Origin of the sequence: Roseateles sp. (assembly GCF_039595295.1) — a bacterium.
GTDB lineage: Bacteria > Pseudomonadota > Gammaproteobacteria > Burkholderiales > Burkholderiaceae_C > Roseateles.
On the sequence record NZ_JBCNLU010000004.1, the window covers coordinates 1 to 56,203 of the forward strand.

The 56,203-nt window shown below is 69.7% G+C and carries 48 protein-coding genes and 1 tRNA gene (1 of these 49 cut by a window edge); 25 read left to right on the top strand and 24 right to left on the bottom strand.

Annotation, left to right across the window (positions count from 1 at the left end):
- On the top strand, positions 1-1,182 hold a 1,182-nt coding region (locus tag ABDW59_RS04315), incomplete at its 5' end, for a TonB-dependent receptor (protein WP_343628253.1).
- Between the two features lie 16 nt (positions 1,183-1,198).
- A complete protein-coding gene (locus ABDW59_RS04320) occupies positions 1,199-1,933 on the top strand; it encodes a family 16 glycosylhydrolase (RefSeq protein ID WP_343628254.1) in 735 nt (244 codons plus the stop codon).
- A gap of 108 nt (positions 1,934-2,041) precedes the next feature.
- Here the strand turns inward: ABDW59_RS04320 and ABDW59_RS04325 are convergent, their stop codons facing one another.
- The gene (locus ABDW59_RS04325; RefSeq protein ID WP_343628255.1) at positions 2,042-4,015 is read right to left on the bottom strand and encodes an ATP-binding protein; all 1,974 of its coding nucleotides are present in this window, start codon (positions 4,013-4,015) and stop codon (positions 2,042-2,044) included.
- Positions 4,016-4,224: 209 nt separating this feature from the next.
- Here ABDW59_RS04325 and ABDW59_RS04330 point away from each other — a divergent pair, with 209 nt between their 5' ends.
- Both ABDW59_RS04330 and ABDW59_RS04335 read left to right on the top strand, forming a co-directional pair.
- Positions 4,225-5,733: an ATPase domain-containing protein gene (locus ABDW59_RS04330; protein ID WP_343628256.1), complete on the top strand. Its 1,509-nt coding sequence runs from the start codon at positions 4,225-4,227 to the stop codon at positions 5,731-5,733.
- On the top strand, positions 5,730-7,424 hold the full coding sequence (locus tag ABDW59_RS04335; protein ID WP_343628257.1) for a response regulator: 1,695 nt from the start codon (positions 5,730-5,732) through the stop codon (positions 7,422-7,424). Before ABDW59_RS04330 ends, ABDW59_RS04335 begins: the two co-directional genes overlap by 4 nt.
- On the opposite strand, the gene ABDW59_RS04340 is transcribed toward ABDW59_RS04335, so the two are convergent.
- The 3 genes from ABDW59_RS04340 to ABDW59_RS04350 all read right to left on the bottom strand — a co-directional run bounded on the left by ABDW59_RS04340 (position 7,378) and on the right by ABDW59_RS04350 (position 12,800).
- Positions 7,378-8,067 (bottom strand): diguanylate cyclase, encoded by a 690-nt coding sequence (locus ABDW59_RS04340; protein ID WP_343628258.1) that lies wholly within the window; start codon positions 8,065-8,067, stop codon positions 7,378-7,380. The two genes, ABDW59_RS04335 and ABDW59_RS04340, sit on opposite strands and share 47 nt — an antisense overlap.
- 3 nt (positions 8,068-8,070) lie before the next feature.
- A complete protein-coding gene (locus ABDW59_RS04345) occupies positions 8,071-9,897 on the bottom strand; it encodes a carbamoyltransferase C-terminal domain-containing protein (protein WP_343628479.1) in 1,827 nt (608 codons plus the stop codon).
- 86 nt (positions 9,898-9,983) lie between these two features.
- Positions 9,984-12,800 carry an ATP-binding cassette domain-containing protein gene (locus ABDW59_RS04350; RefSeq protein ID WP_343628259.1) on the bottom strand — a complete coding sequence of 939 codons (2,817 nt, stop codon included), beginning with the start codon at positions 12,798-12,800 and terminating at the stop codon, positions 9,984-9,986.
- Between the two features lie 475 nt (positions 12,801-13,275).
- Between ABDW59_RS04350 and ABDW59_RS04355 the strand changes: the two genes are divergently transcribed.
- Genes ABDW59_RS04355 through ABDW59_RS04395 form a run of 9 tightly spaced genes read left to right on the top strand, consistent with a single transcriptional unit; the run spans position 13,276 to position 23,797 of the window.
- The gene (locus ABDW59_RS04355; RefSeq protein ID WP_343628260.1) at positions 13,276-14,457 is read left to right on the top strand and encodes a glycosyltransferase; all 1,182 of its coding nucleotides are present in this window, start codon (positions 13,276-13,278) and stop codon (positions 14,455-14,457) included.
- Positions 14,458-14,459: 2 nt separating this feature from the next.
- Positions 14,460-15,431, top strand: a complete 972-nt coding sequence (locus tag ABDW59_RS04360) for an amidohydrolase family protein (protein WP_343628262.1) — start codon at positions 14,460-14,462, stop codon at positions 15,429-15,431.
- 10 nt (positions 15,432-15,441) lie between these two features.
- Positions 15,442-16,740, top strand: coding sequence for a glycosyltransferase (locus ABDW59_RS04365; RefSeq protein WP_343628263.1), 1,299 nt, complete (start codon positions 15,442-15,444; stop codon positions 16,738-16,740).
- The gene (locus ABDW59_RS04370; protein WP_343628265.1) at positions 16,737-18,086 is read left to right on the top strand and encodes a glycosyltransferase; all 1,350 of its coding nucleotides are present in this window, start codon (positions 16,737-16,739) and stop codon (positions 18,084-18,086) included. Before ABDW59_RS04365 ends, ABDW59_RS04370 begins: the two co-directional genes overlap by 4 nt.
- Positions 18,083-19,402, top strand: coding sequence for a glycosyltransferase family 9 protein (locus ABDW59_RS04375; RefSeq protein ID WP_343628266.1), 1,320 nt, complete (start codon positions 18,083-18,085; stop codon positions 19,400-19,402). Before ABDW59_RS04370 ends, ABDW59_RS04375 begins: the two co-directional genes overlap by 4 nt.
- On the top strand, positions 19,399-20,520 hold the full coding sequence (locus tag ABDW59_RS04380) for a glycosyltransferase (protein ID WP_343628267.1): 1,122 nt from the start codon (positions 19,399-19,401) through the stop codon (positions 20,518-20,520). Before ABDW59_RS04375 ends, ABDW59_RS04380 begins: the two co-directional genes overlap by 4 nt.
- A gap of 7 nt (positions 20,521-20,527) precedes the next feature.
- Positions 20,528-21,901, top strand: coding sequence for a glycosyltransferase family 9 protein (locus tag ABDW59_RS04385; protein WP_343628268.1), 1,374 nt, complete (start codon positions 20,528-20,530; stop codon positions 21,899-21,901).
- Positions 21,825-22,775 carry a glycosyltransferase family 4 protein gene (locus tag ABDW59_RS04390; protein WP_343628269.1) on the top strand — a complete coding sequence of 317 codons (951 nt, stop codon included), beginning with the start codon at positions 21,825-21,827 and terminating at the stop codon, positions 22,773-22,775. The genes ABDW59_RS04385 and ABDW59_RS04390 overlap by 77 nt, the downstream gene beginning before the upstream one ends.
- Positions 22,772-23,797, top strand: a complete 1,026-nt coding sequence (locus ABDW59_RS04395) for a UDP-glucuronic acid decarboxylase family protein (protein ID WP_343628270.1) — start codon at positions 22,772-22,774, stop codon at positions 23,795-23,797. The genes ABDW59_RS04390 and ABDW59_RS04395 overlap by 4 nt, the downstream gene beginning before the upstream one ends.
- A 102-nt stretch (positions 23,798-23,899) precedes the next feature.
- Here the strand turns inward: ABDW59_RS04395 and ABDW59_RS04400 are convergent, their stop codons facing one another.
- From ABDW59_RS04400 to ABDW59_RS04440, 9 genes are all read right to left on the bottom strand, one after another.
- Positions 23,900-25,060, bottom strand: coding sequence for a beta-glucosidase (locus ABDW59_RS04400; protein WP_343628271.1), 1,161 nt, complete (start codon positions 25,058-25,060; stop codon positions 23,900-23,902).
- Positions 25,057-25,665 (bottom strand): D-sedoheptulose 7-phosphate isomerase, encoded by a 609-nt coding sequence (locus tag ABDW59_RS04405; protein ID WP_343628272.1) that lies wholly within the window; start codon positions 25,663-25,665, stop codon positions 25,057-25,059. The genes ABDW59_RS04400 and ABDW59_RS04405 overlap by 4 nt, the downstream gene beginning before the upstream one ends.
- Positions 25,662-26,696 (bottom strand): D-glycero-beta-D-manno-heptose-7-phosphate kinase, encoded by a 1,035-nt coding sequence (gene rfaE1, locus ABDW59_RS04410; RefSeq protein ID WP_343628274.1) that lies wholly within the window; start codon positions 26,694-26,696, stop codon positions 25,662-25,664. Before rfaE1 ends, ABDW59_RS04405 begins: the two co-directional genes overlap by 4 nt.
- Positions 26,693-27,184, bottom strand: coding sequence for an adenylyltransferase/cytidyltransferase family protein (locus ABDW59_RS04415; RefSeq protein ID WP_343628275.1), 492 nt, complete (start codon positions 27,182-27,184; stop codon positions 26,693-26,695). Before ABDW59_RS04415 ends, rfaE1 begins: the two co-directional genes overlap by 4 nt.
- Before the next feature lie 58 nt (positions 27,185-27,242).
- Positions 27,243-27,911 carry an HAD family hydrolase gene (locus ABDW59_RS04420; RefSeq protein WP_343628276.1) on the bottom strand — a complete coding sequence of 223 codons (669 nt, stop codon included), beginning with the start codon at positions 27,909-27,911 and terminating at the stop codon, positions 27,243-27,245.
- 34 nt (positions 27,912-27,945) lie between these two features.
- Positions 27,946-28,749 carry an SDR family oxidoreductase gene (locus ABDW59_RS04425; RefSeq protein WP_343628277.1) on the bottom strand — a complete coding sequence of 268 codons (804 nt, stop codon included), beginning with the start codon at positions 28,747-28,749 and terminating at the stop codon, positions 27,946-27,948.
- 144 nt (positions 28,750-28,893) lie between these two features.
- Positions 28,894-29,358 (bottom strand): hypothetical protein, encoded by a 465-nt coding sequence (locus tag ABDW59_RS04430; RefSeq protein ID WP_343628278.1) that lies wholly within the window; start codon positions 29,356-29,358, stop codon positions 28,894-28,896.
- Between the two features lie 166 nt (positions 29,359-29,524).
- Entirely contained in the window at positions 29,525-30,307 is a 783-nt protein-coding gene (locus ABDW59_RS04435; RefSeq protein ID WP_343628279.1) for an SDR family NAD(P)-dependent oxidoreductase, read from the bottom strand.
- The gene (locus ABDW59_RS04440) at positions 30,304-31,473 is read right to left on the bottom strand and encodes a zinc-dependent alcohol dehydrogenase (protein ID WP_343628280.1); all 1,170 of its coding nucleotides are present in this window, start codon (positions 31,471-31,473) and stop codon (positions 30,304-30,306) included. The genes ABDW59_RS04435 and ABDW59_RS04440 overlap by 4 nt, the downstream gene beginning before the upstream one ends.
- 262 nt (positions 31,474-31,735) lie before the next feature.
- On the opposite strand from ABDW59_RS04440, the gene ABDW59_RS04445 reads away from it, so the two are divergent.
- Together ABDW59_RS04445 and ABDW59_RS04450 are read left to right on the top strand one after the other, a co-directional pair.
- On the top strand, positions 31,736-34,168 hold the full coding sequence (locus ABDW59_RS04445) for a catalase (RefSeq protein WP_343628281.1): 2,433 nt from the start codon (positions 31,736-31,738) through the stop codon (positions 34,166-34,168).
- A gap of 36 nt (positions 34,169-34,204) precedes the next feature.
- Positions 34,205-34,816 (top strand): isochorismatase family cysteine hydrolase, encoded by a 612-nt coding sequence (locus ABDW59_RS04450; RefSeq protein WP_343628282.1) that lies wholly within the window; start codon positions 34,205-34,207, stop codon positions 34,814-34,816.
- Here the strand turns inward: ABDW59_RS04450 and ABDW59_RS04455 are convergent.
- Positions 34,806-35,264, bottom strand: a complete 459-nt coding sequence (locus ABDW59_RS04455) for a YetF domain-containing protein (RefSeq protein ID WP_343628283.1) — start codon at positions 35,262-35,264, stop codon at positions 34,806-34,808. The two genes, ABDW59_RS04450 and ABDW59_RS04455, sit on opposite strands and share 11 nt — an antisense overlap.
- A gap of 95 nt (positions 35,265-35,359) precedes the next feature.
- Here ABDW59_RS04455 and ABDW59_RS04460 point away from each other — a divergent pair, with 95 nt between their 5' ends.
- The 4 genes from ABDW59_RS04460 (at position 35,360) to ABDW59_RS04475 (ending at position 37,998) form a co-directional block, all read left to right on the top strand.
- Complete coding sequence (locus ABDW59_RS04460) at positions 35,360-36,346, top strand: SDR family oxidoreductase (RefSeq protein WP_343628285.1); 987 nt, start codon at positions 35,360-35,362, stop codon at positions 36,344-36,346.
- 441 nt (positions 36,347-36,787) lie between these two features.
- Entirely contained in the window at positions 36,788-37,240 is a 453-nt protein-coding gene (locus ABDW59_RS04465; protein ID WP_343628286.1) for an Hsp20/alpha crystallin family protein, read from the top strand.
- Positions 37,241-37,267: 27 nt separating this feature from the next.
- Positions 37,268-37,696, top strand: coding sequence for an Hsp20/alpha crystallin family protein (locus ABDW59_RS04470; RefSeq protein ID WP_343628288.1), 429 nt, complete (start codon positions 37,268-37,270; stop codon positions 37,694-37,696).
- 44 nt (positions 37,697-37,740) lie between these two features.
- Entirely contained in the window at positions 37,741-37,998 is a 258-nt protein-coding gene (locus ABDW59_RS04475; protein WP_343628289.1) for a hypothetical protein, read from the top strand.
- Positions 37,999-38,066: 68 nt separating this feature from the next.
- Here ABDW59_RS04475 and ABDW59_RS04480 read toward each other — a convergent pair whose 3' ends face one another.
- A complete protein-coding gene (locus tag ABDW59_RS04480) occupies positions 38,067-38,600 on the bottom strand; it encodes a GAF domain-containing protein (RefSeq protein ID WP_343628290.1) in 534 nt (177 codons plus the stop codon).
- Entirely contained in the window at positions 38,597-40,033 is a 1,437-nt protein-coding gene (locus tag ABDW59_RS04485) for an EAL domain-containing protein (RefSeq protein ID WP_343628292.1), read from the bottom strand. The genes ABDW59_RS04480 and ABDW59_RS04485 overlap by 4 nt, the downstream gene beginning before the upstream one ends.
- 214 nt (positions 40,034-40,247) lie before the next feature.
- Here ABDW59_RS04485 and ABDW59_RS04490 point away from each other — a divergent pair, with 214 nt between their 5' ends.
- Positions 40,248-40,766, top strand: coding sequence for a pyridoxamine 5'-phosphate oxidase family protein (locus tag ABDW59_RS04490; protein ID WP_343628293.1), 519 nt, complete (start codon positions 40,248-40,250; stop codon positions 40,764-40,766).
- Positions 40,767-41,106: 340 nt separating this feature from the next.
- Here ABDW59_RS04490 and ABDW59_RS04495 read toward each other — a convergent pair whose 3' ends face one another.
- Positions 41,107-41,568, bottom strand: a complete 462-nt coding sequence (locus ABDW59_RS04495; protein ID WP_343628294.1) for a carboxymuconolactone decarboxylase family protein — start codon at positions 41,566-41,568, stop codon at positions 41,107-41,109.
- 226 nt (positions 41,569-41,794) lie between these two features.
- Between ABDW59_RS04495 and ABDW59_RS04500 the strand changes: the two genes are divergently transcribed.
- Together ABDW59_RS04500 and ABDW59_RS04505 are read left to right on the top strand one after the other, a co-directional pair.
- The gene (locus ABDW59_RS04500) at positions 41,795-43,237 is read left to right on the top strand and encodes a PLP-dependent aminotransferase family protein (protein WP_343628295.1); all 1,443 of its coding nucleotides are present in this window, start codon (positions 41,795-41,797) and stop codon (positions 43,235-43,237) included.
- A gap of 173 nt (positions 43,238-43,410) precedes the next feature.
- On the top strand, positions 43,411-45,804 hold the full coding sequence (locus ABDW59_RS04505) for an ATP-dependent DNA helicase (protein WP_343628296.1): 2,394 nt from the start codon (positions 43,411-43,413) through the stop codon (positions 45,802-45,804).
- Between the two features lie 188 nt (positions 45,805-45,992).
- On the opposite strand, the gene ABDW59_RS04510 is transcribed toward ABDW59_RS04505, so the two are convergent.
- From ABDW59_RS04510 to ABDW59_RS04520, 3 genes are all read right to left on the bottom strand, one after another.
- Positions 45,993-46,068: transfer RNA gene (locus ABDW59_RS04510), tRNA-Ala, on the bottom strand.
- Positions 46,069-46,204: 136 nt separating this feature from the next.
- Positions 46,205-47,470, bottom strand: coding sequence for a hypothetical protein (locus tag ABDW59_RS04515; RefSeq protein WP_343628297.1), 1,266 nt, complete (start codon positions 47,468-47,470; stop codon positions 46,205-46,207).
- A gap of 96 nt (positions 47,471-47,566) precedes the next feature.
- Positions 47,567-48,709, bottom strand: coding sequence for a C40 family peptidase (locus tag ABDW59_RS04520; RefSeq protein ID WP_343628298.1), 1,143 nt, complete (start codon positions 48,707-48,709; stop codon positions 47,567-47,569).
- Between the two features lie 306 nt (positions 48,710-49,015).
- Here ABDW59_RS04520 and ABDW59_RS04525 point away from each other — a divergent pair, with 306 nt between their 5' ends.
- On the top strand, positions 49,016-50,917 hold the full coding sequence (locus ABDW59_RS04525; RefSeq protein ID WP_343628299.1) for a propionate--CoA ligase: 1,902 nt from the start codon (positions 49,016-49,018) through the stop codon (positions 50,915-50,917).
- On the opposite strand, the gene ABDW59_RS04530 is transcribed toward ABDW59_RS04525, so the two are convergent.
- Positions 50,898-52,196 (bottom strand): MFS transporter, encoded by a 1,299-nt coding sequence (locus tag ABDW59_RS04530; RefSeq protein ID WP_343628300.1) that lies wholly within the window; start codon positions 52,194-52,196, stop codon positions 50,898-50,900. The two genes, ABDW59_RS04525 and ABDW59_RS04530, sit on opposite strands and share 20 nt — an antisense overlap.
- A 164-nt stretch (positions 52,197-52,360) precedes the next feature.
- On the opposite strand from ABDW59_RS04530, the gene ABDW59_RS04535 reads away from it, so the two are divergent.
- On the top strand, positions 52,361-52,951 hold the full coding sequence (locus tag ABDW59_RS04535; RefSeq protein WP_343628302.1) for a TetR/AcrR family transcriptional regulator: 591 nt from the start codon (positions 52,361-52,363) through the stop codon (positions 52,949-52,951).
- Here ABDW59_RS04535 and ABDW59_RS04540 read toward each other — a convergent pair.
- Genes ABDW59_RS04540 through ABDW59_RS04550 form a run of 3 tightly spaced genes read right to left on the bottom strand, consistent with a single transcriptional unit; the run spans position 52,914 to position 55,953 of the window.
- Positions 52,914-53,804 (bottom strand): DMT family transporter, encoded by an 891-nt coding sequence (locus tag ABDW59_RS04540; RefSeq protein ID WP_343628303.1) that lies wholly within the window; start codon positions 53,802-53,804, stop codon positions 52,914-52,916. The two genes, ABDW59_RS04535 and ABDW59_RS04540, sit on opposite strands and share 38 nt — an antisense overlap.
- Complete coding sequence (locus ABDW59_RS04545; RefSeq protein WP_343628304.1) at positions 53,801-54,343, bottom strand: methylated-DNA--[protein]-cysteine S-methyltransferase; 543 nt, start codon at positions 54,341-54,343, stop codon at positions 53,801-53,803. The genes ABDW59_RS04540 and ABDW59_RS04545 overlap by 4 nt, the downstream gene beginning before the upstream one ends.
- Positions 54,340-55,953 (bottom strand): Ada metal-binding domain-containing protein, encoded by a 1,614-nt coding sequence (locus ABDW59_RS04550; protein ID WP_343628306.1) that lies wholly within the window; start codon positions 55,951-55,953, stop codon positions 54,340-54,342. Before ABDW59_RS04550 ends, ABDW59_RS04545 begins: the two co-directional genes overlap by 4 nt.
- Positions 55,954-56,171: 218 nt before the next feature.
- On the opposite strand from ABDW59_RS04550, the gene ABDW59_RS04555 reads away from it, so the two are divergent.
- Positions 56,172-56,203 carry the 5' end (the start) of a phosphomannomutase/phosphoglucomutase gene (locus ABDW59_RS04555; RefSeq protein WP_343628307.1) on the top strand. The gene runs 1,357 nt beyond the window's last position, so only the first 32 of its 1,389 coding nucleotides appear in the window; its start codon is at positions 56,172-56,174; its stop codon lies beyond the right edge, outside the window.

A 56,203-nucleotide genomic window follows, 5' to 3' on the forward strand; every position in this document is an offset into this window, starting at 1 on the left:
CTGCTGTCGCGGCCCAACTTCGACATGAGCACGATCACCACGGACGCGCAGCGGGCGCAGTTCCTGCTCCAGACCTTCCTGGCGGCGGGCCGGCGCGATCTGGTCGGCCAACAACTGGGCCCGATCGCCAACGGCACGAATCCCAACGGGCTGTGCATCGACCGTCCGGACGTCAACGACAACGGCCGACTGTCCTGCCCGCTGACCAATCCGGCCGGCACCAACGGCGGCTTCTCGTATGTGAACAGCTGGCAGCTGCCCACGCAGCAGTACGGATCGAGCAGCGCCAAGTACAACGACTTCCGCGTCGGCGTCGAGCACGACCTGGGTCGCGACGCGATGGTCTATGCGAAGTTCTCGACCGGTCACAAGGCCGGCGGCTTCAACGACACCTTCGCCACCTCGCCCATTCCCGAGGTCTATGGGCCGGAGAAGCTGAGCGTGCTGGAGATGGGCTCGCGCAACGTGCTCGAGCTGATGGGCCGCCGGGCGGTGGTCAATCTGTCGGGCTTCTACTACGACTACAAGAACCAGGTCTTCCAAGACCTGGCCTGCATCAACGTCAACACGCAGGTCACGCCCAACACCTGCAACGGCTATTCGCTGGTGAACCGCAACATCGGCGCGTCGCGGCTGTACGGGCTGGAGGGCGAGCTGCGCATGCCGCTGCCGGCCGGCTTCTCGCTGGACCTGAATGCGGTGCTGCTCAAGACCAAGGTCCGCAGCGCGGTGGTGGCGGATGCGCGCGCCATCGACTACGGCCAGGGCGGCAAGGCGCCGCAGATCAACCTGGCGGGCAACGAGCTGCCGCTGGCGTCCAAGGTCAACCTGTCGGCGCGGCTGCAGCAGGCCTTCGCGCTGGGCCCCGGCAAGCTGGACTGGCAAGCACTGGTGAGCTATCGCTCGTCCTACTACCTGACCCAGTACAACGAGCTGGACGTGGTCACGCTCAACGGCACCGCCACGAGCGCGCTCGCCGCCGGCTTCCCGGATCGGCAGAAGGGCTACGCGACGCTGAACCTGGGGATCGGCTACACGCTGGACCGCTACCGCATCGAGGCCTTCGCCAGCAACGTCACCAACGAGCAGGCCTCGACCAAGGCGCTGGTGGGCTCGAGCCTGAACGTCCGCTTCCTCAACGATGCGCGCAGCTACGGTGTACGGGCGCGCGTCAACTTCTGACCCCAAGGAGACAACGATGGAAAAAAGCGTGATGAAGAAAGACGCGACGAAGAACGCGAGGAAGAACGCGATCGTGCGCGCGCTGCTGCTCGCCGCGCTGGGCGCGAGCGCGACAGGCGGCGCGAGCGCGGCGGGATTCTTCGACGGCTTCGATGGCACCGGGGGCGCCGGGTCGGCATGGGAGACGGCGACTTGGCACAACGGCGCGCCCTTCGGCTGCGGCTTCGCCTACAGCGAGGTCTGGAAGGACAGCGGCAACCTGGTGCTCAATGTCAACGGCGGGACCGGGCGGTGCGGGGAGATCCGCACGAACCAGTCCTTCACTTACGGGAAGTTCACGACGCGCCTGAAGGCCAGCAATTTCGCCGGCGGCAACACCTCGTTCTTCCTCTACACGGGGACGGCGGGCACGGCGAGCCACTTCGAGATCGACATCGAGCTGATCAAGGGCGGCACGGTGCTGCACACCAACGTGTGGAAGAACGGGGTGCAGAACTATGCGCAGTACCCGATCGCCACGGGCTGGCAGACGCTGGGCTTCGAGTGGCGCGAGAACTTCGTGCGCTGGTTCAGCGTGAACGCGCAGGGCGGGGAGACGACGATCCGGCATCAGATCATCTCGGTGTCGACGCCGATGCGCCTGATGCTCAACCACTGGCGCGGCGACAACAGCCCCGATGCCGTCGGCTTCGTCGGTCAATGGAACGGCGGGGGCGGGCCGGCGTATTACGACTGGGTCAAGGTCGAGTAAGCGCGCTCGCCGGCACGGTCCGCCTCGTCCGGCGCTCAAGCCGGGCGAGGGCGGCGGCGCGGCCGGCATTCGAGGAGATCTCCGTCCGCTCTCAGACGCCTTGTGCGATCAAGCCAGCGCGGCCAGCAACGACGCGAGATCGTAAGGCTTGCGCAGCACCGGGAATCCTTCCTCACGCGCCCGCTCGGCCACGTCGCTGTAGCCGGTGACCAGCACCGTCTTGATCGCGGGAAAGCGCCTGCGGACTTCCCTGACCAGCTCCACGCCATCCATGGACCCGGACATGACGATGTCTGAGACGAGGTAATCAGGGCTGAAGCCCGACGCCAGCACAGCCAGCGCCTCGTCGCCATCGCACGCCGCTCGCACGGCCAGACCCTCCGCGCCAAGCAGCTGGACCGAGGACTCGCGCACATCGGGGTTGTCCTCGACCAGGAGCAACACCCGACCCTCGACCGACCGCGGCGCGGGCGCCAGCGCTGCGCCCTCCTGTTCGGGCGTCGCCAGGGCGGCGGGGAAGCGCATCGTGACCGTCGTGCCCTCGCCGAGGCGGCTGCGCACGTCCACCGTGCCGCCGCTGCCGGTCACGAACCCGTGCACCTGCGCCAGGCCGAGGCCGGTGCCGTGGCCTCGCAGCTTGGTGGTGAAGAAGGGTTCGAACACCTTCTCCAGGATCTCGGGCTTGATGCCCTCGCCGTTGTCCTGCACGGTCAGCATCAGCGCCGAATCGCCGTCGGCCGTGAAAGCACGTGACGCGCGGACCCAGACCTCGCCGTGACCGCGCATGGCGTCGCAGGCGTTCGTCACCAGGTTGGTGACGGCGATCTCCAGCTCCAGCGGATCCAGGGCCACGGGCGGCAGGTCGTCGTCCGCCGTGATGGTCAGATGACAGCGCGTGCCCACCAGGGAGCGCAGGACCTCGGCGATCTCCTCCAACACCTCGGCAGCGGCGATCACGCGCGGTTCGTTGCGTCGCCGCCCCGAGATGAGCGTGAGCTGGCGGGTGAGCGCCTCGGCCTTGCGCACGCTGCGACGCATCACCTGCACGTCCTGCTCGACCGCGGGACCGGCGCGTCGCTCCACAATCATGAGTCGGCCGGTGAGCACCTGCAGGATGTTGTTCAGGTCATGCGCCAGGCTGGCGCCGAGACGGCCCACGACGTGCAACTTCTGCGCCCGCGCGAGCTGCGTCTCCGCCGCCTCGCGTCGTTGAACCTGTGCCTGCAGCTCGTCCGTGCGCCGCTGCAGCGCGACGACGGCATCCGTCAAGCGCTTTTGCACGATGCGGAAATGCATGGCCAGCAAGGCCAGCAGCACGCTGTTGGCCAGCAGACCTTCGATCCGGGTCATGTACCAGGCCAGCGAATAGCGCTGGCCGCTGAAGGTGCTCAGCCACACACCGGACCCCTCCGCCACCAGCACGAAGACGAGCCAGACGAAGATCGAGCGGCGCAGCAGTCCGCGACGCCAGATCACCACCACGGCCATGGCGGCGGCGGCGGCGCTGACGTGGGAGCCGACCACGCTCATGTGGCTGAAGAGAGAGCGTCCCCCGACGACGGTCACGGCCGCGGCGTCGGTGAGCTGGGCGCCCAGGGCCATGGCCGCGGCGCCCAGCACGGCCAGGACGAGCGGGAAGGTGCTGGAGGCGTCGGGGCCGGCGTCATCGCGCGGCTCCGCCAGCGCCGCCCAGGCGACGAACAGCGCGAAGCCGGCCCGCCAGCCGACGAAGAGCCAGCTCACCGCATGGGGCGATCCGATCACCGGCCCCTCCGCGAAGACCGCCCCCGGAAAGGTGAGCACGTGCAGGACGGCCATCAGGCCGGCGAAAAGATAGGCCGCCGCCAGGACGATGTGGGCACGCTGGGGGCGGGGCGCTGAGATCAGCAGCCAGAAGGTCGCGAGATCGATCATGGCTGTCGCCGCCCCGTACATGCCGCTGATGTGCGGCAGCTGCGGCAACTGCACGGCCGCGTACGGCAAGGCCAAGGTCACGGAGGTCAGGACCGCGACGCACCCGATCAAGCACAGCCGCCGTTGCCGGGGGCTGGCCACTTCCTCCACGAAGCCTCGATACGGCATCTGTCGTCCTCAGTTTCCGGTGATCGTGCTGTACGGCGGCATGGGCGCGAAGTATCTGTCATCGTCGGCACAGGCCGACGAGAACGCGACGGAGGGAGTCAGCAAACGGGAGACCCGCGCGCGGCCTGGCGCGAGGCAGCCCGCGAACCGCCGGAGGTCAGGGGGCCCCAAAAGCCGACCGGCGGGCGCGTCGCTTGCCCGGGCCCCTCATGTCCAAAGCGAACCGACGATGCTCCACCGGGATCTCCGGACTCGACGACATCCTTCAGGGAGGCCTGCCGAAAGGCCATCTCTATCTGTTCGAGGGGGAGCCGGGCACCGGCAAGACCACGCTGGGCCTGCACTTCCTGCTGGCCGGCGTGGCCGGCGGAGAAAGCGGCCTGTACGTCACGCTGTCGGAAACGGCCAAGGAGCTGACCGAAGTCGCCGAATCGCACGGCTGGAGCCTCGACCACCCCCTGATCGAGGTGTTCGAGCTCGTCAGCGCCGACCAGCTCGGCCCCGAGGCCGAGCAGTCCATCATCCACCCGGCCGAGATGGAGCTGAACCAGACCGTGCAAGGCGTGATGGACCGCATCGAAGCCAGACGCCCGGCGCGCGTGGTGTTCGACAGCCTGTCCGAGATGCGCCTGCTCGCGCAGGAGCCGCTGCGCTACCGGCGCCAGGTCCTGGCGCTCAAGCACTTCTTCGCGCGCCATGACTGCACGGTGCTGATGCTGGACGACCTGAGCGCCGCGGCCGGCGACATGCAGCTGCGCAGCATCGCGCACGGCGTGGTCTGGCTGCAGCAGCAGGTCGGCGAGTACGGCGCCGACAAGCGCTTCCTGCGCGTGGCGAAGATGCGCGGCATCGGCTATCGCAGCGGGGAGCACGACTTCAGCCTCAAGACCGGCGGCATCGAGGTGTTCCCGCGCCTGGTCGCCGCCGAGCACCACCAGGGGTTCGAGCCGGAGAACGCCTCTTCGGGCAACGCGGCGCTCGACGCCGCGTTGGGCGGCGGCTTGGCGCGCGGCAGCAATACGCTGTTCCTCGGGCCGTCCGGCGTCGGCAAGACCACGACGGCGCTGTCGTGCGTGCATGCCGCCCTGCGGCGCGGCGAGAAGGCCGCCTACTACCTCTTCGACGAGGGCCTGGGCACCTTGATGCCCCGAGCGCGCGCCTTGGGCTATGGCGTCCAGGAGTTCATCGACAAGGGGCAATTCCTGCTCAGCGCGCTCGATCCGGCCGAAGTCACGCCCGGCGAGTTCACGGCCCGCGTCCGCGGCGCCGTGGAGCAGGACGGCGCGCGCGTCGTGGTGATCGACAGCCTCAACGCCTATCTGCAGGCGATGCCGGGCGGCAAGTTCCTGATGCTGCAGATGCATGAGCTGCTGACCTACCTCAACCAGCGCGGCGTCCTGACCATTCTGGTCTTGGGGCAGCACGGCATCCTGGGCCAGGGAAAGCTCGACGTCGACCTGAGCTATCTCAGCGACGCCGTCGTGCTGTTCCGCTACTTCGAGGCGCGCGGCAACCTGCTCAAGGCGATCTCCGTCACCAAGAGCCGCACCAACCGGCATTCCAGCTCCATCCATGAGTTCCGCCTCGGCGATCAAGGGGTGGAGGTCGGCGTCGCCCTGAGCGACTTTGAGGGCGTGGTGTCAGGCGTTGCCCGCTACGGCGGCGCCATCGCGCTCCTGAGCGATGGCGACCGCGACCGCGACGGCGACAGCGCATGAGCGGATCGCCGGAGCACCGAGTCCTCGTCCTGACGCCGTTCGGCCGGGATGCGCAGGTGGTCTCGGACGTGGTGGGGCGCCTGGCGCCTGCCCATCCGGTGCGCACGCCTGCCCAGTTGCTGGCTGCGCTCAATGAGGGCGCGGCCGCGGCGGTGGTGACGGAAGAGGCCTTCTTCGTCGCGCCCGGGAGCCCGATGGACGATTGGCTGCGCAGCCAGCCGCCTTGGTCGGACTTCCCCTTTGTCGTGCTCACCGGCAAGCGCACCGGGCGCCGCCCCGCCAACGCGGCCACCTCGCTGCACCTGCTGGGCAACGTCATCCTGCTGGAGCGTCCGCTCAGCCCGGACACGCTGCAGACGGCCGTGGAGGCGGCGGTGCGGGCGCGCAGCCGACAGTACGTCAACCGCTCCATGCTGGCGGAGCTTGCCCAGGCGCACAGCACGGTCGCGCAGCTCAATCGCGATCTGGAAGCGCGCATCGATCACCGCACGCGTGAGCTCTCCCAAGCCAACAACCGCCTGATGAATGAGATCGCCGAGCGCGAGCGCGCTCAGGCGGCGCTGCTGCAGGGGCAGAAGATGGAGGCGGTGGGCCACCTGACCGGCGGGATCGCGCATGACTTCAACAATCTGCTGCACGTCATCGGCACCAACCTCGACCTGCTGGCTCGGCTGGATTGTCCCGACCCGGCGGGGCGCATCGTGGAGAACGCGCGGCGCACCGTGCGGCGCGGCGCGCGGCTGACCGAGCAGCTGCTGTCCTTCGCGCGCAGCCAGTCGCTGGTGCCGCAGCCCACCGACGTGCATGCGCTGCTCCACGGCATGCAGGAGCTGCTGCAAACCTCGGTGGGCTCGCGCATCCGGATCGACCTGGCCCTGAAGCACCCGCACCCCGTCGTGCAGGTCGATCCCAACCAGCTGGAGATGGCGATCCTCAATCTGGCGGTCAACGCCCGCGACGCGATGGCCCAAGGCGGCATGATCACCATTGAAACGGCAGCGACGAGCGGCGCCTCCGAAGGCCGCAAGGCGGGCGAAGGCGGCGACCACGGTGAACAACGTGAGCGCGCCGGGCTGCGGCTGACGATCGCGGACAGCGGCTCGGGCATTCCGGCCTCCATCATCGAGAAGGTCTTCGATCCCTTCTTCACCACCAAGCCCATGGGCAACGGCACCGGACTGGGGCTGTCGCAGGTCTATGGCTTCGCCAGGCAGTCCGGGGGAGACGCCCGCATCGAGAGCCAGCCGGGGAAGGGCACACAGGTCCACCTGAGCTTCCCCGTGGTGCGGGCCGATCTGAGCCGGGAGCCCACGTCGACGCCGCAGCGGCGCGTCACGCCGGCGCAGCGCATCCTGGTGGTGGAGGACGACGAGGAGGTGCGCCAGTCCATCGTGCAGAGCCTGGAGCTGCTGGGGCACCAGGTCGCCGCGGCGCCCGACGGCGCGTCGGCGCTGCGCGCCATCGAGGCGCGGCCGCCCAGCCTGCTGATCGTGGACTACGTGATGCCGGGAATGAATGGCGCGGAACTCATCCGCCACGTGCAGAGCGCGTGGCCGACGATGCCCATCATCCTCGCCACGGGCTATGCCGACATGGACAACGTCGGCGGCGCCATCGGGGCGCGCGCCATCCTCAAGAAGCCGTTCAGCGTCGAGGCGCTGGCGGAGGCCGTGCACGCGGCCGCGGTGTAGGCGCAGGGGAAAGCGCCGCCGGGTCCCGGCGGTCCGGCCGTGGCCGCCTCAGATTGCTTCCGGCTGCGTGGTCGTGCTGCGGGCGCGGAACGAGCTTGCGCCCGCCCTCTCGCCAGCCGCGCAGCAGCTCCTCGACGAAGGGCACGATCTCCAGCAGCGTGATCGAGGCGAGGACCGCCAGGAGATACGACGCCGGCAGGGGCGGCTCCTTCCTCCTCAACGACCAGTCGGCCGCCTCATTCCCCCCGCCGAAGAGCGCCAGGCATTGCGGCCAATGCGCCACCGCAGCCAGGACGATGGCCATCAGCGGGACCAGCTCCAGGAAGCTGTGGACGTGCTGCTCGATCGGGCCGACGACGCGCCGGCTCGAGGCATAGCGGACGTCCCACAGCGCCGTCGCTTCATGCGCGAGGAAGGCGATCAGCATGACCGCGAGGACCAGCGCATTGATCTCCAGGAACAGCCCCGCCAGCACGGGGACGCCGACCTCCGCGAACATCAGCAGGTGGATCAGGGATTCCTTGGCACCGGCGGTGTGGCCGATGTCGGCCGCGCGGTGGCAGATCCAGTCGGCGACGCCCGCCAGCAGCCAGACCGGGATGACGAAGACCATCAAGATCCACTGCGCAGGCTGGTCGTGCATGGCTCACTTCTCCAGGATGAAGGACCCGATCACCAGCGCGTCCAGCGGCGTGCTGAAGAAGGCCTCGATGGCCGCCTTGGGCGTGCCGACGATGGGCTCGCCGCGGACGTTGAACGAGGTGTTTACAAGGATGGGCACGCCGGTCCGCTCGCCGACCGCCTTGAGCAGGTCGTGGAAGACGGGATTCGTCGCCGCGTCCACCGTCTGCACCCGCGCGGTGTGGTCGGTGTGCAGCGCCGACGGGATCCGCTCGGAACGTCCCGGCTTGACGTCATAGACGAAGAGCATGAACGGCGACTCGCCTTCATTGGCCTGCGCCGGCTCGAACCAGTCGGCCAGGTCCTCGCGGTTCACCGCCGGCGCGACGGGGCGGAAGTCCTCGCGGTCCTTGAGCTCGTTGAGCCGCGCCTGCATCTTCGGATTCACGGGCGAGGCCAGCAGCGAGCGGGCGCCCAGCGCGCGCGGCCCGAACTCCATCCGGCCCTGGAACCAGCCCACGATCTTGTCCTGCGCCAACAGCGTCGCAGTCTCGGTCGCGACGTCCTCGACCCGGCGGTAGCGCAGCTTGGACCATTGCAGCAGGGCTTCGATCTCCTCGTCCGCAAAGGCCGGGCCGAGGTAGGCGTGATCCATCTCCCAGCGCCGCGGGGCGAGTTCGGCACCGTTGCCGACGTCGGCCGTCGTGCCGACGCTGCCCAGGCGCTCCCGCGCATCGATCCACAGCGCCGCGCCCAGCGCGGTGCCGGCATCGCCGGCGGCCGGCTGCACCCACACGCGCCGGAAGATGCCCGCGTCCCGGAGCCGTGCGTTCATGACGCAGTTCAGCGCGACGCCGCCGGCCATCGCGAGCCGGTCCTCGCCGGTGCGCTCGCGCAGCCAGACGGCCAGCTGGAGCACCGTCTCCTCCAGCACGTCCTGCAGCGAGGCGGCGAGGTCCAGATAGACCTCCGACATTTCCGAGCCGGGAACACGGGCCGGCCCAAAGTGCTTGACCAGGTCGAGCGGCAGGTTGCGGTACTGGCCGTCGGCCTCGACGACCAGGTGCTCGCGCAGCACGTGCGCGTACTTGGGCGTCCCGAGCGCCGCCATGGCCATCACCTTGTACTCGTCGCTCGAGTGCAGGAAGCCGAGGTAGGTCGTCACGCGTTCGTACAGCAGGCCCAGCGAATGCGGGATCTGGACCTCGCCCAGCGGCTCGTAGCGGTTGTCGCGGTAGACGCCGTAGCAGGTGCTGGCCTGCTCGCCTCGGCCGTCCAGGGTCATGACGGCGCAGCGGGAGAAGGGCGCCGCGAGGAAGGCGCTGGCCTGGTGGCACAGGTGATGCGGCACGAAATGCCAGCGGTAGGGCGCGTTCGCGTGCTTCACGCCGGCGAAGCGGCGCCGCAGGTGGTGCGGGACCGCGTCGGTCAGCAGGCGCGGCGCGCTCAGCACGTAGGCCGCGAAGAGCGGATCCCAGGGGTTTTCCCACGGCCCCGCGTCGAAGTCCGACGGCTGCAAGGGCAGCGTGAATCGGCCCTCCGGCGCGCGGTCGCCCAGGAAGCGCTGGGGATCGAAGCTGTAAGCCACATGGGCGATGTCGGCCAGGGTGACGCCGCCCTCCTTGAGGCAGTAGTCGATCGCGTGATACGGCAGCTCCCAGGCCGTGAAGGGCAGCGGGCGCTTGCCGTGCTTGACGCGGGTGAAGCGCTCCTCCTCGGCGGCCGCGATGACCTCGCCATCGCGCATCAGCGCCGCGGCGGAGTCGTGGAAGCTTGCGTTGATGCCCAGGGTGAGCAGCGGACGGGCGGGCGCCTCACGCCCGCGGGTGCGGGTGGCTGGCAGGTTCGGCATCGGGGATGAGGACGACGAGGCGTTGGCGGTCATGGGGGCTCCAGGGATGAAGAGGTTCCGAGCGATCGGGGAAGAAGGGCGCGGCGTCAGGCCGGCGCGTGCGCGAGATCGTGCAGCGCGCGCACCAGTTCCTCGGGCACCACGGGTTTGGCCATGTGGCGCTGGAAGCCGGCGACCAGCGCGCGCAGACGGTCCTCGGGCTGAGCCAGGCCGGTGAGCGCGATGGCGGGAAGACGTCGGCCAAGCGGCACCTCGCGCCGCGCCTCCAGCGCCCGCACGCCGCGAACGACGGCGTGGCCGTCCTCCGGCCCCAGCGCGATGTCGCAGACCAGCGCGTCGGGCCAGGCCTCGGGCGGCCGCGCGGTCAGGCGGCGCAAGGCCTCGTGACCCGAGTCGACGCGCTCGGTCAGGGCACCGTCCAACTCCAGCAGCTGGCCCAGCGACTCCAGCGCGTCCTCGTCGTCGTCCACGCACATCACGTGGAGACCGGCCAGCGGGTGCGCTTCCAGGCCGAAGCTGGTCTCCAGAGCGGTCTCGCGTGCCTCCAGCGCGGCGTGCGCGAGCTCGGGCGGCGCCGCGCGCAGCTCATCGTCGGACATCGGCGCGTTGGCCAGCGCCGGCAGCGGGAAGTCGACGATGTACTGCTGCAGGCCCGCGGCAGGATCGCGCTCGATCGCGAGATGGCCACCGGCCTCGTTGACCAGGGTGCGCAGCTCCAGCGTGTCGGGCGGGCCGAGATCCGCGTCGATCCGGCCCTGATACCCGACTGTCAGCTGGCTCGCCCGGTCGGCGCGGTGAAGTCGACCTTCCATGCGGCCGCCCCGGGCGCCGCGCAGCGCCAGCAGGCACACCAGCTGCACCACGCGCGCGAGGCGGCTGGCGTCGCCATGCACGCTGGCCACGTCCAGGTCGATGTCGGTGTAGAGATCCACGTCCGCCTCGGCCAGCGTCTGGCGCAGCCCGTCCAGGCTCAGCACCAGCAGCCCCGCGAGGTTGACCGGGTGCTGCGTGAGGCGCCGCTCCAGGGTCTCGGTCTCCTGCTGCTGACGCTGCAGCGCCCACAGCTGCGCGTACAGCCCGCGCCGCTCGAGGAGCTCATCGTGCCGGCCCCGCTCGACGATCTCGCCGCGGTCCATCACGATGATCTGGTCCGCGCCGACGATGGTGGACAGGCGGTGGGCGATGATCAGCGAGGTGCGGTCCCGCGCCACGCGCTCCAGCGCGCCTTGGATCGCGCGCTCGGCCTTGGTGTCCAGCGCCGAGGTCGCCTCGTCCAGCACGACGATGGGCGGGTTCTTCAGGAAGGCTCTGGCGATCGCGACGCGCTGCTTCTCGCCGCCGGACAGCCGGGCGCCGCGCTCGCCCACGCGGGTCTCGTAGCCCTCGGGCAGCAGACCGATGAACTCGTCGGCCTGCGCGGCCCGTGCCGCGGCATGGATCTCTTCAAGCGCCGCGCCGGGCCGGCCGTAGCCGATGTTGTAGGCGATCGTGTCGTTGAACAGCACGGGATCCTGCGGCACCACGCCGATCGCCTGGCGCAGGCTCTGCTGCGACACGCCGGTCAGCGGCTGCCCGCCGATGCTGACCTCGCCGGCGTCGGGATCGTAGAGCCGCATCAGCAGCCGTGCCAGCGTGGACTTGCCCGAGCCGCTGCTGCCCACGACGGCGAAGGTCTGCCCGTGCGGGATCTCCAGTGTCAGGCCTTTGAGGATCTGACGCTCGCGGTCGTAGCCGAAACGGATGTCGTCGAAACGCACCGTGGTGTCGCCCGGGGTCAGGGGCCGGGCGTCGGGGGCGTCGCGGATGTCGGGCTCGCGCGCGAGCAGGGCGAAGAGCAGCTCGGTGTTCAGGAGTGCGTCGCGTGTCTCGCGGAAGACGAAGCCCAGCGTGTTCAGGGGGAGGAAGACCTGGATCAGATAGGCATTGACCATCACCAGATCGCCGATGCTCATCCGGCCCGCGACGGTGTCGATGCCGGCCAGGAGCATCACGCCGCCCACGCCCACCGCGATGATCGCGGCCTGCCCCAGGTGCAGCGTGGACAGCGTCCGCTGGCTGCCGACGCTGCCCTCGACCCACTGCGCGAGCACGCCGCCGTAGCGGTCGCGCTCGCTGTCCTCTCGGCCATGGGTCTTCACCGCTTCATAGTTCAGCAGCGTGTCGACCAGCAGGCCGTGGGCGCGGGTGTCGTGCTCGTTCATCACGCGCTGCCTGGCGACGCGGTGGCGGGTCATCCAGCCCGTCCACACGCTGTACGCCGCCATGCTGCCCGCGATGATCAGCACGAACTTGGCGCCGTAGCCGCTGAGGATGATCACCAGCACCGCGCCGAACTCGACCGCCGTCGGGACGACGGTGAACACGCCCGCGCCGAGGAGATAGCCCAGCCCGTCGGTGCCGCGCTCGACTTCGCGCACGAGGGCGCCGGTGTTGCGGTGGGCGTGAAATCGCGGGCTCATCGCGAGCAGGTGGGCGAAGGCGCGCTCGGAGAAGCCGGCCACGACCTGCTTGCCGACGCGGGCGAAGGCCAGGTCGCGCAGCTCGGTGAACAAGGTGCTGGCGTAACGGAGCAGGGCGTAGCCGATGAGCAACCAGACGGGAACGGTCAGGCCGACGGCGAGGGCGGTGGATGCCGAGGCAGCGATGCCGGGTGCCGAGGCGGCGGGCGATTGGGTCGCGGCGTTCGTCACCGCGGGTGTGAGGTGGTCGACGATGGCCTTGAGCATCGCGGGCACGCCGACGGCGGCGAGCTTGGACAAGACCAGCAGAAGCATCGCGAGCAGCGTGCGACCGCGCCAACGCCACAAGGCCTGCGCGAGGCCGGCGAAGACCTGGCGGGTCGCGGAGCGATCAGGCGGCGCGGCGGTCGCGGCCGGATCGGAGCGGGGTGGGGCGGCGTCCATCAGGAGCTCCCTCGCAAGCGAGGTGCCTGGGGAGGATGGGAATGCATGTCTGGTCAGGAGATGCTTCCCCCTCTCCCGCTTGCGGGAGAGGGCAGGGGAGAGGGTCTTCTCTCCCGCGAACCTCTCACCTTCAATCCAAGAGAACCTCGATCCCATCGAGTATCCCGCCCGTCAACGCGTGATTGCACGAATCGCCTCCACCCGCAAGCGATGCGGCAAAAGACGACGGCGGTCGATCGATGCGCACCGCGATCTTCAACCGCATCGAAGGCGCTCACCCCGCCACCACCGCTGCGCTTCCCCCAGTCCTTCACCTCGAAGAACCGGCTCGGGCCCCACGCTTGCCTCGAAGGATTTCACGAGCCTGCCGCGAGCCATCGCCACACCGACAGCCAGTGCCAGCGCCGCCCTCACACCCACCCCAACTCCCCCCACACCCCACCACCCGGCCCCGAGCCGTCGCAAGGGATATCCCATGCCGCATCTCATCGTCTTCTCGCACCTTCGCTGGGACTTCGTGTTCCAGCGCCCTCAGCAACTGATGTCGCGTCTGGCTTCGGACTACGACGTCATCTTCATCGAGGAGCCCGTCCACGATCCCGCCGGCTCACCCCGCGTCGAGGCGCGACGCGTCGTCCCGCCGGACGGCCCCCATGTCGAGGTGCTGGTCCCCTTCACCCCGATCCCCGCTCCCGGCTTCGACGACGCCCAGCTGCCGCTGCTGATCCCGCTCATCGAGCGCGAACTCGGTGCGCGCGGTGTCCGCGACTACCTGGTCTGGCTCTACACGCCCATGGCCTTGCCCCTCATCGCCGGGATGCAGCCCCGCGCCATCGTCTACGACTGCATGGACGAGCTGTCCGCATTCAAGAACGCGCCAGCCCAGCTGCGTCAGCGCGAGAACGCCCTGATGGCAGCGGCCGATCTCGTGCTCTGCGGAGGCCCCGCGCTGTACGAGGCACGGCGCGGGCAGCATCCCCACCTGCACTGTCTGCCCAGCGCCGTCGACGCGGCGCACTTCGCGCCGCCGCGACCGGGCGCCGCGCCCGCGCTCGAAACGCGCGCCGCCGAGCTCCAAGGCCACATCCCCCACCCGCGCCTGGGCTTCTTCGGCGTCATCGACGAGCGCATGGACCTGGCCCTGGTCACGGAGATCGCCGATCAGCGATCCGACTGGCAACTGATCATGGTCGGACCGGTCGTCAAGATTGGCGAGGCCGCGCTGCCGCGCCGCCCCAATCTGCATTGGCTCGGCATGCAACGCTACGAGCTGCTGCCGCACCTGCTCGCCGGATGGGACGTGGCGCTGATGCCCTTCGCGCTGAACGCGTCGACCCGCTTCATCAGTCCGACCAAGACGCTGGAGTACCTCGCCGGCGCGAGGCCCGTCGTGAGCACGCCCATCCGCGACGTGGTGGGCCTCTACGGCGACGTCGTGGGCATCGGCCACGACGCTGCCAGCTTCATCGCGCGCTGCGAGGAGGCGCTGTCCGAGGACGCCGCCTCGCGCGAGTACTGGCACGGCGCGGCCTCGGCGGTCGTCGCCGCCAGCTCCTGGGACGCGGGCGCGCGCCGCGTGCGCGACTGGCTGGTGGAGCTCACGCATCCGGCCCGCGACGACACGCCGGTCATCGGCACCACGCTGAGGGCGGCCTGAGCATGATCATCGACGCCCACCTTCATTGCACCGGCCGCGAGACCACGGACGACGTGCTGCGAACCCTGGACGAGGCCGGCATCGACGTCGGCGTGCTGCTGGCGCCGTTCCTGGGCGACGGCTACACGCTGGACGACGCGGCCTCCCTGCGCCGCGGCAACGAGCACCTGGCCCGGCTGGTGCGCCAGCACCCGGATCGGCTGATCGGCTTCGCGGTCGTCGATCCGCGCCATCCCGATGCGCCCGACGACCTGCGCCGCGCCATCGACCTCGGCCTGCGCGGCAGCAAGATGGTGCCGACCGGCTGGTATCCCTATGAGGAACGGGTGCAGCCCGTCTTCGCCGTCGCGAACGAGCTGGCGCTGCCGCTGCTGTTCCACAGCGGCATCTTCATCGACGGGCGATCGGGCCGCTTCTGCCGGCCCACCTACTTCGAGGCCCTGCGCGATCACCCGCGCACGCGCGTGACGCTCGCCCACATGGGCTGGCCCTGGACCGACGAGGCGCTGGCGGTCGCGCTCATCGACCGCATCCACGGCGTGCCGCACGAGCGTGCGCAATTCCGGCTCGACATCTCCTTCGGACCGCCGCCGCCGTACCGGCGCGAGGTCCTGGCTCGGATGCTGGACGTGTTGGGCGCGGGCTCGCTGCAGTTCGGCAGCGACTGCTTCCTGCCGTGCTCCGGCGCGCAGGTGCGCGAGCGCATGCAGTGGGTCTTCGATCTGATGGACGAACTGGACCTGGGCGCGGACACCCGCGAGCGCCTTTGGAGCGGCACCGCGGCGGCATGGCTGGGGCTGCCGGCCGCCGAGCGCGCCGTGCCGCGCGAGTCCAGACCGACGCTCGATGAGCGCGCCACACCGGATGCGCAGCTCGCCGCCGACTGCGCCGGCGTGGGCATGGGATTCGCGGGCGCGGGTGTCCATGAAGACCGCGCCTTCCGTCCTCGGCCCTGGCGGCCGATCTGCTGCTGAGGAACGCACGATGGAACATTCCACCGATACCACGCTCCGCTCCGTGCCTCCGGCGCCCCCCCTGGCGCGGCCGCTGCACGTGCTCGAGGTGGTGGGCAACGGCATCGTCGGCGGCATGGAACGCTGCGTCGAGCGGCTCGTCGCCGGCCTGGGCCGCGGCGATCCCAGCCAGCAGAGAGGACGCGGCGAGGCGGCCGACAGCGTCGATCGCCCCGCCGGTTTCCGCTTCACCGTCCTCTGCCCGTCGGAGGGCGCCTTCGCCGAGCGCGTGCGCGCGGTCGGGGCGCAGGTCGGCGTCGTGGCGATGCCGGAGGATCCGCCCTGGTCGTCAATCCAGATGGTGGCCAGCCTGATCGCCGCCGAAGGCGTGGACCTGGTCCATGCGCATTTGCCCAACGCGCATCTGCTGGCGGGCATCGCCGCGCGGCTGGCGGGCGTACCGGTGATGACCACCATACACGGCCGGCAGGTGATCCTGCCCGACCTGGAAGTCCATCGCCTGGCCGGCAGCCATCTCAGCGTCGTGTGCCGTCAAAGCTACTACCACGCGCTCGGCCTGGGCGCCGACCGTGAGCGCCTCAGCCTCGATCCCAACGGCGTGGACGTCGACGAGTTCCGCCCGGGACCGCGCCCCGCGCACGGTCTGCGCGAGACGCTGGGCATCGGGTCCGATGCGCCGCTGGCCGGCTTCGTCGGGCGGCTGTCGCCGGAGAAGGCGCCCGAGGTGATGCTGCGCGGCGCGGCCGTGTTGCGGCAGCGCTTGCCCGGCGCGCATGTCGTCCTGGTCGGCGAGGGGCCGATGAAGACGCAGCTGCGCGAGCACATCGAGCGCGAAGGATTAGGTTCGCACATTCACCTGGTCGGCGGCGTCGACGACGTGCGACCGATCTATCACGAGCTCGATCTGCTGGTCTCCAGCTCCAACTCGGAAGCAATGCCGCTGGCGCTGATGGAGGGCATGGCCAGCGGCCTGCCGGTGGTCGCGACCCGCGTGGGCGGCGTGCCGGAGATCGTCGAGCACGGTGGCACCGGCTGGCTGGTCCAGCCGCGCGACTACGAGGACCTTGCCGGGCGCATGCACCAGATGCTGACTCAGCCCGAGTTGTGCCGGGGCATGGGCGCGGCGGCCCGCGCGCGCATGGAGCGTCACCATCGGCTGGACCGGATGCTGGCCTCGCTCGGTGACCGAATGCGTCGCGTGGCGCGCGGGATGCCCGATGAACACGGGCAACGCGCGGCGCCTGGCGCGGTACGTCACTTGCCTCTCAACCTCATCCGCGCCGAGTCGCCATGGATGGAGCAGTCATGATCGAAGCCCCTCTCAGAATTGCGCTGATCAGCGAGCACGCTTCGCCGCTGGCGCAGCAAGGCAGCGTCGACGCCGGCGGCCAGAACGTGTACGTGGCGCATGTCGCCACAGCGCTGGCGCGTCGCGGCCACCATGTCGACGTGATGACCCGCCGCGACCAGCGCGCGTTGCCCACCGCGGTCGACATGCGGCCGGGCGTGCGGGTGCTCCACATCGACGCCGGCCCGCCGGAGTTCGTCCCCAAGGAGCAGCTGCTGCCGCACATGCGCGCCTTCGGGACGGCCGCGATGCGGCTGATGCGGCGCAGTCTGCGTCACGACGTGGTGCACGCCAACTTCTTCATGTCGGGCGTGGTCGGTCTGCGGCTGCAGCATCAACTCAATGTGCCCTTGGTGCAGACCTTCCACGCGCTGGGCGCGGTCAGGCGGCTGCATCAGAAGGAAGCGGACCGTTTCCCCGAGGAGCGCATCGAGATCGAGCGCCGCATCGCCTGCGAGGCCGACTGCGTGATCGCCGAATGTCCGCAGGACGCGGACGACCTGATGCATCACTGCGGCACGCCGCCGGATCGCATCGCGCAGGTGCCTTGCGGCGTGGACCTGGACGAGTTCGGTCCCGGCGACCAGGTGGCGGCGCGTCGCAAGCTGCGGCTGGACGAGCACGAGTTCATCGTGCTGCAGCTGGGCCGGCTGGTACCGCGCAAGGGCATCGAGAACGTGATCCGCGCGGTCGCCCAGCTGCCGCCGGGAAGGCCGTGGCGACTGCTGGTGGTGGGGGGCGACGCGGTCGTGCCCGACGAGGCGCGCACGCCGGAGATCGCGAGACTTCGCCGCGTGGCGCAGGACTGCGGAGTCGAGGCGAACGTCACCTTCGTCGGGCGGCGGGACCGCGATCAGTTGCGGGACTACTACCGCGCCGCGGATGTCTTCGTGACCACGCCCTGGTACGAGCCCTTCGGCATCACGCCGCTGGAAAGCATGGCCTGCGCGACGCCGGTGATCGGCTCGGCGGTGGGCGGTGTGCAGCACACGGTGGTCGACGGAATGACCGGCTACCTTGTGCCGCCCGAGGACCCGCGCACGCTGGCGTTGCGGTTGGACGACCTGCGACGGCATCCCGCGCTGGGCCGCCTGATGGGCCGGGCCGGCCTGATGCGCGTGCAGAGCGAATTCACCTGGGACAGCGTGGCGGCGCGGCTGGCCGGGATTTACGGTCGTGTGGCGGCGCGGCGCGCAGCGATGAACGCGCCGGCGCTTCGGCTGCTTCCGCCCGTGGCCGCAGTCCGTGGCGGCGAGGGCGTGACCGCGCCCCTGACGCTCGTGCCGCCGCTGGAGGCGCAACGATGACGGGCGCGCAGGCGCTGAAGGCGCAGGAGGAGCGCTGGCGGCGCTGGCAAGCCGCCCGGCGCGTGCTGCTGATCCGGCTCGACAACCTCGGCGACGTGCTGATGACGACGCCGGCGCTGGCGGCGGTGCGCGAGTCGCTGCCCGACGCCCACCTGAGCTTGCTGGCGGCGCCCGCGATGGTCGGGCTGAAGCCCCACCTGCCGATGGTCGACGAGATCATCGGCTTCCACGCGCCCTGGATGAAGGCCGGCGCGATGGCGCTGCCATCGGGCAATGCCCCGACGACGAGCGAGGCCGTCGAGGACGGTGGGGCCGACAGCGCCTGCGGCGTCGCCCCGCTGGGCGAGCACGAACGCCAGCTGCTCTCGCGACTGCTCGGCGAGCGTCCGGCGGATCGCTTCGACGCCGCGATCATCTTCACGGTCTGCACGCAGAGCCCACTTCCAGCGGCCACGCTGTGCCGGCTGGCCGGCATCCCGCTGGTGCTCGCCCATGCGCGCGAGCGCGCCTATGCGCTGCTCAGCGACGAGGTGCCGGATCCGGACGTCGTGCGCGCCGGCATGCGCCACGAGGTGCGGCGACAGCTCGATCTGGCGGCCAGGGTCGGCTGCGTCACGCATGACGAGCGTTTGCGCTTCCACCTGCGCGATGCGGATCGGCGTGCGGCGGCGCGAGCGCTAGCCGCCGCGGGGTTGTCGGCGGGGCGCCCCTTTGTCCTGGTGCATCCTGGCGCCAGCGCGCCGTCCCGCCGCTATCCGGCCGACAAGCTGGGGGAGGCGGCGGAACGGATCCGCCGCCAGGACCCGACGGGACGGACCGGGGTCGTGCTCTGCGGCGGCGCCGGCGAGGAGGAATTGATCGCGCAGATGCGGGCGGCGATGGGCGGCACGGGGCTGGTGCTCGAGCCGGCGTCCGGCGTCGGTGAGCTCGCCGCGCTGATCGCGTCCGCGGAGCTGCTGGTCGGCAACAACAGCGGCCCCGCGCATCTGGCGGCCGCCGTCGGCACGCCGGTCGTCGACCTCTACGCACTGACGAATCCCCAGCACACGCCCTGGCGCGTGGAGAGCCGGGTGCTGTCGCACGACGTGCCCTGTCGCAACTGTCAGAAGAGCGTCTGCCCGCAAGGGCATCACGACTGCTTGCGCCGGATCACGCCCGCGGAGGTCGCCGCGGCGGCGTGGGACCTTCTGAGAGCGGGCCGGGCGCGGGCCGCGTCGGCGCGCGAGGGGCGCGGCGCGAGGCTCGCCGAGACCGAAGCCGAAGCCGCAGCGGAAGCCGAAGCCGAAACCACAGTCGATTGGGGAGCCGCCGCATGAGCGCCCCGGAGATCTCGGTCGTCATGCCGACCTACCGCCGCCCCGACCTGCTAGAGCGTTGCTTGCGCGCGTTGATGGCGCAGACGCTGGCGCCGACTCGGTATGAGGTGCTGGTGGTCGACGACGGCCAGGAGGAGCGGGCGCGTACGCTGGTGGAGCGACTCGCCGCCGAGCCGGGCGCGCCAGCGATCCGCTACTTGAGGCCGCCGTCGGGCCGGGGACCGGCCGTCGCGCGCAATACCGGCTGGCGCGCGGCGGCGGCGCCGCTGGTCGCTTTCACCGACGACGACACCCGTCCCGATGTCGATTGGCTTCGGCAGGGGCTGAGCGCCATGCTGGCGCATCCCGCGTGGATCGCCGCGGCGGGGCGCGTGCGAGTGCCTGCTATGGGCGAGCCCGTCGGGCAAGCGCCGATGTCCGACTCGGCACATGCCGCGACCACGTTCTCCATCTTGACCCCGACGCTGAAGTCGACGGCGGCCGAGCCACTGAACGCGATGCCTGGCCCAGATCTTCCGAGGGTCGGTCCGCCGCGGGCGCCGACCGACCACGAGCTGATGACCCGCGGCCTGGAGACGGCCGAGTTCGTGACCGCCAACGCGTTCGTGCGCCGCGAGGCGCTGGTGCGGATCACCGGCTTCGACGAGCGATTCCGGCGGGCGTGGCGGGAGGACTCGGACCTCCAGTTCCGGCTCCAGGCGGAGGGCGAGCTCGGCCGCGCGGATGCCGCGCTGGTCTGGCACCCCGTCCGGCCCGAGCGCTGGGGCGTGTCGCTGCGTCAGCAGCGCAACGTCTTCTTTGACGCGCTGCTGTACCGCAAGCATCCGCGGCTGTACCGCGAGCGCGTGCGGCCGGTGCCGCCATGGGACTACTACGCGGTCGTGCTGCTGACCGCGGGCGGCGCGATGCTCGCGCTTGCCGGCAACGTCCCGGGCGGGGTGCTGATGCTGGCCGCTGCGGTCGCGCTGGTGCTTCGGATCGCCGTCAAGCGCCTGCGGCGCACCTCGCATGCGCCGTCCCACGTGGCGGAGATGCTCTGCACCTCCGCCGCCATTCCCTTCCTTTCGGTGTACTGGCGGTTGCGCGGCGCCTGGCATTTCCGGACGCCGTTCCTGTGAGGCCGCCATGACCGATCACCCCGACCTGGCCCTGTGTGCGCCCGACGCGTCCGGCGCGTCCCACGCGTCTGGAGCATCCGGCGCATTCGCGGGTATCGACGGCGAGGTGCGCCGCATCCTCGTGCTGCGGGCGCTGGTGCTGGGCGACACGATGTGCGCGGTGCCCGCGCTGCGCGCCGTCCGGCGCGCCTGGCCGCGCGCGCACATCGCGCTGATGGGGCTGCCCGTGGCGCGGGAGTACCTGTCCCGGCTGGATTGCGTCGACGAGTGGCTGCCGTTCCCCGGCTGGCCGGGACTGCCCGAGCGGCCCGCTGACGTGCGTGAGCTGCCGGCCTTCCTGACCGCGATGCAGGCCAGCGATTGGGATCTGGCGATCCAGCTGCACGGCAGCGGCGAGCTGACGAATCCGCTGCTGGCCTTGCTCGGCGCCCGGCACAACGCCGGATTCCACGGACCCGGCGCCTGGGTGCCGCCCGCGGACGCCGGGCGCTTCGCGCCGTGGCCGATGCTCGGACACGAGACGCAGCGCCTGCTGTCCCTGTGCCGTCATCTCGGCCTGCCGGTCGAGGAGGAGGCCCTCGAATTTCCGCTCCGCGACGAGGACGAGGTCGCCCTCCGGCACGCCTGGCCCGGCCGTGATCGAGCGAGACCGGCTACGCGCACCGACCCCGATCCGGGCGATGGCGATGGCAATGACCACCAGGCCGGTGAGGGGGGCTATGCCTGCCTGCATGTTGGGGCTCAGCTTCCGTCGCGGCGCTGGCCACTGCGCCGCTTCGCGGCGGTGGGCCAGGCGCTTCACGATGCCGGACTCACGGTGGTGCTCAGCGGCACGGCGGGCGAGCGGGCCATGACCGGCCAGCTGTCCGCGATGCTCGGCGCCGTGGGCGTGCCCTGCGTGGATCTGGCGGGCGCCACGACGCTATGGTCGCTCGGCGCGCTGCTGCGCGGTGCGCGGGTGCTGGTCTGCAATGACACCGGCGTGTCGCACATCGCCGCCGCGCTGCGCGTGCCCAGCGTCGTCGTCTCCTGCGGTAGTGAGCCGATGCGCTGGGCGCCGTCCGATCGAACGCTTCACCGCGTGCTGGCCAAGCCCGCCCCGTGCCGGCCCTGCGCCTACGCCGAGTGTCCCAACGGCCATGCCTGCGCGCATGCGTTGTCGGTCCTCGAGGTCCTCCAGGCGCTGGAAGACCTGCTGCGGCAACCGCGTGTCGGGCTCGGATCCGTCGGATCCGACGCTGGCGCGTCATCGTCATCGTCATCGTCATCGCCTGACGCTTCCCCAACCTCGAAGGAGGGCCCCCATGTCCCGCCGCCTGCGCATCCTGACGTGGCACGTCCACGGCAACTACTTGTTCAACCTCACGCAGGTACCGCATGACTTCTTCCTCCTGACTGATCCCGCCGGATCGCCCGGCCGGGCGGGGCGCGTGGGCGCGCTGCCCTGGAGCGACAACGTCCACGAGGCGCCCATCGATCAGGTCGCCGACATGCCCTTCGATGTCGTGCTGTACCAGCATCGCGCGGGCTGGGACGAGGACCGACCGCGCTGGCTGTCCGAGGCGCAGCGGCGGCTGCCCCGGATCTACCTGGAGCACGATCCGCCGCAGGAGCACCCCACCAACACGCGCCACTGGGTGCAGGACGAGGGCGCGATGCTGGTCCACTGCACCCACTTCAACGCGCTGATGTGGGACGCCGGCATCACGCCGACGCGCGTGGTCGAGCATGGCGTTCGGCCGCTCACGCAAGAGCGTTGGCAGGGCGGGCTCGAACGCGGCCTGGTCGTCGTCAACCACCTGGAGCGGCGCGGGCGTCGCCTCGGGGCCGACCTGTACCTGCGCTTGCAGGAGCAGGTGCCGCTCACGCTGGTGGGCATGGGCTCGGAGGCGATGCCGGGAGGCTTTGGGGAGTCGTCGCAGCTGACCTTGCCGCGGCAAATGGCGTCGCACCGCTTCTTCCTGTATCCGGTGCGCTACACCAGCCTCGGGCTGGCCCTGATCGAGGCGATGCTGATCGGCCAGCCGGTCGTGGGCCTGGCGACGACCGAGCTCGCCACCGTCATCCGCAGCGGGGAGAACGGCTTCATCGACAACCGCCCGCAGGCGCTGGCCGACGCGATGCGGCAGTTGCTGCGCGAGCCCGGACTGGCGGCGCAGTGGGGCGAGCGGGGCCGGCAGACGGCGCTCGATCGCTTCGGCATCGACCGCTTCGTCGCCGACTGGATGCAGGTCCTTCACGAGGTCACGACATGACGAACACCATGCCAGCCGGCTCGCCGGCGCCGTCTCTCCATGACGAGCCGTCCCCCGCCTTCGGTCACGAGGTGCTGGTCACCGGCGCCGCCGGCTTCGTCGGCAGCCATCTGTGCGAGGCGTTGCTGGCGCAGGGTCATCGCGTGATGGCCATCGACAACCTGAGCACCGGCGACGTCGGCCACCTGGATCGGCTGCTCGGTCACAAGGGCTTCACTTTCCAGCGGCGCGACGTCTGCCTGGAGGTCACGCCCGCGATGGAGCGGGCGACGCGGATCTTCAATCTGGCGTGTCCGGCGAGTCCCGCGCATTACCAGCAGGCGCCGGTGGACACGGTGCTCAGCAGCGTGCTCGGCGTGTGGCGATTGGCGGAGATGGCGCAGCGGACCGGCGCCCGGCTGCTGCAGACCTCGACCAGCGAGGTCTACGGAGACGCCCAGTGCCATCCGCAGCATGAGGACTACTGGGGTCACGTCAACCCCAATGGCGCGCGATCCTGCTACGACGAGGGCAAGCGCTGCGGCGAGGCGATGCTCATGGCCTACCGGCAGGAGCGCGGCCTCGATGTCCGCATCGCGCGGATCTTCAACACCTACGGTCCCAGGCTCAGGCCCGGTGACGGCCGGGTGGTGAGCAACTTCATCGTGCAGGCGCTGCAGGGCGAGGACCTGACGGTCTATGGGGACGGCCGGCAGACGCGCAGCTTCTGCTATGTCGACGACACGGTGCGCGGGCTGATGCGCCTGATGGACGGCGAGCATGTCGGTCCGGTCAACATCGGCAATCCGGGCGAGCACACGATGCTCGACCTGGCCAAGCGGATCCTGGCGATGACCGGCAGCCGGTCGCGCGTGGTCCACCGCCCGCTGCCGCAGGACGACCCGCGCCGGCGATGCCCGGACATCACGCGCGCGGGAGAACTGCTGGATTGGCGGCCCGAGGTGTCGCTGGAGGACGGCCTTCAACGCACCATCGATCATTTCCGCGACGTGCTTGGCGCGCGAAGCGTGACGGTGGCTTGATACGCGAGAGGTCCGCGGCGCGCTCCCACTCCGCCCGCGCGAGTCGCCGCAGTGCGCTCCCTCTCCCGCTTGCGGGAGAGGGCAGGGGAGAGGGTCTTCGGGCTACCCCACTACCCCCTTCACCGCCCGCTCATACGCCCCCACCCGCCGCCGCCCGACCGCCGTGCCGCCCTGCCGCACCACATGCCACAAGCCGCTGCGATGCCAGCGCTGCGGCTCATGCCAATCCGGCCGATCCAGCATCGGATACAGACACACCCCCGCGAGCGGCACGCCCCTGTCGATCGCCCGCCGTGCCTCACTGGCGACGTCGAGCAACCAATCCGCGCGCCCGCGCCCGATGTGCCCCGTCTCCGCGACGATCAGCGGCTTCCCATACCGCTCCCACACTTGCCGCAACAGCTCCGACAGCGGCATCCGCCTCGGATCCCCGAGGTGCCATGCCAATCGCTTCTCGCTCGGCACCTCCCACTGGCTGCTGTGATAGTGGTTCAACCCGATCCAGTCCAGCGCGTCCTCACCGCCGCCAAGGCCCGGCTCCATCCTCCCCGCCAGCATGTCGAACGCTTGCCATTGGAACGACGCGATCCGCTGCGCGAGCGCCCGCGTCTCCTCGCCGTCGTCGCCCGGCGCGACATGTACCACCGGCTCCACATGCAGGAAGCGCGCTTCGGGGTCCACTTCCCGGATCGCCGCCATGCCCGCCAACGCGGCCCGCACGAGGCGCCGCTTGACCTCGAACCCGCTCACCCTCGAATCCTCGGCCCCGGCATCCCCGACATGTGCGCCCGCAGGCCCCATCGCGTTCGTCGACGAGGCGGCCCAGGACAGGAAGCTGATCTCGTTGATCGGCGTGTAGACCCTCGGCCCCGGGCACAACGGCAACAGCGCTCGCGCGGCTTGCGCCGCGAACCGCGCGAAACGCGGCACCAGCGCGTCGTCGAGCAGCGTCAGATCCGGCGGGACCCCATAGTGCATCAGCGTCCACAGCACCTGCAGGCCCTGCCGGCGTGCGGCCCGGGCCATGCGCTTGGCGCGCTCGAAGTCCCACTCGGCGGGTCCGACCTCGGTCAGACGCCAGCCCACGCTCTCGCGCACGCAGCGCAGGCCGAGACGCCGGACGGCCGCGTAGTCCGCCTCGAGAAAGCGGTCATGACCGGTGGCCCGCACCATGTCCAGCGCCTGTCCGCCGCCGTTGACGTGGTCCGCGCCCTCGTAGCCGCCCATCCAGAAGGAGCGAAAGGGCGAGCCGACCGTTTTCACGGCTGCTCGGCGAGCGCCTGCTCGACCATCGCGCACCAGGTGTGGCCGATGAAGATGTGCGCCTCCTGGATGCGGGCCGTGTCCGTGTGCGGCACGACCAGGCACAGGTCGCACAGCGCGCGCATGGCGCCGCCGTCCCGGCCGCTGAGCCCGACGGTGCTCATGCCCAGCCGCTTCGCTTGCTCCAGGGCGCGCAGCACATTGGGCGAATGGCCCGAGGTCGAAATGCCGACCACGCAATCACCCGGGACGCCCAGTCCCACGACCTGCCGAGCGAAGACCTGCTCGAAGCCGTAATCGTTGCCGATGCAGGTCAGCGCGGAGGTGTCCGTGGTCAGCGCCAGTGCAGCCAGCGGGCGCCGCTCGAGCTTGAAGCGACCGGTGAACTCCGCGGCCAGGTGCTGGCAGTCGGCGGCCGATCCGCCGTTGCCCATCAGCATCAGCTTGCGGCTCGCCCGCAGCGTGTCGGCCATCAGCGCGGCGACGCGCGCGATGTCGGCTCGCAGGGTCTCCAGACGGTCGAAGAGCGCGCGATGCTCGCGAAGGCCTTCGTCGAAGGCGTCGATCGGCCCGCGCGCGGGCAGGTGAAGGGGCAGGGCGCTCATGCGGAGACTCCCAGTTCCTCAAGGGTGACGGACGCAGTACCGAACTTGCCCACGACCAGGCCGGCGGCGCGATTGGCCGCGTGGACCGCATCCTCCAGCGACGCGCCGCGTGCCAGGAAACAGGTCAGCGTGGCCAGGACGGTGTCGCCGGCGCCGCTCACGTCGTAGACCTCGCGGGCCTGCGTCGGCATGTGCAGACAGCCTCCCTCGCGCGAGTACAGGCTCATGCCCTCCTCGCCCCGCGTCAGCAGCACATGGTCGATGTCCAGTCGGGCCTGCAGCGCGGCCAGCCGTTCGCAGAGCTCGTCCTCGTCACGCCAGTCGCCGACCGCCTCGCGCAGCTCCGCCAGATTGGGCTTGAGCAGCCATGCACCGCGGTAGGCCTCCAGGTCGTTGCGCTTGGGGTCGACCAGCACGCGGCAGCCCTGCGCGCGGCACGCGGCCAGCAAGGGCTGAACGTCGCGCAACGCGCCCTTGGCGTAGTCGGAGAGCAGCACCCAACGATGCCGGGCGCTGAGCTCGCCCGCCACCGCGTTCAACTCGGCGACGCAGTCGCGTGGGGGCTCGGACTCCACGTCCATGCGCAGCAGCTGCTGCCGCTGGCTGACCATGCGGATCTTTTGCGTGGTGTCGATCGCCGGGCTGCGGACGAAGCGCTGCGTGATGCCCGGCTGGTCCAGCAGCGCGATGAGGCACGCCCCGGCGGTGTCCGTGCCGACCAGGCCGCTGAGCGTGCACGGGCAGCGCAGCCGTGCCAGGTTGAGCGCGACGTTGGCGGCGCCTCCCGCCCGCTGCGATTGCGTGCGCAGCCGCAGGATGGGCACCGGTGCCTCCGGGGAGATGCGGTGCACCGCGCCTTCGAGGTACACATCGAGCATGCAGTCGCCGACGATCAGCACGGCCGGCGGCGCCGATTCCGGCATCAGGTCCGCGTCGGCGTTCTGCCCGGGACCGACGCGGGTTCCGGAGCCCGTCACCGCGCCCGTCACCGCGCCCGGCCCCAACGACCACGCACCGCCGGCCGCGTTCATGGCGCCCCCGCGCGCAGGTGCTCGATGAGCTGGGTACTCGATCGCCCTTCCAGGAAGGGGCCGACGGACACGCGTCCCCCCCAAGCGCGCACGAGCGGCGTCTCCGGCAGATCCTCGACGCGGTAGTCGCCGCCCTTGACGTAGACGTCAGGCCGCAGCGCGGCGAGCAGCGCCTCGGGCGTCGGCTCGTCAAAGCAGGTGACCCAGGACACGCAGCCCAGCGCGCCGACCACGCGCGCACGGTCCTTGAGCGTGTTGAACGGCCGATCGCCCGGCTTGCCCAGCCCGCGCGCCGACTCGTCGCTGTTGAGCGCGACGATCAGGCAGCTGCCTTGCGCGCTCGCCGCCTCCAGGTAGGCCACGTGGCCGGCATGGAGGATGTCGAACACGCCGTTGGTGAACACCAGCGGCCGTGCCAACCGCGGCGCCATTTCCTTGAGCCGATCCGGCGGAAGGAACTTCAGTGCGCTGTCCCATTTGTCGATCATGGCGTTTCCTTGGTGATTCCTTGGCGATTCCTTGACGTGGTCCCCGGGCCATGTGCCGTCAGGTCCGCGCGGTGGGCGTCTGGGCCGAGAGCTCGCGCAGCACGTGGGCGGCCAACGCGTCCCAGTCGGTGAAGGTGGCGTGCGGCTCGCGCAGCGGAGATCGCCGCCACACGGTCTCGCCGCCGCTGTCAAAGAGCAAGCCTCGCGCCCCGGCGCGCTGACCGGCCTCGACGTCGTCCAGCGTGTCGCCGACCATCCAGGAGCGCGTCAGGTCCAGTCCGTGGCGCCGCGCCGCGCCGATCAGCATTCCGGGCGCCGGCTTGCGGCACAGGCAAGCCGGACGTCCGTGGGCGTCGGGTTCGTGCGGGCACAGCATGACATCGTCGATCTCGACCCCGGCCTGCTCGCGCAGTCCTTGCAGCAAGGCTTCCTGCAAGTGCGCGAACTGGGCGCGGCTGAAGTAGCCCCGCGCGATGCCGCTCTGATTCGTCACGATGACCAGCGCCAGTCCTGCGTCCCGCAGCCGGGCCAGCGCCGCGCCGGCGCCGGGCATGAAGCGCAGCAGCGACGGGTCGACGTTGTAGGGCACGTTCTCGATCAGCGTGCCGTCCTTGTCGATGAACAGGCAGGGCCGAAGGGGATGCGGGCGGGCGCGCTCCTCCGGCGCGGCCGTCAGGTCCAGGTCCTGAACCGGCAGCATGCTGATGGGGTCGAGCGGCGTGGTCATGGGCGTTGCGGGGACTGCGGCGGCGGCGCTGCGCTCAAGGCCACGAGGTCTCCTGTGTCGGCAAGACGGTCACTTCCGGCACCACGGTGCCCTCGGGCTGCTGCAGGACCCAGCGCACCGCGCGCGCGACGTTGATCGGCTCCTGCAGCTTGGTCTCGTCGATGCCGGGGAAGCGGTCGAGCAGGAAGGGCGTCTTCATGCCGCCCGCCACCACGGCGGAGACACGGACCTTGCGTTCCCGCAGTTCGGCATGCAGCGCGTGGGACAGACCCAGCAGACCCCATTTGGTCGCGTGATAGGCGCTGGCGTTGGGCCAGGCGCGCTTGGAGGCGGTGGAGGCGATGTTGACGATGTGGCCGCCGCCGGGCTGGTCCAGCATCCGCGCCGAGGCGAACTTGGCCATCAGCAGCGGCCCCGACAGGTTGGTGGCCAGCACGCGCTGCCAATCCTCGACGGCCAGCTCGCTCAGCGGCGCGGTGACGTCGACGGCGGCGTTGTTGATCAGCACGTCCAGCCGGCCGAAGTCGCGCGCCACCGCGGCGACGACTTCCTGGCACTGTCGCGGGTCGGAGACGTCCAGCGACACCGGTACGGCCTGGATGTCGAGTTCGCCCAGGATGGCGGCGCGGTCCTTGGCGCGTTCCAGGTCGATGTCGGCCAGCACGACCCGCATGCCCGCTTCGCCCAGCACCTGCGCGATAGCGGCGCCCAGTCCGCGGCTGCCGCCGGTGATCAGCGCGACCTGACCTTGCAGCGAGGGCGTGTCCGCCGATTCAGCGAAGGAACCCGGCTGGGTAGGCTGGTCGGCCGAGTCTGCGGCGATGGGGGTGTGGATCATGGGTGAACTCCAGGAGGATGAGCGGTGAGAGGGCGGTGAAAGGGGGCGGACGCGGTGGCCACGGGCTTGAGCGTCCGAGTGGAACGGGGAGGGTAGGGAGGGGGGCAGGACGGCGCGACGTGCGGCGGCGGGGCGATGCCCCGCTCAGCGGGACGCCCGGTCTGCGGCCTCCCAGACGCGCGCGCGGATCTGCGCGGCGGTCATCAGCGAGAAGCACTCGTCCCAGATCGGGAAGGCGCCGCTGGCGGCGACGACCAGACCGTCCAGGTGAACGCCACCCCAGAGCAGCGCGTCGTCGCCGACGAGGCGATGCGGCTCGAGCAACTGCAGGCGGCGGCTGTCCATGCGGTGGCGCCAGGACAGCCAGGCTTTGCGGCGGGCGTAGTCGGCGTAGTCGACGTCCCACTTGGCGCGATCGCCGATCGATTGCTCATGCAGGATGCGCGGCTGCGGGACGCCGTCGCCCCAGGCGACGGCGGGGTCGAGCACCACGAGGTGAAGTACGCCGAGTCCGCTGACTTCGGGCGCGGCGAGTTGCGTGAGGATCGACGGGGCGATCGCGTCGATCGCGGCCCGGGCGAGGGAGTCAGTGACGAAGCGGCTGCTCATGGGGTGTCCCGGATCGGAGGAATGACGGGGCGTCGGTCGGAACGGACGCGCGATGGGTCCAAGCAGCAAGGCATGTACCTGCGAGGACTGCGATCAGCTCGAAGACCCTCTCCCCCGCCCGCTCCCGCAAGCGGGCGAGGGCGCAGGAAGGCGGTGCGCGCAAGCCTCACGCGCTCCCGGGTTCGGCGGTCTTGCGATGCTGCTCCGCCAGCACCTCCGCCGGCGTGACGTTCGCGAGCAGCGCCTGGACCTTGTTCTTCCATCCCGCGACCACCGCGCTCTCGCCGTCGACCATCGCCTCGAAGCCGGTCTTGGCCACTTCCTCCGGCGGCTGCTTCTCCCCCGCGCCGACCTTGGTGTCCGTCAGCTCCGCGCGCTCGAAGAACTCCGTGTCCGTCGGCCCCGGCATCAGCACGGTGACCGTGATCTCCGTGTCCTTGAGCTCATTGCGCAGCGCATACGCGAAGGAGTCGATGAACGCCTTGCTCCCGTTGTAGACCGCCTGGAAGCTCCCCGGCATCAACCCGGCGATGGAGCCGGTGATCAGGATCTTCCCGCCGCGACGCGCCCTCATGTCGCGACCCACGCGCTGGATCAGGTCCAGCGTCCCGGTAATGTTGGTATCGATGACGTGACGGACCGCGCCGAAGTCCTGATCGAGAAACGCATGTCCCAGGCCGTGGCCCGCGTTGGCGAGCAGCGCGGCGACGCCGCGGCCGGCGATGGCGGCCTCCAGCTGATCGACGCCCTGCGCCGTGGCGAGGTCGACCTGGACTGTTTCGACCTGTGCGTCCAGCGCGCGGGCCGCCTCGGCCGTGTCGTCGAGCGGCCGATCGGCGGCCAGCAGCAGGTCGTAGCCATGGCGGGCGGCTTCGAGCGCGAGCTCGCGGCCGATGCCGCTGGACGCACCGGTGACGATGGCGAGCCGTTGAGCAGTGTGGGTGGTCATGACGTCGTGAGGACGACCTTGCGGCAATCCTCCTCCTTCTTGTTGAAGACCTCATAGCCGCGCGCCGCCTCGGTCAGCGGCAGGCGGTGCGAAATGATGGTTTCCGGCTTGAGCCGGCCCAGCGCGATCTGCTCGAGCAGCTCGGGCATGAAGCGCTGCGCATGCGTCTGGCCGCTGGCGAAGCTCAGGCCCTTCTCGAAGGCGTCGCCGAACAGGAAGCCGTGGATGAAGCCCGCGTACACGCCGGGCACGCTGACCACCCCGCCACGCCGCGTGGCGGCGATCGCCCAACGCAGCGAGGTGCCGGCCGAGCCCTCCAGCTTCAGCGTCGCCAGCACGGTCTCCACCGTGCTGCCCTTGGCCTCGAAACCCACGGCATCGATCGAGGCATCCACGCCGCGGTGGTCGGTCTGCTCGATGATGAACTGCGCCGGATCGTCGACGCGGTCGAAGTCGATCGGCAGCACGCCGTAGGCCTGCTGGGCGAAGGCCAGGCGATACGGGTGATGGTCGACCATGAAGATGCGCTCGGCGCCCAGCAGACGGGCGCTGGCCGCGGCCATCAATCCGACCGGTCCGGCGCCGAAGATCGCGATCGTCGAACCGGCCGTCACCTGCGCGTTGAGCGCCGCCTGGTAGCCGGTGGGCAGGATGTCCGACAGAAACAGGACCTGCTCGTCCGCCAGCCCCGTGTCGGGAATGACCAGCGGTCCGACATTGGCCTTGGGCACGCGCACGTACTGCGCCTGGCCGCCCGGATAGCCGCCGTACAGATGGCTGTAGCCGAACAGGCCCGCGCCGGGCCGAAGGTCCTTCTTGTTGAGAATCGCGCCGCGGCCGGTATTCGTGGTCTCGCAGGCCGCGAAGAGCTTGCGGCCGCAGAAGAAGCAGTCACCGCAGGAAATGGTGAAGGGCACGACGACCCGATCGCCGCGCCGTACACGGGTGACGCCGGGGCCGACGTCCTCGACGACGCCCATGAACTCGTGGCCGAGGATGTCCCCGTCCTTCATGTCGGGGATCTTGCCGCGGTAGATGTGCAGGTCGGAGCCGCAGATCGCGGTCGCGGTCACGCGCAGGATCAGGTCGTCGTCCGCCGCGAGCACCGGGTCGGGCACGGTCTCGACGCGCACGTCGTGCGCGCCGTGATAAGTCAGGGCCAGCATGGGAGTTCCTCGGTGAGGGAGATGGCGTCGACAGCGCAGGCGCAGCAGGCATCGACGGAGAAGTCGCCACAGGGCGATCGATGGAACGAAGACGGGCAAGTCCGATGCCCACTGGGATTCCGCACGCAGAGGCGGACCACGAGCCTTGCGACTCCCTCTCCCGCTTGCGGGAGAGGGCAGGGGAGAGGGTCTTCGAGGACCCCGGGAGCGTCGCCTGCTACGCAGCCCCTGGACCTTCCCTTCATCGACCAACGAGGACCCCATGGCCAAGAAGCCCTCCGCCCCTGCCGCTCCTGCCAAGGCATCACGCACGAGCGCGACCACCGCCGCCAAGGCCGCCGCGCGCAACACCGACAGCGGGCCCGCTCAAGGGGCTGTCGACGGCGACGAGGATCCCGCGCTCCAGAAAGCGGTGCAGACCGAGTCGGCTGCGCAGTCGCTCGCGTTCAACGCGACCAAGGCGGCCGAGCACGGCGCCGCCAACGGCCTGAACCCGCCCCCCGGCGCGACCGCGAGTTTCCCCTCGCGCCTCCCCACGGCCAGCACACTCTCCGAATCGCAAACCAACGACAAGACCGGCACGCAGGCGCCCGAGGGCCGAAACGCCACCATCTCGTCCCTGGACCGGGTTCGCGTCGACTCCTTGGGGCAGCCGCTGACGACCAACCAGGGCGTGCGCATCGCCGACAACCAGAACTCGCTCAAGGCCGGCACGCGCGGCCCGGTGCTGCTGGAGGACTTCATCCTCCGCGACAAGCTGACCCACTTCGACCACGAGCGCATCCCCGAGCGCATCGTGCATGCGCGCGGATCGGCGGCGCATGGTTACTTCGAGGCCTACGAGGCGCTGCCCGCCCTCACCAAAGCCGCGCCGTTCCGCGAGGCGGGCAAGCGCACGCCAGTGTTCGTGCGCTTCTCCACCGTCGCGGGCGAGCGCGGCAGCAAGGACACCGCGCGGGACGTGCGCGGATTTGCCGTCAAGTTCTACACGGACGAGGGCAATTGGGATCTGGTCGGGAACAACATGCCCGTGTTCTTCATCCAGGACGCGATGAAGTTCCCGGACCTGGTCCATGCGGTCAAGCCCGAGCCGCATCACGGCATGCCGCAGGCCGCCAGCGCGCACGACACCTTCTGGGACTTCGTGTCGCTGATGCCCGAGTCCACGCACATGCTGATGTGGGTCATGAGCGATCGCGCGATCCCTCGCTCGTACGCGACCATGCAGGGCTTCGGCGTCCACACCTACCGGATGGTCAACGAGGCCGGAGAGTCGGTCTTCGTGAAGTTCCACTGGTCGCCCAAGGCCGGCACGCACTCGCTGGTATGGGACGAGGCGGTGAAGATCTCCGGCGCCGATCCGGACTTCCACCGCCGCGACCTGTGGGAGCGCATCGAGAGCGGCGCCTTCCCCGAGTACGAGCTGGGCTTGCAGGTCTTCACCGAGGAGGAGGCGGCCAGGTTCAGCTTCGACGTCCTGGACGCGACCAAGATCGTTCCCGAGGAGCTGGTGCCGGTGCGGCCGGTCGGCCGCCTGGTGCTGGACCGCAACCCGGACAACTTCTTCGCGGAGACCGAGCAGGTCGCGTTCTGCACGGCCAACATCATCCCGGGGCTGGACTTCTCGAACGATCCGCTGCTCGCGGGCCGCATTCATTCCTACGTGGACACGCAGATCAGCCGGCTGGGCGGTCCCAACTTCCACGAGATCCCGATCAACTCGCCCATTGCGCCCGTTCACAACAACCAGCGTGACGGCATGCATCGGCAGGCGATTCATCGCGGGCGCGTGGCCTATGAGCCCAACTCCCTGGGCGGGGGCTGCCCGTTCCAGGCCGGGGCGGCGCAGGGCTTCACCTCGGTGGCGGCGCGGCTGCAGGCGCGCGAGGATCAGGCCAAGGTCCGCGCCAAGCCGGAGCTCTTCGCCGAGCACTACAACCAAGCGCGTCTGTTCTACGAGAGCCAGACCCCGCCGGAGCAGGCGCACATCGCGGCCGCCTTCCGCTTCGAGCTGAGCAAGGTGACCGTGCCGGCGATCCGCGAGCGGATGGTGGCCTCTCTCCGCAACGCGTCGGAGGAACTCGCGGCCCGCGTGGCCGAGGGGCTGAACATGCCGCTGCCCGAGCCGATGCCGCTGGCCATCGGCAAACCGCCCAAGCCGGAGGTCCGGACGTCCCCGGCCTTGTCGCTCACCGCACGACCGGGCGACGGCTCGATCGCGGGGCGCAAGGTGGTGATCCTGGTGGCGGATGGCGTGGCCGGTCAGACGGTGTCCACCGTGCATGCATCGCTGTTCGAGCAAGGCGCGGTGCCGCGCTACGCCGCGACACGCATCGGTCCCGTGGCGACCTCGGACGGCGTGGCAATCCAGGCCGACGTATCGCTGGAAAACGAGCCGGGCTTCCTCTTCGACGCGCTGGCGCTGCCCGACGGCGACGAGGCGATCGACGCACTGCATCGTGACGCCCACGTCTTCGAGTTCATCCGCGACCAGTTCCGCCACTGCAAGCCCATCCTGGCGCTGGGGCAGGGCGTGCGGCTTCTGGAGGCGGCCGGACTCGGTCCGGCCTTGTCTCCGGTGCCGGCGCCGGGGATCCACTTGGCGACGACGGCGGAGGAGGGGGTGCGCGCCCTGATCGCGGACCTGGGCGGGCCTCGCCACTTCGATCGGGAGACCGACCCGCCCCGGGTGTGAGCGCACTCGCTCGCATCGACACTTCGGACGATCGCCATGACACCTTCACGCGGCGCGCGCGTTCGCGCGTCCACGCTCTCCAGGTCCCGCCGGGTGCTGCTGCTCGTCGACTTCATCAATCCCTTGCGCTTCGAAGGCGCGGAGGCGATCGCGCCCCAGGCCGTCGAGGCCGCCCGCGCGACGGCGGCGTTCAAGCAACGCTGTCGCGGCGACGGGTGGACCGCGGTCTATGTCAACGACAACTTCGGGGAGTGGTGCTCCGACGTGTCGGTCCTGATCCGGGAGTGCCGCCGATCAGGCGGCGCGGCGGCTGAGCTGGCGCGCCTGCTGGCGCCCAAGGACGGCGACCTGTTCGTGCTCAAGCCGCGACATTCGGGGTTCTATCAGACGCCTCTTGCTTTGCTGCTCGACGAGCTGGGGGCGCGGCAACTGGTCATCACCGGACTGGCCGCGGACTACTGCGTGCAGAGCACGGCCATGGACGCCTACGTGCGTGGCCATCGGGTGTGGGTGCCGAGCGACTGCACCGCGGCGGAGTCCGCGCAGCAAAAGGAACTTGCGTTGCAATGGATGAGGGAGCACCTGAAGGCGCGCATCACGCCGTCGAATCGCGATCACCGCGCGGCGAAACGACACGCTACTTCTTGACGATGCTGATGCTGCCGTCGGTCTCGAGGATGGCGAGCTTGAGGTCCCGCAGCGCGCAATCGGCTTCGCGCAGTGCCTTCTGCGCATCGGCGGGGCTCAGGCGGTGTCGACTCAGCACCTCGGGGAACCACCGGCCGTCTCGGCCGACCAGCACCGGGCAGCCTTCGAGCAGCCGCTCCAGGCGCTTGCTGCGCGAGCTGACGAAGCCCAGCAGGCCGTTCATGGCGATCAGCGCCGCGGCCAGGATCCACGCGCCGACGACCGAGTCGTCCCCGCCGCTGAGTCCGTTGCTGACGGCCTCGCTCAGCAGCATGACCACGAGGAGGTCGAACGGCGTGAACTGGCCGACGGTCCGTTTGCCGGAGACGCGGACCATGATGAAGAGCGCGATATAGATGAGCGCGGCTCGCGCCAGCAGTTCCCAGGCATTGACTTGAAGGTCGAACATCCGCGATGGAGAGGGAAGTGGAGGTCGAAAGCCGTTCGGGCGGCAAGGCGCATTCCCAATCGCGAGCTGGCGGAGCCGCCGCCTGCTTGCCCGCCATGGCGGCCGACACCGGCTGCCCATCCCGTCGGGCAAGCCCCGTGCCGGTGATCGAGCGGCATCAGCGGGCATCGGTGTTGCCGCGCAGCATCGCAGCCGACGGTGGCGCAAGGAGTTTCAACATGGCATCCAGCAATCACATCGCCTTTCCGAAGCAATCACAACCGTGGCCGGGTCTGGCGCGGGACATGACCCCACGCCCCGACCACGGTGAGACGTCCTACGTGGGGCATGACCGGCTTCGCGGGCGGCGAGCATTGATCACCGGGGGAGACAGCGGCATCGGACGAGCCGCGGCCATCGCTTTCGCTCGCGAAGGGGCGGATGTCGCCATCAACTACCTTCCCGCCGAGGAGCCCGACGCGAGCGAGGTGATCGAGTTGATCCGCAAGGCCGGTCGCAAGGCGGTGGCGATACCGGGCGACCTTCGCGACGAGGCCTTCTGCCAGCAGCTCGTTGAAACGGCCGTGCGCGAGCTGGGAGGGCTGGATGTCCTCGTCAACAACGCCGCGCGGCAGCAGAGTCACGACTCGATCCTCGATATCTCCACCGAGGCGTTCGACTGGACGTTCAAGACCAACATCTATGCGCCGTTCTGGCTGAGCAAGGCGGCGATCCCGCACCTGGCGGCCGGGAGCGCCATCATCAACACTGCCTCGGTGAACTCGTACGACCCGGGCGAGAACCTGCTGGATTACGCATCGACCAAGGGAGCGATCCTGATCTTCACGAAAGGGCTGGCGAAGCAGCTCGCCGCGCGCGGCATTCGCGTCAACGCGGTCGCTCCGGGCCCGTTCTGGACACCGCTGCAGGTTTGCGGCGGACAGACGCAGGAGAAGCTTCAGAAGTTCGGCGCCGACACGCCGATGGGACGAGCCGGGCAGCCGGCAGAGCTCGCCGCCGTGTACGTGCTCCTCGCCTCGCAGGAGTCCAGTTACGCGACCGGTCAGGTGTACGGGATGTCGGGAGGCCGCGGAGACCCTTGACCCTGCGGGTTGAGCATAAGGGTTTCTACCAATCCTTGAGGGCCTTGAACTCGCTCCAGCGAGCTCCTAAATCCGAGTCGATTCGCCACCAATCGATTCGGATGAGGAACTGGATCATGGCCACGCATCAAGACCCTTCCCACCGCGCTCGCGAGGAGCGCGCACCGCGCCAGGCTCGGCTTCCGATGACCCCGTCGCAGCTTCAGGCCTACCTGCTCGCCCGCGAGACGCTGCGGCGATTCAAGCGCTCATCGAGCCCTTGTTTCGCCCGCGATCCCGGCGCCCGGCCCAAGCCGTCCCCGGGCCGCGACCAGCCACGCTGATCGCCCCGCGCGCGCTGCAACGCAGCGTGCGGGCCCGCGCATGTCCTGACGATTCATCCCGACGACGGAAGCGCTCCGGCGTCGTCCTGTTTCATCGACCACGGAAAGGAGAGGTTTCATGTTCGACAACACCCTGTATCGACCTCAAGCGCTGCTGGAGCAGCTCTCGCAGTTGCAGCAGGCGCTGTCGCGTTCCCTGACGCCGGGCGGCGCGCCGGATGGCATCCGCGCCGCGGCGGCCGGCAGCTTCCCGCCGATCAACGTCGGACGGACCGAGCGTTCCATCGAGGTCTATGCCTTCGCGCCCGGCCTGGATGCCCAGGGCATTGACGTGACCGTCGAGCGCGGCGTGCTGCGCCTCTCGGGCGAGCGCCGGCCCACGGAGCGCCAAGCCGGGCAAGGCGTGCAGGTCTACGCGGCGGAACGCTGGCATGGCCGGTTCAGCCGGGCCGTCGCGCTGCCGGACGATGCCGACACCACCAGCGTCCAGGCCAGTTATCGCGATGGCGTGCTGCGCGTGAGCGTCGGCCTGCGCGAGGCCGCCCGCCCACAGCGCATCAACGTGCAATGACCCCAGGAACGATGCAAAGGAGTTGCCATGTCTGATCAGAACAACCTGACCGTCTCCAGGAACGACGCGGCCGGCGTGCCCGCGGCCGCTTCGTCGCCGACGAGCCGCGCCGGCCAGGGCGAGCGTGCCGCCGCCGCGCCCGCCGTGGAGATCATCGAGGATGGCATCGGCATCACGCTGTTGGCCGACATGCCCGGCGTGTCCCGCGAGAAGCTGGATGTGAGACTCGACGGCGAGACGCTCGTGATCGAAGGAGACACCGCTGTCGAGGGCCCCGAGGGCATGCGCGGCCTGTGGGCGGAGGTCCACGTGCCTCGCTATCGCCGCAGCTTCACGCTCAGCCGTGAGCTGGACACGTCGCGGATCGAGGCCGGGATCAAGGACGGTGTGCTGACGCTGCGCATCCCCAAGCAGCCCCACGTGCAGCCACGGCGCATCGCGGTGTCGTTGGGCTGACGCGCGGCCAGTCGGAGGTTCCGTTGGTCCCGTGGAGATGCGCCATGGAGTGCTATCGCGTCAAACTGCCGCCTGGTGCGCGGCTCGCCGGCTTCACGGCCACCGGGCAGCGCATGCCCATCCTCCCCGGCGAATACCACGTGCATCGGCTCCGACCGAAAGTGGCGCTGCGCGCCGGCGTCGACGCCTTGCGCTTTGTCGGCCCGTATGGTCCTGACACCGACATCCATGTGCCGTTGGCCGCGGGGGCCGACGTCCGTCTTGCACTGCCGCCAGAGGCCGTTGTTGCCGTGCAGGAGTAGTCTGGCTTCGGCATGATTGCTTCGGCCACCAATGGGCGATTCACTCGCCGACGGATCAAGCGAGTGGCTCACCCATTGGACGCAGTGAATGGCGGCGGCGACATGCCCGACGTTCGGGCCAGCTGAATCAGGCGTTCCTCCACCGCCATTGACGCGCCACGCAGAAAGCGCAGCTCGTTGTCTTCGAAAGCGCTCCATGGGCGATGGTCGAGCACGCACAGCGTGCCCAGACAGACGCCGTTCAGATGGATTGGCATGCCCGCATAGAAGCGAATGGAGGGGGCTCCGGATACCAGGGGGTTGTCGCTGAATCGCTCGTCCTGCCATGCATCCAGAACCACCAGCGGCATTGGCCACCACAAGGTGTGGGCGCAGAAGGAGCAGCTTCGTGGGGTAGCGCGAACGGGCAGGCCGACCTGCGCCTTGAAGAACTGGCTCTCTGCATCGATGAACGTCACCGCGGCCATTGGCACACGGAAGGATCTCGCCACAGTGGTGGCCAGGGCGTCCAAGAAGGGGTCGTGCGCCCACGACAGCAGGTTGTATCGGCGCAGCACGTTCAAGCGCAGCGCCTCGTCTTGCGGATAGGGCGGGGCGATCATGCGGTCTCCGCCGTATGGATGCGCAGATCGCCGCACAGGATCACGGGGCGATCCTGGATCTCGAAGGCGATGGAGGCGGTCAGGCACATCCAGCCGCCTTGTAGTGTGAGGTAGGGGCGCGTGAGCTGAACCGCCCCCGGGAAGGAGACAGCGCGGCGAAAGTACTGGCGCCTCGACCAGCGGGCGCCGGCGCAGTCGCGCAACGGCTCGAACTGCTCGGTGCCGGCCAGCCGCCGGCGCAGGCCCTCGTCCCGAAATGCGATGTCGCCGACCTGGCGCCCCCGGTCGTCGAGCAGGTAGCACATGGTGGCCGACTCGGCGGCGAGGAAGCTGGCGCAAGCGGTCTGCATCGATGCGCCCGCCGCGAGCTGGATGCTCGCCACCTTCAGGTCGTCGCAATGCGTGCCCATGGATTCGCGCCAGCGGTCGTCGGCGCGCGACTGTCCTTCGTCGAAACTCTCCCAGGCCTGCTGCATCGGCGGGTGGTCGTCGTCGACCTGGACAACTTCGGCGGCCGGCCGGCCAAAGTAGTACCCCTGGACGAAGTCCACGTCACAAGTGAGCGCCACGTGAGCGCCGGCTAGGGTCTCGACGCCCTCGACCAGAACCAAGGAGCCGCATTCCTGTATCAGGGACACCATGCGTTGCAGGATGCGCCTGGCCTTCGCGTCGCACTTGGCGCGCAGCAGCACGCGACGGTCCAGCTTCACCAGATGCGGACGAAGATTGAAGATGCGCTCGAAGTTGGAGTGGCCCGCGCCGAAATCGTCCAGCGCGATGAGGCACCCCAGGTCGCGCAGCCGCTCCAAGGCCGGGTAGACGCGGTCCTCCGCGAACAGCGGAGACTCGAGCACTTCGACCACGATGCGCGAGGGACGGATGCCGCTGTGCGCGATCGCGAGCAGGATGTCCTCCAGCGCGCCGGTGTCCGGCAGCAGCGTCATCGGGTGGAGATTGATCAACAGCCACTCCACGGCGTCCCGCTTGCCCGCGGTGACGTAGGCATCCAAATGCTGGCGGACCGCGCGCGCATCCAATGCAGCCAAGGCTGCGGGAGCGCTGATCGAGGCGAAGAGCTCATTGGGCGGGACCGGGCGGCCATGCACGTCTTGGGCGCGCAACAGGGCCTCATGTCCGACCAGTCGTCCGTGGGTAAGGGAGAAGACCGGTTGGAAAGCTGTGTGCAGCGTGAGATTGCCCGGGGCGTGTGAGGGGACAGAGGGCTCGGCGAGAACTGACATGGAGCGCGAGGCGCCGCGAAACGCCGGAAGTCGTGATCCGAAATCTGAGCGAGGCGCCCGGGTTTGGCATGACCGCCGGGTGCTCTCGCAGCGGAGTTTTGCAGGGGAGGGCCTTGCCTGGAAGTCGCGATTGCCGGCTCCCCGCGTAAGCCATTTGCTGACGACTGCGGCGACCGCTTCGGCGCTGCCCATTCCATGGATTCATCGCTGCCAGGGCGCTGTCGATGTCCTGAGGCGAGATGACGGGGCTGCGATCCGGAAGCGGGTTTCGCCGTTCTCGCGACAAGTGAGGCATCGAGCATCTGCAACGTCGGTTGCTTGAGGATCATTGGCACGGGAGGCGCCCCGGAGCGGGAACGCGGGAGCGCCCCTTGCTGAAGCCTCGCCATCAACCCAGGAGTTCCCCATGACCGACCACGCCGCCACCGACGCCGAACGACGCGCCAAACTCTGGAGCCTCATCAAAGACATCCGCATCGGGCTGTTCACCACGCAACACAGCAATGGACATCTGCATTCACGACCCATGACCTTGCAGAACCAAGACCTTCATGAGGATGAATCGCTGTGGTTCTTCATGTCGCGCAGCGGCGACCCCTTCGAGGACGTGGTGGCCTCGCCGCAGGTCAATGTGGCGTTTGCGAATCGGGACGACGATACCTACGTGTCGGTGTCCGGGACCGCCACGCTCAGCGAGGATCGGGCCAAGCGCAAAGAGCTCTGGAGCAAGGCGGCGCAAGCGTGGTTCCCGCAAGGGGTCGACGATCCTGATCTGGCGCTCGTCCAGGTGCGGATCAGCCATGCCAGCTATTGGGACGTGAAAGCGTCCAAGCTGATGCAGCTCTATGCCATGGCCAAGTCCGCCGTCACCGGAAAACCGCCCGCCGATCTCGGGGAGACTGGGAAGGTCAGGATGGATCGCTGATCTTCTGTCCCCCTCACCGCGTGAGAGCCCGCCGGGTCTCGCCCCGGCCGGCGAGTCCCTTTGTCAGCCGACAAAGGAACCAAAACGGCTTGGCCGACATTCATATACACCCGCTGCCTGGCACTCGTCGCTCGTCACTCCGCTCCGAGACTCCTCCGACGATGCCCTTCAACCACGCCACTCTGTTGCTGACTGGCCAGCCTCTCTCTACACGCTCGCTCGCGTCCGCTCGACTCGCCCACTGCTCAACCGGCAATGCCCGGCGCTTCCGACGCTCGCCCCCTCCGGGGGGACTTCGCCCGCATCGACCGCTTCCGTCGACTCGATGCGCCGCCTCGCCTCAGCGCGCCGCGACAGCCACCGCGTGCGGCACCGCGCGGAAGCTGATGGCCAACCGGTTGTAGGCGTTCATCAGCCCGATCGCGATCGTCAAATCCGCCAGCTCCTTTTCATCGAAGACCGCTCGCGCCGCCGCGAAGTCTTCATCCGGAACGCCCGTCGCCGCGACACGCGTCACCGATTCCGCCCACGCCAACGCCGCACGCTCGCGTGCATCGAAGAGCACACCCGCTTCCTCCCACGCCTGCACCAGCGCGAGCTTCTCGACGGGCACGCCCTTCTTGAGCAGATCGCGCGTGTGCATGTCCAGGCAGTACGCGCAGTTGTTGATCTGCGAGATGCGCAGGAAGACCAGCTCGACCAATGCCGGGGCTAGCCCGCACTGCGAGACATAGCCGTAAACACCACCAAGCGCTTTGACGCCAGCAGGCGAGGCTTGCATGTAATCGAGTCGTTGAGTCATGAAGAGCTCCTAGGAATTGAATGATTGGCCGATCAACCGATGACCAGATATCGCCGCTGACCTTGCCCATCTCCCGCAAGCAAGAGCGTGTCGCTGCTGGAGTTACCCCCTCTCCCGCTTGCGGGAGAGGGTAGGGGAGAGGGTCTTCTCGTCGCTCTGAGGCCAATTCTTCCCTCACCGTGGTCCAATCGAAAGCACCAGAAACCGCAATCCTTGCTGTACCACGATGCCACCGCCCATCGCCCTGCACCTGGACAAGAGCTCGCCGGTCCCTCTGACCGACCAGATCCACCGGGGCATCGCGACCGCGATCGAGCGCGACGTCCTCACCGCCGGCATGCGCCTCCCATCATGGATCGACCTCTCCTCCCAGCTCGGCGTATCCCGCGGCACGGTCCGCATCGCCTACGAGAAGCTCGCCGCAGACCAACTGATCGAAGCCTCCCGCTCGGCGGGCACCCGCGTCGCCGTCCGCCCGACGACGCCCAGCGGGAAACCCGTCCACCCACCGCCCCCCGTCGACCCCGGTCCCTTCATCACCCTCTACCGCGAGCTCACCTGCGGCCCAGGCCTGTTCCAACCCGGCATCCCCTCTCGGGAGAGCCTGCCCTCCAAGCTGATGACGCGCCTACGCGCACGCTCCCTCTTCGCGGAAACCACCGGCTCACCGCTGTACCCCGACCCTCGCGGCGAGCTCGCCCTGCGCCGCGAGATCGCCGGCTACCTGGCGGTCTCACGCGGCATCGTGTGTTCCCCTGACCAGATCCTGATCACCGCCGGCTACGCGGCCGGACTCGGCATCGTGCTTCGAGCCCTCGGCATCGAAGGCCGACGCGCCTGGATGGAGGAACCGGGGTTCTTCTTCACGCGACAAGCGCTGAGCCTCGCCCGGCTGGAGACCGTGCCGATCCCCGTGGACGAAGAAGGCCTCACCGTCGACGAGGCCCTGCGCCTCGCCCCCGACGCCGCGCTCGCCGTGGTCACACCCGGACAGCAAGCCCCGCTGGGCGTGACGATGTCCCTCCGCCGCCGGCTCCAGCTGCTCGCTTGGGCCGCGGACTCCGGCGCCTGGATCATCGAGGACGACTACCTCAGCGAGCTCCAGCTGCAGGGCCGCGCCGCGCCCGCGCTGGCCTCACTGGACACGCGCGGCCGCGTCCTTCACATCGGCTCCTTCAGCAAGACCATCGATCCGCGATTGCGCCTGGGCTTCATCGTCGCGCCGACCGCGGTGCTGCCGAAGCTGGCGGAAGTCGCCGCCTGCCTGGCGCCTCCACCCGGTCCCGCGACGCAGCTCGCGATCGCCGCCTTCATGCGCGACGGCCACTACCTGCGCCACCTGCGCCGCACCAAGCGGCTCTACCTCGCGCAGCGCGAGCACCTCATCGCGCACCTGCGCCGGTTGGGACTCAAGACGCACGCCGCGGCATTGGCCGTCCTCGTGAGAACTCCCGCCGCCGCCTCCGACCTGTCGCTCGCGCGCGCGCTGTTTCCCTTCGGCATCGCGCCGGCGCCGCTGTCGGTCTGGTATCAGCGGCCCGAGCTGGCGCAGCCCGGGTTGATGCTCAGCGTGGCGACTGCCCCGATCCCGCAGATCGCGAGGGCGTGCGAGCGGCTGAGAGACGCCATCGACGCCATCGGCGCTCAACGCTTGACGCCGAGCGCCTAAGGCCTCAACAAGCCCAGGTCATACAGCCCGCCCGTGATCGATCCCTGCTCGGCGACCAATCGCAATCGCAGCAATGAACTGTACATATATACAGTAAAATTACGCCGATCTGCCTCAGCCGTTCACGCACGAACCGACGCGAACGTTTCGCCCCTCGCCCCGCAGCCCTTTCCATGAACGGCTCACCCCTTTACACCGTCGCGGTGCGCGAGCTGTGCGAGTTCACCGCCAAGCAGGGCGATCTGGACCTGCGATTCACACCCTCGCCCTCCGCGGAGGAAGGCGTGGCCGGACATGCGCTGGTGCGAGGACGGCGTGGCGCGGGTTATCGCGAGGAGGTGGCGCTGCAAGGGCGGCATGGCGAGCTCGTCGTGCGCGGCCGGGCCGACGGCATCGACGCGGCGCGCCGCCGCGTCGAGGAGATCAAGACTTTTCGTGGCTCCCTCGACCGCCAGCGGCCCACGCATCGGCAGCTGCATTGGGCGCAGGTCAAGATCTACGGCTGGCTGGCCTGCAGCTCAGAAGGCTGGGATGCGGCCGAGCTCGCACTGGTCTATCTGGACCTGGACAGTCAGGAAGAGACGGTGCTCGTCGAGCGCTGCATGGCCGAGGACCTGCGCCTGCATTTCGAGTCCCACTGTGAGCGGTTCATGGTTTGGGCGACGGCGGAAGTGGCGCGTCGGCGGCAGCTCGATGCGGCGCTGGAGTCGATGCGCTTTCCCTTCGGGGACTTTCGCAATGGACAGCGGCCCTTGGCGGAGGCGGTGTATCGCGCCGCTGCGCGGGGGCGGTGCCTGCTGGCGCAGGCCCCGACGGGCATCGGCAAGACCATGGGCACGCTGTTCCCGATGCTCAAGGCCATGCCGACGCAGCACTTGGACCGAGTGTTCTTCCTGACGGCCAAGACCTCGGGACGACAGGCCGCGCTCGATACGCTCGCACACGTGCCCGCGCCGCTGCGCGTGCTGGAGCTGGTCGCGCGCGACAAGAGCTGCGAGCATCCCGACCGCGCCTGCCATGGCGACTCCTGTCCATTGGCCAGGGGCTTCTATGACCGGGTCCCGGCAGCGCGCGCCCAGGCGCTGCAGGAGCAGACATCGGCTGCGCTCGCGCTGAACCGAGACGCGGTGCGCCATGCCGCACTCTCGCAGGGCGTGTGTCCGTACTACCTGAGCCAGGAGCTGGCGCGCTGGGCGGACGTGGTGGTGGGCGACTACAACTACTACTTCGACCATGGTGGGCTCCTGCACGGGCTGACACAGACGAGCCAATGGCGCGTGGGCCTGCTGGTGGACGAGGCGCACAACCTCGTCGAGCGGGGCCGCCGGATGTTCAGCGCGACGCTGTCCCCCCAGACGCTTCGGCTGGCGCGGCGCGTGCCCGGGTTGGCGACCGCGGCGCCGCGCTTGCACCAAGCGCTGGGCAAGGTCGCGGCCGCATGGCGCGCGATCGACCGAGCGCAGGCCGAGCCCTATGCCGCTCACGAGCGCGTTCCCGTCGCGCTGCTCACGGCGCTCGACCGCAGCAATGCCGTGATCGCTCAGCATCTTGCCGAGCACGCCGACCACGCGGATCCGGCGCTGCTCGACTTTCATTTCGAAGCGCTGGCGATGAGCCGCGCGGCGGAACGCTTCGGTCCGCATTCGCTGTTCGACGCGCAGCGGCCTACCTCCTCGCATGCCCATGCGGGAAGCTCGACCTTGTGCATCCGCAACGTCGTGCCGGCGCCATTCCTCAAGCCTCGCCTCGAGGCGGCGAGGACAGCGACGCTCTTTTCCGCGACGCTGCTGCCCAGGGACTATCACGCCGAGCTGCTCGGCCTGCCGCAGGAACACCTGTGGGTCGATGTCGAATCCCCCTTCCAATCGGCGCAGCTGCAGGTGCACACCGCCGCGCACATCTCGACGCGCTACCGGGATCGGGCCGGCTCACTGGCGCCCATCGCGGACCTGATCGCGGAACAGTTCCACCAGGTGCCTGGCAATTACCTGGCGTTTCAGAGCAGCCATGAGTACCTGGAGCAGGTCGCCGATCTGATGGCCCAGCGCCATCCCGGCGTGCCGCAATGGCGGCAATCGCGCCGGATGAGCGAGCGTGGGCAGCGCGAGTTCCTGGAGCGATTCACCAACGACGGGCGCGGCGTCGGCTTCGCGGTGCTCGGCGGTGCGTTCTCCGAAGGCGTGGACTTGCCCGGCCGACGCCTGATCGGGGCGTTCGTGGCAACGCTGGGCATGCCGCAGGTCAACCCGATCAACGAGACCCTGCGCGCGCGAATGGAGACGCTCTTCGGCGCGGGGTACGACTACACCTACTTCTATCCTGGCCTGCAGAAGGTGGTGCAGGCTGCGGGCCGAGTGATCCGCACGACCGAGGACTTCGGCGTGCTCCACCTGATCGACGACCGCTTCGCTCACCCAGAGGTTCGGCGCTTGTTGCCGCCCTGGTGGTCTTCATCGGCGCCCCGATTGCCACGCGATCGGTCGATCGTTCACGGAGACTGTGATGACGCAAGCCCACAAGACCCTGCTGGCAGCCGCCAATGCGGCCATCGCGACAGGCGACATTGAAGGCTTCCTCGACGGCCGCCGATCGGACAAGGCCGATGAACTTGGCAGCGTGCGAGCACGCCTGCGGGATACCGGGGTGGGGTCAGACGTCGTGCGACGCTGTGAGCAAGAAAAAAGCCCTAGAGCGTTGATTCTCTAGGGCTTTTTGGGTTTCCTGAAACGGTTTGGGACCGCCTGGAATGATCTGTTGGTGGAGAGGAGGAGGATCGAACTCCCGACCTTCGCATTGCGAACGCGACGCTCTCCCAGCTGAGCTACCCCCCCAACGAAGACTCAGACTATAGCAGAGATTCTCCGAAGCTCCGTCGCCAGCGCAGTTTCAGAACGCGAATCGCACACCCTGCGCGATCGGCCCATCGAGACGCCCGTCGAGCCGGGAATTAGCGCTGCGGCAGCCGGCTCACCAGCGGCAGCCCTTGTCCCGGATCGCATCGCGCGCCAGCGGTACGACCGCCAGCAGGCCCTTGTCCGCGTAGGCCTTGCGGCACTCCTGCTGGGCCGCCTTCTTCATCTCCTCGGCCAGCGCGTCCTTGTCGATCGGCGGCTTGGGCAGCGCCTGAACGACCCCGTAGGCATTGCCACGGGCCGCCATCGGGCCGCGTGAAGGATTCAGGTCAAGGTTGAGCTTGGGAGCTTTCGGCTTCGCCGAGGCCGGCGTCGCGACGTCTTGGCCGACGCGCGCGCCCGCGTCCGGCGCGCCGACGCTGGGCTGCGTGCTGGTCTGCGCCGTCGAGCCATCCAGCGACACCCGGTTGGCCGGCGCCTGAGTCGGCGAGGGCGTCGCCGCGGACGTGGAGGCCGTGGTCGGTGGCGTAGCGGGTGTCGGCGTCGGCGTGGTCGCTGGAGTCGTGGGGGCGGGCGCTGGTGCGGCTGTCGCCGCCGGCGTCAGCGGTGGCAGCGCGGCGGGCGCCTTCAGTTGCGTCGGCAGCGGCGCCTGCGAAGAGCGCTCCACCGGAACGCTGTCCAGGCGCCGCAGCGTGGTCGGTGTCTCGCTGAGCATGGGAGCGGGGCGCTCGGGGAGCTGCACGGGCGAGGGCGCTTGCAGCGCCTCGGTCGGTACGGCGGAGCGCGTCGGCTGAATGTCGCGCGAAGGCGTGATGCGCGTCGGCGTGACGGTCGTGGTGTCGCTCGGCATCGTGAGCGGCGTGGGCACCGGCTGAGGCGTATCGACGGGCGGCGCGGGTGTGGGCTCGGCGGCGGGGGCTGGCGATGTCGTTGCCGCGGGCGCGGGTGGCGCCGGTGCCGGCGCGGGCGCCGTGGCGGCGGGAGGCGCCTTGCGATCGCTCGGCGCGTCGCCGGTCAGCTCGTCGCCGGGCTGTTGGCGCCATTGGCCTTGGCGGGCCGCGCCAGGCGTCTTGCGTTCTTCCGGCGTGGGTGGTTTCTCTCGCACAGCGCCGCCGGAGCGCGCCTGCTTGGCCTCGCCGACCGGGCCGCGCTCGGGGATGACCGTCGCGGGCTCGCCCGAGCCGGGCTCGTGGCGGTCACCTTGCAGGCGGATGTTGATCGAGCCCCAAGCGCCTTCCCCGGGCTTGGCGCTACCGCCGGGCGCGGTTCCGAACACCAGCACCAGCAGCACGTGAAGCAGCACCGCCAGCAGCAGGGCTTGGCCCATCTGGTCGGGGACGCGTTGCGTGGAAACCTGGACGGGGTCGAGGACGGCGGACAAGGGAGTGATCGCGGCGGTCGGCGCTGGGGCGCAGCATAGCCGCCTTCACCGAGGCCCCGTGTCAGGACTTGTCTTGGGGAAGAAGAGTGGAATAGCTCAGCCCGGATTGGACTGATTCAGATCCGCCCGGCGGGCGCCGGTGAATCGCTTGGCCCAGTAGGCCTCGCGCATGTCCTCGACACGCACGGCCCCGCCGACGCGCGGCGAGTGGATGAACTTGCCCTCGCCGACGTAGATGCCCACGTGCGAGAAGGTTTGACGCATCGTGTTGAAGAACACGAGGTCGCCCGGCTTCAGATCTTCCTTGCGGATCGGGACCAGGCTGGACATCTTGGCCTGCTCGTCGGCACGGCGCGGGAGCACCAGACCCACCGACATCTCGAAGATGTGGCGGGTGAAGCCGCTGCAGTCGAAACCGTTGGAGACCGAGTTGCCGCCGCGCTTGTATGGGACGCCCAGGAAGTTCATCGCCGACAGGACCAGATCCGAGGCCTTGTCGCGGACCTGGTTCAGCAGGCCGGGATTGGTCGAGGCATTGGTTTGAACATCGGCCTGCGGCGTTCCGGCCTGGGCCTGCGCGACGATGCCGCGCGATTGCAGGAAGCGGGCGACCGAGTCCCCCGCGTTGCCGGCGGCGGCGCCCATCATGGCGGTGGCAGGCAGATTGGCGCTGGGCGTGCCGGCGGTCGTCGGCTGAGCGGGCTGCGCCGCGGCCAGCGTGGCGGCGGTGCCGGCCACGGCCACCGTCGCGGCGGTCGCCGTGGCAGCGGCGGGCGCGCGCATCAGGCTCTGGCCGTAGGCGCCCATCATCGTGCCGGGCGGGGGCGCCGCATCCGCGCGGACGTCCGGCTTGGCGTCGACCTTCGCATCGGCTTTCAGGTCCGACTTCAGATCGGCGACCTTGGTGTCAGGCTTTGCGCTGGCGGCGGCTGGGGCCGGCTTGTCGGCCGTGCGGGACTTGTCGTCCTTGGCTGCCACCTGCTGCTTGTTTTTGGACGACTCGCCCTTGCCGGCCTTGGCCGACTTGCTGGAGGGCTTCTGCACCGGCTCGGACTTGGCCTTGGCGGCCGGCTTGGCGGCGGCCTTGGCGTGGGTCTTGGCCGTGTTGTTGGTTGACGAGGTCGACTGTTGCGCCCAGCAACTTCCGCTCGCGAAGACGCAAATCAGCCCCAGTGCGGCCATGGCGCGCTGGAGTGGACGTCGACGGGAGAAGGGGGCGGTGAAGCGAACGGTTCTCATCGTTGTTGGGCGCGGAGGTTAAAAACCCTCTCCGCGCCGGTCAAGCGCGATTGCCCTCGGGAATGCGCTTGGCTAGGGAAAGTCCGGGCATGGCCGTGACCGCTCCCAGGAGAAACCCGGATTGGACCACAGCCCTGTGGCACGACGCTGTGAAGGTTCGTTTCCAAACCGGCGATTCCGTGCGTACTTCGCGCAGGTCAGCGTGACGTCAGACCGTCTGCATGAAATCGCCTCCAAACACACGGCCCGACCCCGCCGCCCGCAGCGCCCCGGATCGCGGACCGTCAGAACGACAAGGAGACCGCCATGACCCGCACGACCCGCTACGACGCCTTCTACCGGCGCTCGATCGACGACCCCGAGGGCTTCTGGACCGAGCAGGCCGGCCTCATCGATTGGCATCGGCCCTTCGACCAGGTCTGCGACGACAGCCGGCCGCCGTTCGCCCGCTGGTTCGTCGGCGGGCGGACCAACCTGTGCCACAACGCGGTGGACCGGCACGCGGCCCGGCGGCCCGAGGACGCGGCGCTGATCTGGGTGTCCAGCGAAGTCGGCCAGGAGCGCGTCTACAGCTTTGCCGCGCTCAAGGACGAGGTCGAGGCCATGGCCGCGATGCTGCGCGAGCAGGGCGTCGGTGTCGGCGACCGCGTGCTCATCTACATGCCGATGATTCCCGAGGCCGCTTTCGCGATGCTGGCCTGCGCGCGGATCGGCGCGGTGCATTCGGTGGTGTTCGGCGGCTTCGCCAGCCATGCGCTGGCCAATCGCATCGACGACGCGGAGCCGGTGCTCATCGTCAGCGCCGACGCGGGCAGCCGCGCCGGGCGCGTCGTCCCCTACAAGCCGCTGCTCGACGAGGGCATCCGCCTGGCCGCGCACAAGCCGACCAAGGTGCTGATGGTCGATCGCGGGCTGGCGGCCTTCGATCGCGTGGAGGGACGTGATCTGGACTACGCCGCGGAGCGCCAGCGGCTGCTGGGGTCACGTGTTGCCTGCGAATGGCTGACCTCGGACGCGGTCAGCTACACGCTCTACACCAGCGGGACGACGGGCAAGCCCAAGGGCGTGCAGCGCGACGTCGGCGGCTATGCGGTGGCGCTGGCGGCCAGCATGGCCCACATCTACGACGGGCGGCCGGGGGAGACCTTCTTCTCCACCAGCGACATCGGCTGGGTCGTGGGCCACAGCTACATCGTCTACGGGCCGCTGATCGCGGGCATGGCGACGCTGATGTACGAGGGCACGCCCGTCGCGCCGGACGCAGCCGTCTGGTGGCGGCTGGTGGAGCGCTTCAAGGTCACGGTGATGTTCAGCGCGCCGACGGCGGTGAGGGTGCTCAAGAAGCAGGACCCGGCCTGCCTGACGCGGCATGACCTGAGCTCGCTGCGGACGCTGTTCCTCGCCGGGGAGCCGCTGGACGAGCCCACCGCGCGCTGGATCGCCGACGCCATCGGCAAGCCCATCATCGACAACTACTGGCAGACGGAGACCGGCTGGCCCATCCTGACCCTGGCGCGCGGGGTCGAGCCGGCCCAGCCCAAGTTCGGCTCACCCGGCGTGCCGATGTACGGCTACCGCGTGCAACTGCTGGACGAGCAGACGGGCGAGGAACTCACCGAGCCCGGCCGCAAGGGCCTGCTGGCGATCGGCTTCCCGCTGCCGCCGGGCTGCATGCAGACCGTCTGGCGCGACGACGAGCGCTTCGTCCGCACCTACTGGAGCGGCGTGCCGGGTCGGCAGGTGTACTCGACCTTCGATTGGGCCGTGAAGGACCAGGACGGCTACTTCTTCATCCTTGGACGCAGCGACGACGTCATCAACGTGGCCGGCCATCGGCTCGGAACGCGGGAAATCGAGGAATGCATCGCCGGTCACGCGGCGGTGGCGGAGGTCGCGGTCGTGGGGGTGGCGGACGCGCTCAAGGGGCAGGTCGCGATGGCGTTCGCGGTGCTGAAGGACCCGGCGCGCGCGGCGACGGAGGAGGGGGCCAAGACGCTGGAGGCCGAGATCATGAAGCGCGTCGACCAGACGCTGGGCGCGGTCGCGCGGCCGGCCCGGGTGCGCTTCGTCGGACTGCTGCCCAAGACGCGCTCGGGCAAGCTGCTGCGGCGGGCGATCCAGGCGGTGTGCGAGCAGCGGGATCCCGGGGATCTGATGACCCTGGACGATCCCGCGGCCCTGCAGCAGATCAAGGACTTGCTGGGCTGACCGACTTGCGCCGGATCACCATCGCCATCACCGCGGCCAGCAGACAGGCCGCGCCGGCGACGTAGAGCGCCGGGGCGTAGCTCAGCAGCAGGCTGCGGCTCAAGCCCGCACCGTAGGCGGCGACGGCCGCGCCGATCTGGTGGCCCGCGAAGATCCAGCCGAACACCATGCCGACCTTGGCGGCGCCGAAGCGCTCCGCCGTCAGACGGACCGTCGGCGGCACGGTGGCGATCCAGTCCAGTCCGTAGAACACGGCGAAGAGCGACAGGCCGTAGAGCGTGAACTCCGCATTGGGCAGCCACATCAGCGACAGCCCGCGCAGCGCGTAATACCAGCACAGCAGCTTGCGCGCGTCGTAGCGGTCGCTGAGCCAGCCCGAGGCGATGGTGCCGATGAAGTCGAACATCCCCATCATCGCCAGTACCGAGGCCGCCGGCACCGCTGCCAGGCCGTAATCGCCGCACAGCGAGATGAAGTGCGTCTGCACCAGGCCGTTGGTCGACAGGCCGCAGATGAAGAAGGTGCCGAAGAGCAGCCAGAAGGTCGGCTGTACCGAGGCCTCGCGCAGCGCGACGAACGGAGTGCGCCAGGTCACCTGCGCCGCCGGGACGGCCGGTGCGGTGGCCGCCGCGGCCACCGCGGCCGGATCGGCGCCATAGGGCGCGAGGCCCACGTCGGAGGGGCGGTCGCGCATGAACAGCAGCACCAGCGCCATCACCGCCAGGCACAGCACGGCCAGCGGCAGCAGCGGCGAGCGCCAGCCCCATTGCTCGATCATCCACGCGGCGACGGGCAGGCAGATCAGCTGACCCGTCGCGGCGCTGGCCGTCAGGATGCCCATGATCAAGCCGCGGCGCGTCGCGAACCAGCGGTTGGAGACGACCGCGCCCAGCACCAGCGCCGTCATGCCGCTGCCCACGCCCAGCATCACGCCCCACAGCAGGACGAGCTGCCACAGCTGCGTCACCAGGCCCGCGAGCAGCATGCCGCCGCCCACCAGCGACAGCGCCGTCGCCACGACCGCGCGCACGCCGAAGCGCTCCATCAGCACGGCGGCGAAAGGGCCCATCAGCCCGAACAGCGCGAAGCGCAGGGCCAGCGCCGACGAGATCTGGCTGGTCGACCAGCCGAATTCCTTGGCCAGCGGCTGCAGCATCGCGCCCGGCAGGCCCAGCGCCGCCGACATGAACAGCATGGTCAGGAAGGTCAGCCCGGCGATCACCCAGCTGAAGTGGAGACCCTGGTGGGTCATGCGGCGGGACAGGGCGGGTGCGAGCATGGCGGCCTCGGTCGGACGGCGGTGGGTCCGCCGGTTTTGATGATGGGCGGCATCGTAAATCCGAGCGCCTCGATGTGCTTGGATTTAATGATGACCATATTCAAAACCATGGCTTCGCGAATCGCTGGCGACGCGCCGGCGGCGTCGCTACGATGACGCCCATCATGAAAGTCAGCAAGGAACAGTCCGCCGCCAACCGGCAGGCCTTGGTCGAGACGGCGTCGCGCCTGTACCGGGAACGCGGCATCGCCGGCGTCGGTCTGGCGGAGATCGCGCGCGAGGCCGGCTTCACGCACGGCGGCTTCTATGGGCGTTTTTCGTCCAAGGAAGAGCTCGCGGCCGAGGCCTGCGATCAGGCCTTCGAGCACGCGCTGGGCAAGTTGTCGGCGCAGTTCGAGCGGCACGAGGGGGACCTCACGACGCTGCTCAAGCGCTACTTCGGCGCGACGCATCGCGACACGCCCGGGGCGGGCTGCCCGATGACCTCGTTGGCGGTGGACGCGGCGCGCGAGGGGGGGCTGCTCGGGCAGGCCATGAGCACCGGCATCGCGGCCTATCTGCGCGAACTCGCCGTCCATCGTCCCGATGGGACGGTCGCCGACGAGCCCACACCCGAGGACGAGGCCCGCGCGATCCGGACGCTGACCACGATGGTCGGCGGGATGGTGCTGGCGCGCGCCTGCGGGCAGGGCGCGCCGGGGCTGTCGGATCAGATCCTCAAGACGTCGCTCGAGCAGCTGACGAAGGCAGCTTGAGGACGCCCACCGCCAGCGCGGTGCCGATCAGCACGACCAGGCAGCCCAGCGCCATGCCGACGCTCAGGGTCTCGCCCAGGAAGATCCAGCCCCAGAGCAGACCGAAGACCGGGATCAGGAAGGTCACCGAGATGGTGTTGGTCGGCCCGACCCGCTTCATCAGGCGGAAAAACAGGATGTAGGCGATGCCGGTGCACAGCAATGCCAGCAGCGCGACCGCGCCCCAGGCGTGCGCGCTGGGCAGGGCGGCCGGTCGCAGGGTCCAGGCCGGCGCGGCCAGCAGCAGCGCGGCGGCGAACTGGCTGCCGGTGGCCACGGCCAGCGGGCTGGCGCCGGACAGATAACGCTTGGTCGCGCTGGCCGCGACACCGTAGCTGAGCGCGGCGATCAGGCAGGCGACGATGGCGAAGCCGCTGCCGCCAGGCTTGAACGAGGCCTTGTCCCAGGCCAGCAGCACCACGCCGGCGAAGCCCAGCGCCAGACCCAGGAGCCGCGATCCGTCCAGCCGCTGCCCGAACCAGGCCCAGGCCACCAGCGCGCCCCACATGGGCGTGGTGGCGTTGAGGATGCTGGACAGGCCGGCGTTGATGGACAGTGCGGCGAAGCTGAACAGCGCGAAGGGGAAGGCGCTGTTGAGCAGGCCCACCAGCAGCAGGCCCTTCCAGTGGGTGCGCAGGTCGCCGAGACCCTCGCGCAGGCCCAGCAGCGGAATCAGGAACAGCGAAGCGCCGGCCACCCGCACGGCGGCGGTGGTAACCGCGCCGAACTCGGGCGCAGCCATGCGCATGAAGAGGAAGGACGCGCCCCAGATGGCGGCCAGAACCAGCAGTTCGATCAGATCGCTTCGCTTCACGCGGGCACCTTTTGCGGAGGGGGCGAGGCGCGGAGGGTAACCGGCAGACCACCTTCGATTGTCAGTAAGGCCTCTTTGCGATGCAGCCCGCCGGCATAGCCCGTGAGGCTGCCGTCGGCGCCGACCACGCGGTGGCACGGGATCAGCACCGAGACCGGATTGCGGCCCACCGCGGCCGCGACCGCGCGGACCGCTTCGGGGCGACCGAGTCGGGTGGCGAGCTTCCCGTAGGTGATGGTCTCGCCCGCGGGGATCGCGAGCAGCGCTTGCCACACGGCCTGCTGGAAGGGCGTGCCGCGCGGCGACATCGGCGGCAGCGCGGGCGCGGCGTCGTCGGACTTGCCGGCGAAGTAACCGCGCAGCACGGCGACCGTGGCGCTCAGCAGCGGATCGGCGTCGTCGCGCGGGGCGTCGACCGCGCCGGGGTGGTACTTCTGACCTTCGAACCAGAGGCCCGACAGGCCTTCGTCGTTGCGAGCGACCAGCAGCGCGCCCAGGGGCGTGGCGGTCTCGGTCCAGGCAGTGTGAGCGCTTTTCATCGTGTCATCTCCTTCTTCATGGCGGCGGCGGAACGTCCCGCCGCTGTGGTCTTGACGGATTTCTCGGCCGCGCGGGCGGCGCTGGCGGCAGCGCTCGCGGCGGAGGCCTCGCGCCACAGCTGCAGCACGGCGTAGCTGCGGTAAGGGGCGAAGTGTTCGGCGGCGGCGATCAGCTCGCGGGGCCGCAGCGGCGTGCCGGCGCGTTGCTCCAGGCATTGCTTGAGCACCACGTCGCCGGGCAGGTAGGCGTCGGGCCAGCTCCAGCCGCGCATCAGCATGTAATGCGCGGTCCAGGGACCGAGGCCGGGCAGGGCGGCCAGCTCCGCGATCGCGTCCTCGACCGTGCCGCGGCCTTGCGCGAAGGCCAGCGTCGGCCATTGGCGGGCGAGGTGGATCAGCGCTTCGGCCCGGCGCGCGGGCATGCCCAGCGAGGCGATGTCGTCGACGGTCGCGGCGGCGAGCGTCGCGGGCATCGGGAAGACATGGGTGACGCCGTCCGGCGCGCCCAGCGGGGCGGGCAACGGCTCGCCGAATCGGGTGATCAGGCGCGTGGCCAGCGTGCGCGCCGCGGCGACGGTGATCTGCTGACCCAGCACCGCACGGATGGCCAGCTCGAATCGGTCCAGCGAACCCGGCAGCCGCAGCCCCTCGGCGGCGGGGCCGAGTTCCTCGTCCAGCGCGGCAGCGATGGCCTGAGGGTCGGCATCCAGATCCAGCCAGCGGCGCAGTCGCGGCATCAGCTGCGCGATCGCCGGCCACAGCGAGGCGCTCAGCGACAGCCGCACCTGGGCGCGCTCAGCGCCGTCCGGGCTCAGCCGCACGGACACCCAACCCAGCAGGTCCGGCTGACCGGCGCGGACCAGCCGCACGCTGCGCGACAAGGTCAGCGCTTGGACATCGACGCGCTCGACGCCGGGCACCGCACGCGCGGCCAGGAAACTCAGCAGCGCGGTCCCGAGCAGCGGCGGGCGCAGGTCGAGGCGGAGCTCGGCGGTTTCCGAGATGGCGGTGCCCGTCAGGGCGGGCGCGGTGTCGGATCCGCCTTTTCGCAGCGCGGACGGGCTGAGCCGGTAATGCTCCTGGAAGGCGGCGTTGAAGCGGCGCAGCGAGGCGAAGCCCGCGGCCAGCGCGACCTCGGCGATCGTCAGCCGGGTATCGGTGAGCAACTGTTTCGCCAGCAGCAGGCGGCGGGTCTGCAGATATTGCAGCGGCGCGACGCCGTGGACGGTGGTGAAGACGCGCCGCACATGGCGCTCGCTCACGCCCAGGTGGGTGGCGAGGGCGGGCAGGGAGGCCTCCTCGGGGGCGCACTCGTCCAGCCAGCGGGCGGCCTCGCGGGCGAGCACCTGGGCGGCGTCCATCGTGCTCCAAGGGCGGGAGGCGGGCGCCAACTCGGGGCGGCACTTCAGGCAAGGGCGGAAGCGGGCGGCCTCGGCCAGCGTCGCGCTCGGGAAGAAGCGGCAGTTCTCGCGCCGCGGGGTGCGGACGCGGCAGATGGGGCGGCAATACACGCCGGTGGAGGTCACCCCGACGAACCATTGGCCGTCGAAGCGCGCATCGCGCGCCAGCAGCGCCGGGTAGCAGTGTTCGGGGTCGAGCAGAAAGTCCATGCGACGAATCATAGGAGCCGGTCCCGCCCGGGGCTGGCCGTTTTCGGACATGTCCCTGAGCGCGAGGCGGACCCGCCCTGGCCCGTCTTTTGCCTGCGTGCACCGGGTTACACGGGCGCCTCACGAGGCCTGCCTACAATCCGCCCAGTTTTTCGAACCGGCCCGGTCCGTGCCGGGGCGATTTGTCCCGATTCACTCCAATTCCTACAGGGAAGCACATGCAAGTTCACGCATCCATCTTCAAGGCCTA

Coding starts and splice junctions, on each gene's coding strand:
- ABDW59_RS04385 (WP_343628268.1), top strand. CDS start 20,528: ATGACCGATCACCCCGACCTGGCCCTGTGTGCGCCCGACGCGTCCGGC.
- ABDW59_RS04445 (WP_343628281.1), top strand. CDS start 31,736: ATGGCCAAGAAGCCCTCCGCCCCTGCCGCTCCTGCCAAGGCATCACGC.
- ABDW59_RS04370 (WP_343628265.1), top strand. CDS start 16,737: ATGATCGAAGCCCCTCTCAGAATTGCGCTGATCAGCGAGCACGCTTCG.
- ABDW59_RS04390 (WP_343628269.1), top strand. CDS start 21,825: ATGTCCCGCCGCCTGCGCATCCTGACGTGGCACGTCCACGGCAACTAC.
- ABDW59_RS04490 (WP_343628293.1), top strand. CDS start 40,248: ATGACCGACCACGCCGCCACCGACGCCGAACGACGCGCCAAACTCTGG.
- ABDW59_RS04485 (WP_343628292.1), bottom strand. CDS start 40,033: ATGGGCAGCGCCGAAGCGGTCGCCGCAGTCGTCAGCAAATGGCTTACG.
- ABDW59_RS04435 (WP_343628279.1), bottom strand. CDS start 30,307: ATGACCACCCACACTGCTCAACGGCTCGCCATCGTCACCGGTGCGTCC.
- ABDW59_RS04465 (WP_343628286.1), top strand. CDS start 36,788: ATGTTCGACAACACCCTGTATCGACCTCAAGCGCTGCTGGAGCAGCTC.
- ABDW59_RS04455 (WP_343628283.1), bottom strand. CDS start 35,264: ATGTTCGACCTTCAAGTCAATGCCTGGGAACTGCTGGCGCGAGCCGCG.
- ABDW59_RS04405 (WP_343628272.1), bottom strand. CDS start 25,665: ATGAGCGCCCTGCCCCTTCACCTGCCCGCGCGCGGGCCGATCGACGCC.
- ABDW59_RS04475 (WP_343628289.1), top strand. CDS start 37,741: ATGGAGTGCTATCGCGTCAAACTGCCGCCTGGTGCGCGGCTCGCCGGC.
- ABDW59_RS04325 (WP_343628255.1), bottom strand. CDS start 4,015: ATGCCGTATCGAGGCTTCGTGGAGGAAGTGGCCAGCCCCCGGCAACGG.
- ABDW59_RS04530 (WP_343628300.1), bottom strand. CDS start 52,196: ATGCTCGCACCCGCCCTGTCCCGCCGCATGACCCACCAGGGTCTCCAC.
- ABDW59_RS04430 (WP_343628278.1), bottom strand. CDS start 29,358: ATGAGCAGCCGCTTCGTCACTGACTCCCTCGCCCGGGCCGCGATCGAC.
- ABDW59_RS04335 (WP_343628257.1), top strand. CDS start 5,730: ATGAGCGGATCGCCGGAGCACCGAGTCCTCGTCCTGACGCCGTTCGGC.
- ABDW59_RS04355 (WP_343628260.1), top strand. CDS start 13,276: ATGCCGCATCTCATCGTCTTCTCGCACCTTCGCTGGGACTTCGTGTTC.
- ABDW59_RS04500 (WP_343628295.1), top strand. CDS start 41,795: ATGCCACCGCCCATCGCCCTGCACCTGGACAAGAGCTCGCCGGTCCCT.
- ABDW59_RS04415 (WP_343628275.1), bottom strand. CDS start 27,184: ATGATCGACAAATGGGACAGCGCACTGAAGTTCCTTCCGCCGGATCGG.
- ABDW59_RS04425 (WP_343628277.1), bottom strand. CDS start 28,749: ATGATCCACACCCCCATCGCCGCAGACTCGGCCGACCAGCCTACCCAG.
- ABDW59_RS04340 (WP_343628258.1), bottom strand. CDS start 8,067: ATGCACGACCAGCCTGCGCAGTGGATCTTGATGGTCTTCGTCATCCCG.
- rfaE1 (WP_343628274.1), bottom strand. CDS start 26,696: ATGAACGCGGCCGGCGGTGCGTGGTCGTTGGGGCCGGGCGCGGTGACG.
- ABDW59_RS04505 (WP_343628296.1), top strand. CDS start 43,411: ATGAACGGCTCACCCCTTTACACCGTCGCGGTGCGCGAGCTGTGCGAG.
- ABDW59_RS04545 (WP_343628304.1), bottom strand. CDS start 54,343: ATGAAAAGCGCTCACACTGCCTGGACCGAGACCGCCACGCCCCTGGGC.
- ABDW59_RS04460 (WP_343628285.1), top strand. CDS start 35,360: ATGGCGGCCGACACCGGCTGCCCATCCCGTCGGGCAAGCCCCGTGCCG.
- ABDW59_RS04350 (WP_343628259.1), bottom strand. CDS start 12,800: ATGGACGCCGCCCCACCCCGCTCCGATCCGGCCGCGACCGCCGCGCCG.
- ABDW59_RS04525 (WP_343628299.1), top strand. CDS start 49,016: ATGACCCGCACGACCCGCTACGACGCCTTCTACCGGCGCTCGATCGAC.
- ABDW59_RS04330 (WP_343628256.1), top strand. CDS start 4,225: ATGTCCAAAGCGAACCGACGATGCTCCACCGGGATCTCCGGACTCGAC.
- ABDW59_RS04495 (WP_343628294.1), bottom strand. CDS start 41,568: ATGACTCAACGACTCGATTACATGCAAGCCTCGCCTGCTGGCGTCAAA.
- ABDW59_RS04360 (WP_343628262.1), top strand. CDS start 14,460: ATGATCATCGACGCCCACCTTCATTGCACCGGCCGCGAGACCACGGAC.
- ABDW59_RS04470 (WP_343628288.1), top strand. CDS start 37,268: ATGTCTGATCAGAACAACCTGACCGTCTCCAGGAACGACGCGGCCGGC.
- ABDW59_RS04420 (WP_343628276.1), bottom strand. CDS start 27,911: ATGACCACGCCGCTCGACCCCATCAGCATGCTGCCGGTTCAGGACCTG.
- ABDW59_RS04345 (WP_343628479.1), bottom strand. CDS start 9,897: ATGCCGAACCTGCCAGCCACCCGCACCCGCGGGCGTGAGGCGCCCGCC.
- ABDW59_RS04375 (WP_343628266.1), top strand. CDS start 18,083: ATGACGGGCGCGCAGGCGCTGAAGGCGCAGGAGGAGCGCTGGCGGCGC.
- ABDW59_RS04380 (WP_343628267.1), top strand. CDS start 19,399: ATGAGCGCCCCGGAGATCTCGGTCGTCATGCCGACCTACCGCCGCCCC.
- ABDW59_RS04480 (WP_343628290.1), bottom strand. CDS start 38,600: ATGATCGCCCCGCCCTATCCGCAAGACGAGGCGCTGCGCTTGAACGTG.
- ABDW59_RS04520 (WP_343628298.1), bottom strand. CDS start 48,709: ATGAGAACCGTTCGCTTCACCGCCCCCTTCTCCCGTCGACGTCCACTC.
- ABDW59_RS04535 (WP_343628302.1), top strand. CDS start 52,361: ATGAAAGTCAGCAAGGAACAGTCCGCCGCCAACCGGCAGGCCTTGGTC.
- ABDW59_RS04440 (WP_343628280.1), bottom strand. CDS start 31,473: ATGCTGGCCCTGACTTATCACGGCGCGCACGACGTGCGCGTCGAGACC.
- ABDW59_RS04550 (WP_343628306.1), bottom strand. CDS start 55,953: ATGGACTTTCTGCTCGACCCCGAACACTGCTACCCGGCGCTGCTGGCG.
- ABDW59_RS04395 (WP_343628270.1), top strand. CDS start 22,772: ATGACGAACACCATGCCAGCCGGCTCGCCGGCGCCGTCTCTCCATGAC.
- ABDW59_RS04450 (WP_343628282.1), top strand. CDS start 34,205: ATGACACCTTCACGCGGCGCGCGCGTTCGCGCGTCCACGCTCTCCAGG.
- ABDW59_RS04320 (WP_343628254.1), top strand. CDS start 1,199: ATGGAAAAAAGCGTGATGAAGAAAGACGCGACGAAGAACGCGAGGAAG.
- ABDW59_RS04365 (WP_343628263.1), top strand. CDS start 15,442: ATGGAACATTCCACCGATACCACGCTCCGCTCCGTGCCTCCGGCGCCC.